The 57671-nt window shown below is 47.0% G+C and carries 58 protein-coding genes and 3 tRNA genes (2 of these 61 running past the window's edge); 52 read left to right on the top strand and 9 right to left on the bottom strand.

Annotation, left to right across the window (positions count from 1 at the left end):
* The 11 genes from uvrA to ACWOEX_RS03105 form a co-directional block, all read left to right on the top strand.
* On the top strand, window positions 1–2601 hold the 3' portion of the coding sequence (gene uvrA / locus ACWOEX_RS03055; RefSeq protein ID WP_455297879.1) for an excinuclease ABC subunit UvrA. It extends 219 nt beyond the left edge of the window; 2601 of the gene's 2820 nt are visible here — the last part of the coding sequence; its start codon lies beyond the left edge, outside the window; its stop codon occupies window positions 2599–2601.
* Window positions 2602–2683: 82 nt separating this feature from the next.
* Complete coding sequence (locus ACWOEX_RS03060) at window positions 2684–3829, top strand: exonuclease SbcCD subunit D (RefSeq protein ID WP_455297881.1); 1146 nt, start codon at window positions 2684–2686, stop codon at window positions 3827–3829.
* Window positions 3829–6879, top strand: coding sequence for an AAA family ATPase (locus tag ACWOEX_RS03065; protein WP_455297883.1), 3051 nt, complete (start codon window positions 3829–3831; stop codon window positions 6877–6879). Before ACWOEX_RS03060 ends, ACWOEX_RS03065 begins: the two co-directional genes overlap by 1 nt.
* Window positions 6880–6995: 116 nt before the next feature.
* Window positions 6996–7283 carry a PspC domain-containing protein gene (locus ACWOEX_RS03070; protein WP_455297885.1) on the top strand — a complete coding sequence of 96 codons (288 nt, stop codon included), beginning with the start codon at window positions 6996–6998 and terminating at the stop codon, window positions 7281–7283.
* Window positions 7284–7286: 3 nt separating this feature from the next.
* Window positions 7287–7634, top strand: a complete 348-nt coding sequence (locus ACWOEX_RS03075; RefSeq protein ID WP_455297886.1) for a phage holin family protein — start codon at window positions 7287–7289, stop codon at window positions 7632–7634.
* A gap of 126 nt (window positions 7635–7760) precedes the next feature.
* Window positions 7761–8723: an HPr(Ser) kinase/phosphatase gene (hprK, locus tag ACWOEX_RS03080; protein WP_455297888.1), complete on the top strand. Its 963-nt coding sequence runs from the start codon at window positions 7761–7763 to the stop codon at window positions 8721–8723.
* A 3-nt stretch (window positions 8724–8726) separates the two neighbouring features.
* Window positions 8727–9560: a prolipoprotein diacylglyceryl transferase gene (gene lgt, locus ACWOEX_RS03085; RefSeq protein ID WP_455297890.1), complete on the top strand. Its 834-nt coding sequence runs from the start codon at window positions 8727–8729 to the stop codon at window positions 9558–9560.
* Window positions 9557–10609: an NAD(P)H-dependent glycerol-3-phosphate dehydrogenase gene (locus tag ACWOEX_RS03090; RefSeq protein ID WP_455297891.1), complete on the top strand. Its 1053-nt coding sequence runs from the start codon at window positions 9557–9559 to the stop codon at window positions 10607–10609. Before lgt ends, ACWOEX_RS03090 begins: the two co-directional genes overlap by 4 nt.
* Window positions 10610–10613: 4 nt before the next feature.
* Window positions 10614–11489, top strand: coding sequence for a UTP--glucose-1-phosphate uridylyltransferase GalU (gene galU, locus ACWOEX_RS03095; RefSeq protein ID WP_455297893.1), 876 nt, complete (start codon window positions 10614–10616; stop codon window positions 11487–11489).
* A gap of 21 nt (window positions 11490–11510) precedes the next feature.
* Window positions 11511–12452, top strand: coding sequence for a thioredoxin-disulfide reductase (trxB, locus tag ACWOEX_RS03100; protein WP_455297895.1), 942 nt, complete (start codon window positions 11511–11513; stop codon window positions 12450–12452).
* Between the two features lie 15 nt (window positions 12453–12467).
* Entirely contained in the window at window positions 12468–14189 is a 1722-nt protein-coding gene (locus ACWOEX_RS03105; protein ID WP_455297897.1) for a phospho-sugar mutase, read from the top strand.
* Between the two features lie 73 nt (window positions 14190–14262).
* On the opposite strand, the gene ACWOEX_RS03110 is transcribed toward ACWOEX_RS03105, so the two are convergent.
* Complete coding sequence (locus tag ACWOEX_RS03110) at window positions 14263–15426, bottom strand: cyclically-permuted mutarotase family protein (RefSeq protein ID WP_455297899.1); 1164 nt, start codon at window positions 15424–15426, stop codon at window positions 14263–14265.
* Between the two features lie 160 nt (window positions 15427–15586).
* Between ACWOEX_RS03110 and ACWOEX_RS03115 the strand changes: the two genes are divergently transcribed.
* The 8 genes from ACWOEX_RS03115 (at window position 15587) to whiA (ending at window position 21297) form a co-directional block, all read left to right on the top strand.
* Window positions 15587–15658, top strand: a tRNA-Gly gene (locus ACWOEX_RS03115).
* Between the two features lie 6 nt (window positions 15659–15664).
* Window positions 15665–15738 (top strand) — tRNA-Arg (locus tag ACWOEX_RS03120).
* Window positions 15739–15751: 13 nt separating this feature from the next.
* Window positions 15752–15825: transfer RNA gene (locus tag ACWOEX_RS03125), tRNA-Pro, on the top strand.
* Between the two features lie 133 nt (window positions 15826–15958).
* Window positions 15959–17068, top strand: a complete 1110-nt coding sequence (locus ACWOEX_RS03130) for an alpha-hydroxy-acid oxidizing protein (protein WP_455297901.1) — start codon at window positions 15959–15961, stop codon at window positions 17066–17068.
* 158 nt (window positions 17069–17226) lie between these two features.
* Window positions 17227–18333 carry an alpha-hydroxy-acid oxidizing protein gene (locus ACWOEX_RS03135; RefSeq protein ID WP_455297903.1) on the top strand — a complete coding sequence of 369 codons (1107 nt, stop codon included), beginning with the start codon at window positions 17227–17229 and terminating at the stop codon, window positions 18331–18333.
* A 144-nt stretch (window positions 18334–18477) separates the two neighbouring features.
* The gene (gene rapZ, locus ACWOEX_RS03140; RefSeq protein WP_455298167.1) at window positions 18478–19353 is read left to right on the top strand and encodes an RNase adapter RapZ; all 876 of its coding nucleotides are present in this window, start codon (window positions 18478–18480) and stop codon (window positions 19351–19353) included.
* Between the two features lie 10 nt (window positions 19354–19363).
* On the top strand, window positions 19364–20365 hold the full coding sequence (locus ACWOEX_RS03145) for a gluconeogenesis factor YvcK family protein (protein WP_455297905.1): 1002 nt from the start codon (window positions 19364–19366) through the stop codon (window positions 20363–20365).
* Complete coding sequence (whiA, locus tag ACWOEX_RS03150) at window positions 20362–21297, top strand: DNA-binding protein WhiA (protein ID WP_455297907.1); 936 nt, start codon at window positions 20362–20364, stop codon at window positions 21295–21297. The genes ACWOEX_RS03145 and whiA overlap by 4 nt, the downstream gene beginning before the upstream one ends.
* A 56-nt stretch (window positions 21298–21353) precedes the next feature.
* On the opposite strand, the gene ACWOEX_RS03155 is transcribed toward whiA, so the two are convergent.
* A complete protein-coding gene (locus ACWOEX_RS03155; protein WP_455297909.1) occupies window positions 21354–21713 on the bottom strand; it encodes a single-stranded DNA-binding protein in 360 nt (119 codons plus the stop codon).
* A gap of 107 nt (window positions 21714–21820) precedes the next feature.
* Here ACWOEX_RS03155 and ACWOEX_RS03160 point away from each other — a divergent pair, with 107 nt between their 5' ends.
* The 13 genes from ACWOEX_RS03160 (at window position 21821) to gatB (ending at window position 37789) form a co-directional block, all read left to right on the top strand.
* Window positions 21821–22477 carry a VanZ family protein gene (locus ACWOEX_RS03160; protein WP_455297911.1) on the top strand — a complete coding sequence of 219 codons (657 nt, stop codon included), beginning with the start codon at window positions 21821–21823 and terminating at the stop codon, window positions 22475–22477.
* Window positions 22474–23661, top strand: coding sequence for a class I SAM-dependent rRNA methyltransferase (locus ACWOEX_RS03165; RefSeq protein WP_455297913.1), 1188 nt, complete (start codon window positions 22474–22476; stop codon window positions 23659–23661). Before ACWOEX_RS03160 ends, ACWOEX_RS03165 begins: the two co-directional genes overlap by 4 nt.
* Window positions 23658–24359, top strand: coding sequence for an ABC transporter ATP-binding protein (locus tag ACWOEX_RS03170; RefSeq protein ID WP_455297915.1), 702 nt, complete (start codon window positions 23658–23660; stop codon window positions 24357–24359). Before ACWOEX_RS03165 ends, ACWOEX_RS03170 begins: the two co-directional genes overlap by 4 nt.
* A gap of 2 nt (window positions 24360–24361) precedes the next feature.
* The gene (locus tag ACWOEX_RS03175) at window positions 24362–27187 is read left to right on the top strand and encodes an FtsX-like permease family protein (protein WP_455297917.1); all 2826 of its coding nucleotides are present in this window, start codon (window positions 24362–24364) and stop codon (window positions 27185–27187) included.
* Window positions 27188–27200: 13 nt separating this feature from the next.
* Window positions 27201–27914 (top strand): AzlC family ABC transporter permease, encoded by a 714-nt coding sequence (locus tag ACWOEX_RS03180; protein WP_455297919.1) that lies wholly within the window; start codon window positions 27201–27203, stop codon window positions 27912–27914.
* Window positions 27911–28228 carry an AzlD domain-containing protein gene (locus ACWOEX_RS03185; protein ID WP_455297921.1) on the top strand — a complete coding sequence of 106 codons (318 nt, stop codon included), beginning with the start codon at window positions 27911–27913 and terminating at the stop codon, window positions 28226–28228. Before ACWOEX_RS03180 ends, ACWOEX_RS03185 begins: the two co-directional genes overlap by 4 nt.
* Before the next feature lie 22 nt (window positions 28229–28250).
* Window positions 28251–28859, top strand: a complete 609-nt coding sequence (locus ACWOEX_RS03190) for a glycoside hydrolase family 73 protein (RefSeq protein WP_455297922.1) — start codon at window positions 28251–28253, stop codon at window positions 28857–28859.
* Window positions 28860–28955: 96 nt separating this feature from the next.
* Window positions 28956–31394 (top strand): UvrD-helicase domain-containing protein, encoded by a 2439-nt coding sequence (locus ACWOEX_RS03195; RefSeq protein ID WP_455297924.1) that lies wholly within the window; start codon window positions 28956–28958, stop codon window positions 31392–31394.
* Between the two features lie 17 nt (window positions 31395–31411).
* Window positions 31412–33409 carry an NAD-dependent DNA ligase LigA gene (gene ligA, locus ACWOEX_RS03200; RefSeq protein ID WP_455297926.1) on the top strand — a complete coding sequence of 666 codons (1998 nt, stop codon included), beginning with the start codon at window positions 31412–31414 and terminating at the stop codon, window positions 33407–33409.
* Window positions 33410–33450: 41 nt separating this feature from the next.
* Window positions 33451–34566, top strand: a complete 1116-nt coding sequence (locus ACWOEX_RS03205; RefSeq protein ID WP_455297928.1) for a CamS family sex pheromone protein — start codon at window positions 33451–33453, stop codon at window positions 34564–34566.
* A 19-nt stretch (window positions 34567–34585) separates the two neighbouring features.
* Window positions 34586–34897 carry an Asp-tRNA(Asn)/Glu-tRNA(Gln) amidotransferase subunit GatC gene (gene gatC, locus ACWOEX_RS03210; RefSeq protein ID WP_455297930.1) on the top strand — a complete coding sequence of 104 codons (312 nt, stop codon included), beginning with the start codon at window positions 34586–34588 and terminating at the stop codon, window positions 34895–34897.
* Window positions 34897–36348, top strand: a complete 1452-nt coding sequence (gene gatA, locus ACWOEX_RS03215; protein WP_455297932.1) for an Asp-tRNA(Asn)/Glu-tRNA(Gln) amidotransferase subunit GatA — start codon at window positions 34897–34899, stop codon at window positions 36346–36348. The genes gatC and gatA overlap by 1 nt, the downstream gene beginning before the upstream one ends.
* A 13-nt stretch (window positions 36349–36361) precedes the next feature.
* Complete coding sequence (gene gatB, locus ACWOEX_RS03220; protein WP_455297934.1) at window positions 36362–37789, top strand: Asp-tRNA(Asn)/Glu-tRNA(Gln) amidotransferase subunit GatB; 1428 nt, start codon at window positions 36362–36364, stop codon at window positions 37787–37789.
* A gap of 62 nt (window positions 37790–37851) precedes the next feature.
* On the opposite strand, the gene ACWOEX_RS03225 is transcribed toward gatB, so the two are convergent.
* Window positions 37852–38451, bottom strand: a complete 600-nt coding sequence (locus tag ACWOEX_RS03225; protein ID WP_455297935.1) for a PepSY domain-containing protein — start codon at window positions 38449–38451, stop codon at window positions 37852–37854.
* 180 nt (window positions 38452–38631) lie between these two features.
* Here ACWOEX_RS03225 and rlmD point away from each other — a divergent pair, with 180 nt between their 5' ends.
* Complete coding sequence (gene rlmD / locus ACWOEX_RS03230; protein WP_455297937.1) at window positions 38632–40002, top strand: 23S rRNA (uracil(1939)-C(5))-methyltransferase RlmD; 1371 nt, start codon at window positions 38632–38634, stop codon at window positions 40000–40002.
* A 24-nt stretch (window positions 40003–40026) separates the two neighbouring features.
* Entirely contained in the window at window positions 40027–40647 is a 621-nt protein-coding gene (locus ACWOEX_RS03235; RefSeq protein WP_455297938.1) for an NUDIX hydrolase N-terminal domain-containing protein, read from the top strand.
* Between the two features lie 253 nt (window positions 40648–40900).
* On the opposite strand, the gene ACWOEX_RS03240 is transcribed toward ACWOEX_RS03235, so the two are convergent.
* Window positions 40901–41203, bottom strand: coding sequence for a rhodanese-like domain-containing protein (locus tag ACWOEX_RS03240; protein WP_455297939.1), 303 nt, complete (start codon window positions 41201–41203; stop codon window positions 40901–40903).
* Window positions 41204–41575: 372 nt separating this feature from the next.
* On the opposite strand from ACWOEX_RS03240, the gene ACWOEX_RS03245 reads away from it, so the two are divergent.
* The 13 genes from ACWOEX_RS03245 to ACWOEX_RS03305 all read left to right on the top strand — a co-directional run bounded on the left by ACWOEX_RS03245 (window position 41576) and on the right by ACWOEX_RS03305 (window position 48552).
* Entirely contained in the window at window positions 41576–41731 is a 156-nt protein-coding gene (locus tag ACWOEX_RS03245; RefSeq protein ID WP_455297941.1) for a DUF3953 domain-containing protein, read from the top strand.
* 167 nt (window positions 41732–41898) lie between these two features.
* Window positions 41899–42336: an RrF2 family transcriptional regulator gene (locus tag ACWOEX_RS03250; protein ID WP_455297942.1), complete on the top strand. Its 438-nt coding sequence runs from the start codon at window positions 41899–41901 to the stop codon at window positions 42334–42336.
* Window positions 42323–43642 carry a hypothiocyanous acid reductase MerA gene (gene merA / locus ACWOEX_RS03255; protein ID WP_455297944.1) on the top strand — a complete coding sequence of 440 codons (1320 nt, stop codon included), beginning with the start codon at window positions 42323–42325 and terminating at the stop codon, window positions 43640–43642. Before ACWOEX_RS03250 ends, merA begins: the two co-directional genes overlap by 14 nt.
* Before the next feature lie 102 nt (window positions 43643–43744).
* The gene (locus tag ACWOEX_RS03260; RefSeq protein WP_455297946.1) at window positions 43745–43984 is read left to right on the top strand and encodes an HTH domain-containing protein; all 240 of its coding nucleotides are present in this window, start codon (window positions 43745–43747) and stop codon (window positions 43982–43984) included.
* A gap of 1 nt (window position 43985) precedes the next feature.
* Window positions 43986–44939: an ROK family glucokinase gene (locus ACWOEX_RS03265; protein ID WP_455297947.1), complete on the top strand. Its 954-nt coding sequence runs from the start codon at window positions 43986–43988 to the stop codon at window positions 44937–44939.
* Between the two features lie 24 nt (window positions 44940–44963).
* Entirely contained in the window at window positions 44964–45137 is a 174-nt protein-coding gene (locus ACWOEX_RS03270) for a hypothetical protein (RefSeq protein ID WP_455297949.1), read from the top strand.
* 81 nt (window positions 45138–45218) lie between these two features.
* Entirely contained in the window at window positions 45219–45770 is a 552-nt protein-coding gene (locus tag ACWOEX_RS03275) for a hypothetical protein (RefSeq protein ID WP_455297951.1), read from the top strand.
* Complete coding sequence (locus ACWOEX_RS03280; protein ID WP_455297952.1) at window positions 45767–46168, top strand: HIRAN domain-containing protein; 402 nt, start codon at window positions 45767–45769, stop codon at window positions 46166–46168. The genes ACWOEX_RS03275 and ACWOEX_RS03280 overlap by 4 nt, the downstream gene beginning before the upstream one ends.
* Window positions 46169–46420: 252 nt before the next feature.
* Window positions 46421–46795, top strand: a complete 375-nt coding sequence (locus ACWOEX_RS03285; RefSeq protein ID WP_455297953.1) for a hypothetical protein — start codon at window positions 46421–46423, stop codon at window positions 46793–46795.
* Window positions 46796–46912: 117 nt separating this feature from the next.
* A complete protein-coding gene (locus tag ACWOEX_RS03290; protein WP_455297954.1) occupies window positions 46913–47035 on the top strand; it encodes a hypothetical protein in 123 nt (40 codons plus the stop codon).
* Window positions 47036–47094: 59 nt separating this feature from the next.
* Window positions 47095–47364 carry a hypothetical protein gene (locus ACWOEX_RS03295; RefSeq protein WP_455297955.1) on the top strand — a complete coding sequence of 90 codons (270 nt, stop codon included), beginning with the start codon at window positions 47095–47097 and terminating at the stop codon, window positions 47362–47364.
* Window positions 47365–47479: 115 nt separating this feature from the next.
* Window positions 47480–47848, top strand: a complete 369-nt coding sequence (gene crcB, locus ACWOEX_RS03300) for a fluoride efflux transporter CrcB (protein ID WP_455297956.1) — start codon at window positions 47480–47482, stop codon at window positions 47846–47848.
* A gap of 215 nt (window positions 47849–48063) precedes the next feature.
* Window positions 48064–48552, top strand: a complete 489-nt coding sequence (locus tag ACWOEX_RS03305) for a hypothetical protein (RefSeq protein ID WP_455297957.1) — start codon at window positions 48064–48066, stop codon at window positions 48550–48552.
* Between the two features lie 148 nt (window positions 48553–48700).
* Here ACWOEX_RS03305 and ACWOEX_RS03310 read toward each other — a convergent pair whose 3' ends face one another.
* From ACWOEX_RS03310 to ACWOEX_RS03325, 4 genes are all read right to left on the bottom strand, one after another.
* Window positions 48701–49714, bottom strand: a complete 1014-nt coding sequence (locus tag ACWOEX_RS03310) for an ornithine cyclodeaminase family protein (protein WP_455297958.1) — start codon at window positions 49712–49714, stop codon at window positions 48701–48703.
* A gap of 169 nt (window positions 49715–49883) precedes the next feature.
* Window positions 49884–50858, bottom strand: coding sequence for a metal ABC transporter substrate-binding protein (locus ACWOEX_RS03315; RefSeq protein WP_455297959.1), 975 nt, complete (start codon window positions 50856–50858; stop codon window positions 49884–49886).
* Window positions 50859–50873: 15 nt separating this feature from the next.
* Window positions 50874–51737, bottom strand: a complete 864-nt coding sequence (locus tag ACWOEX_RS03320) for a metal ABC transporter permease (RefSeq protein ID WP_455297960.1) — start codon at window positions 51735–51737, stop codon at window positions 50874–50876.
* A gap of 11 nt (window positions 51738–51748) precedes the next feature.
* Window positions 51749–52495 carry a metal ABC transporter ATP-binding protein gene (locus ACWOEX_RS03325; protein WP_455297961.1) on the bottom strand — a complete coding sequence of 249 codons (747 nt, stop codon included), beginning with the start codon at window positions 52493–52495 and terminating at the stop codon, window positions 51749–51751.
* A 201-nt stretch (window positions 52496–52696) separates the two neighbouring features.
* On the opposite strand from ACWOEX_RS03325, the gene ACWOEX_RS03330 reads away from it, so the two are divergent.
* The 5 genes from ACWOEX_RS03330 to ACWOEX_RS03350 are packed head-to-tail and all read left to right on the top strand — an operon-like array spanning window position 52697 to window position 55872.
* Complete coding sequence (locus ACWOEX_RS03330; RefSeq protein ID WP_455297962.1) at window positions 52697–53230, top strand: ribonuclease domain-containing protein; 534 nt, start codon at window positions 52697–52699, stop codon at window positions 53228–53230.
* Between the two features lie 19 nt (window positions 53231–53249).
* Complete coding sequence (locus ACWOEX_RS03335) at window positions 53250–53528, top strand: barstar family protein (protein ID WP_455297963.1); 279 nt, start codon at window positions 53250–53252, stop codon at window positions 53526–53528.
* 5 nt (window positions 53529–53533) lie between these two features.
* Window positions 53534–54346 (top strand): hypothetical protein, encoded by an 813-nt coding sequence (locus ACWOEX_RS03340; RefSeq protein ID WP_455297964.1) that lies wholly within the window; start codon window positions 53534–53536, stop codon window positions 54344–54346.
* A 9-nt stretch (window positions 54347–54355) separates the two neighbouring features.
* The gene (locus tag ACWOEX_RS03345) at window positions 54356–55636 is read left to right on the top strand and encodes a hypothetical protein (RefSeq protein WP_455297965.1); all 1281 of its coding nucleotides are present in this window, start codon (window positions 54356–54358) and stop codon (window positions 55634–55636) included.
* Between the two features lie 17 nt (window positions 55637–55653).
* The gene (locus ACWOEX_RS03350; protein WP_455297966.1) at window positions 55654–55872 is read left to right on the top strand and encodes a hypothetical protein; all 219 of its coding nucleotides are present in this window, start codon (window positions 55654–55656) and stop codon (window positions 55870–55872) included.
* A gap of 57 nt (window positions 55873–55929) precedes the next feature.
* Here ACWOEX_RS03350 and uvrC read toward each other — a convergent pair whose 3' ends face one another.
* Window positions 55930–57671, bottom strand: the 3' portion of a protein-coding gene (gene uvrC / locus ACWOEX_RS03355; protein WP_455297967.1) for an excinuclease ABC subunit UvrC. It continues 94 nt past the right edge of the window; 1742 of the gene's 1836 nt are visible here — the last part of the coding sequence; its start codon lies off the right edge, out of view; it ends in the stop codon at window positions 55930–55932.

A 57671-nucleotide genomic window follows, 5' to 3' on the forward strand; every position in this document is an offset into this window, starting at 1 on the left:
GTCGATAGTATCGATGGTTTGAGTCCAGCGATTGCGATTGATCAGAAAACCACCAACCGCAACCCGCGTTCGACGGTTGGAACGATCACAGAGGTGAACGACTATTTGCGTCTATTATTCGCGCGTGTCGGGCATCCGATTTGTCCAAATGATGGTCGTCCGATCGAAAGTCAGTCGCTCGATCAGATGTTGGATCGTTTGTTGGCCTTAGAGGAACGCACCAAATTACAAGTTCAAGCACCGATCGTGCGTGGCAAGAAAGGGCAGCACAAACGTCTGCTTGCGGATATTCAAAAACAAGGCTACGTGCGTGTTCAGATCGATGGGAAAATGTACGACATCGACGATTTGCCGGAACTTGAAAAGAATAAGAAGCACGACATCGATGTGATCGTTGACCGTGTCGTGATCAAGGACGGCATTCGGTCCCGTTTGGCGGATTCTCTGGAGAGTGCACTCCGTTTAACGGACGGCTATGCGGTCGGAAAGATTATCGGTGGCGAGGAGATTTTATTCTCTGAGCACTATTCCTGTCCGCTCTGTGGGTTCACAGTCGGTGAAATCGAACCGCGTCTCTTCTCATTCAATGCGCCATACGGTCGTTGTCCGGAATGCGACGGGTTAGGCTTTAATATGGCGGTAGATATTGAACGTGTCATTCCAGATACGTCATTGTCGATTGAGGATGGCGTGATCGTTCCGTGGCAGTCCAAAACGAGTATGTACTACCCAACGCTTTTGAAGCAGGCAGCTGAAGCGTTCGATATCCCGACCGATGTGCCATTTGAAGAACTCGATAAGGATCAGCAGGATCTCATCCTAAACGGTAGTGGCGACCAGAAGTTCCACTTCCACTATCAGAACGAATTCGGTAATGTGCAGGATAAGGATCAAGTCTTCGAAGGGGTATTGCCGAACGTCCATCGTCGCTACATGAATTCATCCAGTAATTTGATCAGAGAAACGATGGGGCAGTACATGGCGGAGTTACCGTGTCCGGTATGTCATGGGAAACGCCTCAACCGTCAGGCACTCGCGGTCAAGATCGAAGGCAATGACATTGCGGAAGTTACTAATATGTCGATTGCGCACGCGTTGACGTTCCTCACGAATATCGACTTGAGCGGTGAAGATCAGACGATTGCGGTGCCAATTATGGAAGAACTCGAAGCGCGCCTCCATTTCTTGGTTGAAGTCGGTCTCGATTACTTAACATTGGAACGTTCTGCCGGTACGCTATCCGGTGGGGAAGCGCAGCGTATTCGCTTAGCGACGCAGATCGGTTCGAACTTATCCGGTGTCATGTACGTGTTGGATGAACCGTCGATCGGTCTCCATCAGCGCGATAATGATCGTCTGATTCGTTCGCTCCAACGCATGCGCGATCTCGGCAATACCGTCATCGTGGTTGAACACGACGAAGACACGATGCGTGCCGCCGATTACTTGATCGATATGGGCCCAGGCGCTGGTGATCACGGTGGTCAAGTTGTCGCAGTCGGTACACCAGAAGAAGTCGCTGAGAATGAAGAATCGCTGACGGGACAATATTTGAACGGAACACGGACGATTGCGGTGCCCGCCGAACGTCGCCACAGTGATAAAGGCGATATCCATGTCAAAGGTGCTCAGGCAAATAACTTGAAACAACTCGACGTCGACGTGCCCCTCGGTGAATTTGTAGTGGTTACCGGTGTGTCCGGTTCAGGAAAGAGTTCCTTGGTCAATGAAGTATTAAAGAAGAAACTCCTGCGCGATTTGAACCGCACCCAGGTAGTGCCAGGCAAGGCAGACAGTATCACCGGATACGAAGATCTCGATAAAGTGATCGATATTGACCAGAGTCCGATCGGTCGTACGCCACGCAGTAATCCAGCGACTTACACGGGCGTTTTCGATGATATTCGTGAACTCTTTGCGCAGACGAACGATGCGAAGCTCCGCGGTTATCAAAAAGGACGCTTCAGTTTCAATACGAAAGGCGGACGCTGCGAGAACTGTAAAGGTGACGGTATCATCAAGGTGGAGATGAACTTCCTCCCAGATGTTTACGTCCCATGTGAAGTGTGTCACGGGGCGCGTTACAACGCAGAAACTTTGGAAGTGAAATACAAAGGCAAGACGATCGCGGATGTTTTGGATATGCGTGTGGAAGAAGCGCGCGAATTCTTCAGTTCGATTCCAAAAATCACGCGTAAACTGCAGGCGATCCTCGATGTCGGTCTCGGCTACATTACGCTCGGTCAACCCGCACCGACACTATCCGGTGGGGAAGCACAGCGTATGAAACTGGCAAGTGAACTGCAGCGTGTGGCAACAGGCAATACGCTGTACATTTTGGATGAACCGACAACCGGTTTACATTCTGAAGATATTCGCCGCTTGCTGGATGTGTTGCAACGTTTAGTCGATGATGGCAACTCTGTCATCGTGATCGAACATAACCTCGACGTCATCAAGAGTGCGGACTACTTGATCGACCTCGGTCCAGAAGGCGGTGACGGCGGTGGTACCGTTGTTGCGACTGGGACACCGGAGGAAGTCGCTGAAGTCGATGGCAGCTATACCGGTAAATATTTGAAGAAGATTTTAGCTAAATAACCACGAACCCCTCGTGGATAACGTATACTGAGCCTAGATGGTCTGACACTGTCTAGGCCCTTTTTTGACAGGAGGTATCGTGATGAAAATTATACATACAGCCGATTGGCATATCGGTAAACAGCTGAACAATTATTCGCTGCTTGAGGATCAAATTCAAATATTTCACCGCTGGATCGATGAGGTGAAAGAACGACAACCCGATATCGTACTGATCAGTGGCGATCTCTACGATATTTCGCGTCCCGGGCGCGACAGTATTCGTGTCGTGAATGAACTGCTGTCACGGATGGCAACCGAGTGGGATTGGCCAGTGGTAATTATCAACGGTAACCACGATTCCGGTGCGATGGTCGGTTACGGGCAGGACTTTTTCGCGAAACAAGGGATTTATGTGGTTGGGTCACCGAGCGCTGAAGTGTTCAAAATTTCTGTGGGAGATGCGGACATTTATCCACTCGCGTTTGATTATGCGCCGACTTTTAAGAAACTGTACGATGATCCGGAAATTGTGGATATTGTGACGGCGACAGAACGTCAAGTCGCTCAGATCAAAACACAGTGGGATCCTGATAGACAGAATATCTTGCTGTACCACGGTTCTGTCAGTGCAGAGCGCGAGGGTGAGGATCTGGATATTGCGGATGCGCGCCACGCCTTGAGTGTCGGGACGGTCGAATACGTGCCGACCGCAGTGTTTGAAGGTTTCGATTATGTTGCGCTCGGCCACATTCACGGGATGCAGCGTGTCGGAAAGTCGCGCTGTTACTACAGTGGCTCGCCGCTCACTTACTCCAAAAACGAAGCGAAGCAGAACCGACAGAAGGGTTACTTAGAGATCGATATCGATGGCGATGATTTTCAGGTGACTGAACATCCGATTGCGCCGATCCACGCGGTACGCATTGCAGAAGACACCTTAGAAAACCTTCTGCAGGCACCGGTATCTGACGACTATATTTACTTTAATCTCACGGATAAGACATTGCAGTCGCAGGCCATGGCGCGTCTCAAACAACGCTTCCCGAATGCGATGGGCGTTACCTATGTGAAAGAACAGGAGACGGTAGAATACTTTGAAACCACCGATGTCACGCTCAATACGGATGATCCGATGACGTTGATCGCGGAATTTTATCAATACATGATGGATGATCAACCGCTCTCAAACGCACAACAGCGGCTCTTAACGGCTATTTTGACTGAAATTGCAGAGGAGGAAGACTAATGCGTCCACTCAAATTAGAACTCGAAGGTTTCAAATCCTATCTCAATCAAACGACGATCGACTTCACAAAGCTAGATGACGGCGCGCTCTTCCTCATTTCGGGAAAAACGGGTGCCGGAAAAACCACGATTTTTGATGCGATCGTTTATGCACTGTATGGCCAATTGAGCAATGGCAATAAAACGAAAGATGCAATGATGTCCAAGCAGCTTCCTGAGGGCAAGGAATGTTCGGTATCGCTCGACTTTGAAGTGCGCGGTAGATCATATCACGTAATGCGCAGTTTCAAAAATAATAAAAGCCAAACGATGAAAAACGAACTAGTGCTGCCGGATGTGCTCCAACCACTAACAAAAGTGAGCGACATTAACGCAAAGATCACCGAAATTATCGGTCTCGATGCAAATCAGTTTTGTCAGATCGTACTGTTACCACAGGGCGATTTTCAGAAGTTTTTAGTGGCGAATACGAGTGAGCGACTACCGATCCTCCAGAAAATATTTAAAACCGAACGCTATCAACAGATTACGGAAAAGTTAGACGAACGACGTAAAGCGATGGACAGCGATCAAAAAGCAATGACGGAACGATTGGCGGGCTATGCTAGCGATATCTTGAGCTTGGTGCCAACCGGCGATGTGCGCGATCAGTTACTAGATAGCCAGACACGCGAACAGCGTCAGGATTTTATTGATATCACGACTGACTATCAACGAACAGTTCATGAAGAAGTATCAGCACAACGGACAAAATATCAGGAACAGAATACTCAACTCGATCGTTTGAAAGAAATTACCCATCAATTAGCATCACGCGATCAGGCGCAGGCGGTACAGCAAACGTTGGATAAGGGACGTCCAGCTATTGACACGCTGCGCCAAAAAGTGACGCGTTATCAGCAGAGTGAAACGCTCTATCATACGATTCTCGCCAAAGAAGCTAATGCGGAGGCGCAGGACAAACAACAAACGGCACTCGAGGCACTACATGAAGAAAAAGTAACGCTCGACGACAAACGAAAAGCTTTCGAAACGAAGCGAGCAGAATGGCAACCGCAGATTGCACAGTTGCCACAGAAACGCCAACAACAGCAACAATTACAAGAAGAAGCGCGTGATTGGCAGCAGATAAAAACGTTAGAAGACACGCAGACAGCAAATCAAAAGCAGAAGGAAACCTTAGAGACGAAGATCCAATCTGCCCAGCAAGCGTATGATACAGCAGTGACTGAACAGCAAGAAGCCGCTTCGGCGCACGACGTATTTATCTCGAAACAGTTGACCGAAAAAGCGGTACTCGCTGCTGAAAGTAACTATCGCAAGCAGTCAGAACGCTTTCAAGCATCCCAACAGGCGTATGATAAATATCAAAAAATTGTCGACCAACAACACCAACATCAAGCCAAGCTCGCTACTGTCGAAGCATCATTAGCAGAGATCGAACAGACACGCGCCGAGATTGCGATCAGTATTTGTCAGGAGATGTTGGTAGCGTCTGAACCGTGTCCGGTCTGCGGCAACACAACGCATTCACTGTCCAGTCCTTCAAACGATATTGATAATATGGCTTTTGAGACGACGCAGAAGCAATACGAAGCCAAGCTAGCTGAAAAATCCAAACGCGAAACGGAATTGCAGCACGATGCCAAGCAGCTCAAGGATTTATTAGCACAGGTTAACGTCGAGAGTCTCGAAGCCTGGGAGGAAGCGCTCGCGAACGATGAAGCGACGGTCACTGAAGCCAAGCAACAGTGGGACGCGCGCCATCAGCAATTCACTGAAGAACAACAGCAACTCGCTGAAATGACCGAAAAACTTGAGGCGTTGAATCAACAAATCCAACAATTAGACAAAAATCTCACGGGCGACCGCGCGACCTTAGCGGGCCTCATCGACACACAGCAAAAAACGGCTGAGCAGCTAGAGGCACTCTATCAAAAAGTCACGTTCGATGATCAAGCGGCGTGTCAGACGGAACTGCAAAATATCAAAGCAACCATTACCACCTTAGAAGAACAGAAAGAAACCTTAGCGACCGAAGAAAAAGCACAGCATGACGCGGAATTGAACCACAACTATGCGATGGATAAAACGACGAGCGAGATCGAGCGATTGAAAGCTGAACAGACGACGCAAGCGGCAGATATTGAGCGCTCACTCGCTGAACACACAGACTGGACGCTTGCAGCCGTTAAACAGTGGCATGAGGCGTGGACATCCAAAGCGGACGTCGATCGTCGTGAGCAGGAAGTGGCAGATTTCGACGATCGTGACAAGCGCAATCGTGGCGCGTTAGATAATATCGAACAGGCACTCGACAAACTAGAGGTTTCGCGTGAAGCCACGCTCAGCGCTTATCAAAACGATCAGGAAGCATTAACATCTGAACTCAACCAATTGAACAATCAAATCTTAGAAGATTACAGTCGTTATCAACGTATCGACAAACTACTCTCGAAATTGAAGCATGACTATCAAGCGTATGAAACGAATCGAACGGACTACGAAACCGTCAATCAGTTGTGGCAGGTATTGGCCGGTAAAGGCGCAGGCTTAAATATAGCGCTCGAAACGTACGTCTTACGCCGCTACCTCGCCAAAGTGATTGTTCGCTCCAATCAACGTCTCGCGACAATGACGCAGGGACGCTACAGCTTTAAACTGAAGGAATTACAGGCGAAAGGTAATTCATTTGTCGGTCTCGATATGTCGATGATCGACAGCTACAACGGCGAGCGCGACATCTCAACTCTCTCTGGTGGGGAAACGTTCCAAGCTTCAATCGCCTTAGCGCTCGGGCTGAGCGAAGTCATTCAGGAACAAGCGGGAGCTATCGACATGGGCATTCTCTTTATCGACGAAGGGTTCGGTACACTCGATGAGGCAGAAGCACTGCCGATCGCGATTAACACGCTCAGACAGATTCAGCGCGAGAGCGGACGTATTATTGGATTGATTTCCCACGTCCCATCGCTCAAGGAAGCTGCCAGCAAAGAACTCAAAGTCACGCAGCAGATCGACGGTATCAGTTCAGCGACATTTGTGGACTAGATCTTTTAAGAAAAATATAAGTTTAATTGGATAATACCCGTCACGCATGCATTGCGTGCGATTTACTGATACACTAGGGGGTACATTTCCGCCAGTTAATGGCTAAGGAGGAAACTATGAAACGTTCGTCAACCAATCGAAGAATTGCCGGCGTGTTTGGTGGATTGGCTGATTCACTCAATATGAGCGCAACGGTATTGCGCCTCATTGCGTTTATCGTGCTGTTTACACCAATGGCTTTACCGGTCGTTTTCCTGTATTTTGTTTTTGCGTTCTTGTTGCCGGCGGAATCGACAGCTGCCCGTAAGCAAAAGCGTACGACAGTCTACTATACGGGATCACAGGATCATAGCCGCGGCAGACGAACCGCTATTCGCGAAGCAGAACATGTTGAGGATGATTAGACCATGAGGTTTATTTTACAAGTAATTTTGAACGCCTTGATTTTGATGGGGTTGTCAGAGCTCTTCTATCCACACGCCTATATTTCCAATTTCTGGGTGGCGTGTGTACTGGCTGTGATTGTGATGGGATTATTCACTTTCGTCTTGCCGGTATTGAAGATTATTTCGTTCCCAATTCGACTACTGACGTTCGGATTGTTTAGAATCGTATTGAACGGATTCTTATTTATGATCGCGAACTGGATCATGGGACCGGCCGTTTATATGGAGTCGTTCGGTTATATGATGCTTCTGGCGACCTTATACAGTGTGATTCAGTGGGCTTTGCAGCGATTAATTGCGAGCTACTGAATGATGTGCGCGTTACCGTTAACGGTGGCGCGTTTTTTTTGTGTCTGAACAGAGGACACGGTTTCGACTGCGAAAATGTGCTATCATAGTGACAGTAATGTACACAAAATGAAGGAGGCGGATGCGATGATCGGCGGAACAGTGCAAGGCTTAGCTGAAGTACTCGATATGAAAGTGCTCAGTGGTGAAGACTACCTTTACCGAAAAATTGTGACGACAGATATTTCCAGACCGGGATTAGAATTGACGGGTTATTTCAATTACTATCCAGCAGAGCGTGTGCAATTATTCGGGTTGAATGAGCATTCCTACATGGAGACGTTATCGTCTGAAGAACGATTAGAACGAATGCGTGAAATGGCGCAGGAGGAGACACCATGTTTTGTGTTCTCGAGAGAGTTAACACCAGCAGCGGAAGTTTTCCAAGTGGCTGAGGAGATGCACATTCCCATTCTCAGTTCTGCAACAGTGACCACGCAATTGCTGAAAAATATTACGAGTTACCTACAGGAGACGCTCTCACCGCGTCAGACGGAGCACGGCGTATTCGTTGACGTTTACGGGGTAGGTATCTTGATTACAGGTGATAGCGGTATCGGTAAATCAGAAACAGCGCTCGAACTGATCAAACACGGTCACCGTCTCGTGGCGGACGACCGCGTCGATTTCCACAAACGTGATGAACATACCGTGATCGGTAAGGCGCCTGAAATTCTCCGCAACATGATCGAAATTCGCGGACTCGGGATTATCAATGTGTTCACGCTCTTCGGGGCAGGAGCCGTTCGTACCGAACAGCAGTTGAATATGATTGTGAATTTGATTGAATGGGATTCATCCGCCGAATACGATCGCCTCGGTTCAGCTGAGGAAACGATACCGATGTTTGATGTCGCCATTCCACGCGTGACCGTGCCGATTCGCACTGGTCGTAACAGTTCGAATATCGTGGAAGTCGCTGCGATGAACTATCGTGCGAAACGCATGGGGTTCAATTCCGAACAAGAATTTGAAGATCGTCTGACTAATCTCATCGCTCGCAACACCGCAGAAGATGAAGCGGAACGCAGTAGAAAGCAGAGGTCTTAATCGATGTGGCTATTAAACAATCCAGTAGCGTTTAATCTGTTCGGCATTCCCGTGCACTGGTACGGCATTATTATTGCGGTAGCCATGGTGCTTGCGATCGAACTCATTTCACGCGAGTTCAAACGCAAAGACTTTGGCGATGATATCGGTTATGATGCGGCACTCTGGGTTATCCCGATCGGTTTTATCGGCGCTCGTATTTATTACGTCCTGTTTGAATGGGAATACTATTCACAGCATCTCGGTGAAATCATTCAAATTTGGAACGGTGGGATCGCCATTTATGGTGGTGTGATCGCCGGTACGCTAGCGATGTTACTCTATGCCAAACGTAAAAAATTCCCGTTCTTCCTATTGACGGATGTAGCGACGCCTTATTTACTCATGGCGCAGGGGATCGGTCGTTGGGGAAACTTCGTCAATCAAGAAGCACACGGTGGCCCGGTCAGTCAGGATTTCTTGAGTAATACATTGCATTTGCCACAGTTCATTGTGGATAATATGCAAATCGATGGCACCTACTACCATCCGACCTTCCTGTACGAATCATTATGGAATTTCCTAGGTGTGGTGTTACTCTTACTGGTAAGACACAAGAAACAGGACCTGAAACTCGGCGAAACGACATTCCTGTATCTGATCTGGTACGCATTCGGTCGGTTCTTCATCGAAGGATTGCGCACGGATAGCTTGTATTGGGGACCGATTCGTGTCTCCCAGGCACTCTCGATGGTGCTGTTTGTGGCAGGTATCGCCTTAATTATCTGGCGTCGCTATCAGTATCCAGAAATGCCAGATTACGCCGATGTGAAAGGAACGAAGGAGGGTTCACGATGAACAAAAAAGTAGCCGTACTCGGTGCCGGTTCGTGGGGAAGTACCTTAGCGAACGTTCTCGGCGAACACGGGTACGATGTGCGTTTGTGGACGCATCATCCAGAACATGCCGAAGAATTACAGAACCAGCGGACGAACACGCGCTATCTCGATGACTTCACGGTCGATGAACATGTTACCGCTACGTCTGATCTTGCGGTCACCTTAGCGGATGTTACAGGCATTCTGTTTGTGATTCCAACAAAAGGGATGCGCGATGTGTCCAAACAAGTTGTCGAACAGCTCAAAGCGTTCGAAGCAGCTGGACAAACGATTGGTGAACCGCTGATCGTCCATGCCTCAAAAGGACTCGAACCAGGGACGCACAAACGAATCAGTGAAATCTTGACAGAAGTTTTTGCGGACGTACCGCATCAAGGACCTGTCGCCTTATCTGGCCCGAGCCATGCCGAAGAAGTCGCCAAACGCCATGCGACGGCTGTGACAGCGGCTTGTGAAGATACGGACGCCTCCTGTCGCGTTCAAGATCTGTTCGCTACTGACTATTTCCGTGTTTACACGTCATCAGATATTGTCGGAGTCGAACTCGGCGGTGCGTTGAAAAATATTATCGCGCTCGGGGCCGGTGCTGTGGATGGGCTCGAACTCGGTGTTAACACCAAAGCAATCTTAATCACGCGCGGACTCGCTGAAATCACGCGTCTCGGGGTAAAACTCGGCGCGGATCCAGTCACTTTCAGCGGACTCAGCGGGGTCGGTGACCTTTTCGTGACCGCGAACAGTGAATTGTCCAGAAACTGGCAGGCGGGGCATGCGATCGGTCAAGGCAAAAGTGTCGAGGAAACGATCGATAGCATGAATCAGGTTGTTGAAGGGGTATCGACGGCTGTCGTCACTGCCAAATTAGCGAAAGAACTCGGTGTCGAAATGCCGATCACGGAAGCGATGGCCGATGTGATTAATGGCAAATTATCCATTAGCGATGCTTTGAAAATCTTGATGGGACGCACACAGAAACCGGAATTTTACGGTATCCAATCGGAGGATTAAACATATGAAAAACAAAGTCACCAAAGCGATTATTCCAGCCGCTGGGTTCGGAACGCGTTTCCTGCCAGCGACCAAAGCGATGGCGAAAGAAATGCTGCCGATTGTGGATCGCCCGACCATCCAATTTATTGTGGATGAAGCGACCAAGTCTGGCATTGAGGATATTCTGATTATTATTGGAAAAAGCAAACATCCGATCGAGGACTACTTCGACGCGAATACCGAACTCGAAGATTTCCTCGTTCAAAAGGAACGTCCCGATCTATTGCATCTCGTGAACGACAGTATCCGTTTGAACATCTACTTTAAACGTCAGCCCTATCCAAATGGCTTGGGTGACGCGGTCTTACAAGGGCGTGCCTTTGTCGGCGATGAACCGTTCGTCGTCATGCTCGGCGATGACTTGATGGTTGATGAAACGCCGCTCACGAAGCAGTTGATCGACAGCTATCAGGAAACACACGCGTCGACATTGGCCGTCATGCCCGTGCCAGAATCAGAAACTAACAAGTACGGCGTGATTGATCCAGAAGGGGAATATCTCGATGGCTTATATCACGTGAAGCACTTTGTCGAAAAACCGAAACCGGAAGAGGCGCCGAGCAATTTAGCGATTATCGGTCGTTACTTGCTAACGCCGGAGATTTTTGATCTATTGGAAACACAGGAACCGGGCGCTGGGAATGAAATCCAGTTGACCGATGCGATCGATCGTTTGAACCAAACGCAGCGTGTCTTTGCGAAACGTTTTGATGGTTCACGTTACGACGTCGGCAATAAACTCGGTTACATGGAAACGGTGATCGACTACGGGTTAGCGCATCCCGATATCAAAGATGATCTAAAAGCGTATTTATTAGATTTAGAGAACACATTGTAGACAAGAGTGAGGGGTTTATTTTTGGTTGAAGAAGTAAAATCATATGATGTTGTAGTAATCGGTAGTGGTCCGGCAGGTTTGACGGCAGCACTGTACGCGTCTCGCGCTAACTTAACAACAGCTGTCTTAGATCTCGGTGCACCAGGTGGGGAATTGATGAATACCGCTGAGGTAGAAAACTACCCAGGTTTCCAGAAAATTTCCGGTGCTGACCTCGGAATGGCAATGTACGAAAGCGCGATGCAATTCGGTGCCGAACACATTTATGGGAATGTTTCTGGTATCGAAAATCATGCCGAAGAAGGCTACCACATTGTTAAAACCGACAATGCCGACTACAAAGCCAAATCAGTCATTATTGCGACAGGTTCTACGCACCGCAATTTAGGTGTGACTGGCGAAGAAGAATACCAAGGTCGCGGCGTCAGCTACTGTGCGGTGTGTGATGGTGCATTCTTCAAAGACAAAAACATCGTCGTTGTCGGCGGTGGTGACGCTGCGGTTGAAGAAGGAAGCTTCCTTTCCCAAATGGCAGCACACGTGAACGTGATTCATCGTCGTGATCAACTACGTGCGCAGAAAATCTTGCAGGAACGTGCCTTTGCGAACGAAAAAATGTCCTTTACTTGGGATACCGTTGTCGAAGAAGTTAAAGGTGACGGCCAAAAAGTGACCGGCGTGGTAACTAGAAACACGAAGACTGGCGAAAAGACCGAAGTACAAGCAGACGGTGTCTTCGTATACGTTGGTTTATTACCAAACACGAAACCGTTCATGGACTTAGGTATCACAGACGAAAAAGGCTGGATCAAAGCCGATGACGCGATGGCAACGAGTGTGCCAGGAATCTACGTTGCAGGTGACGTGCGTCAGAAACACTTGCGTCAGATTTCAACAGCAGTCGGTGATGGTGGTATCGCCGGACAGAGCGTATACGATTACGTGACTTCTCTAGAAGATTAAGCGGAGGCAAAATGAATGAATTGGAAAGACACTTACGAGACTTGGAAAAACTTTGATGGCCTAAATGCTGATCTAAAAAATGAATTAGCTGAATTAGCGGATGATAAGGACGCATTGGAAGATGCGTTCTATCAACGTATCGCATTCGGTACGGCCGGGATGCGCGGGTTAATGGGCCCAGGGATTAACCGTTTGAACATCTATACCGTGCGTCTAGTCACTGAAGGATTGGCGCAGTTAATCGCTGAACAGGGCGACAGTGCGAAGCAACAAGGCGTCGTAATCGCCTATGATGGTCGTTACCACTCGCGTGAATTCGCGGAAGAATCCGTTCGTGTGCTCGGTCATCACGGCATCAAGACGTACTTATTCGAAGATGTACGTCCGACACCAGAACTATCCTTTGCAGTACGTGAGCTCGAAACAGCAGCGGGTATTATGATTACCGCGAGCCATAACACGAAGGAATATAACGGCTACAAAGTTTACGGTGCTGATGGTGGGCAGATGACGCCGGAAGCTGCCGCAAAACTCACCGGCTTCGTGGAAGATGTGGAACCATTGAACGTTGAAGTGGCCGACTTTGAAGCGTTGCTTGCTGACGGTCTTTCCAAAATTATCGGTGAAGACGTTGACCAGCCATACTTGAAGGAGGTGGATACCGTAACGATCGACCCTGAGCTGATCAAGGAAACAGCAGACGACGTGACGATCGTATACACACCACTCCAAGGAACGGGGCAGTTGCTTGCAGAACAAGCGTTTGAACGTGCCGGTTTCAAGCAGATGGTCTATATTCCAGAACAGCGCGAACCGAACGCGGCATTCAATACGCTGAAGTCACCAAACCCAGAAGAGGAAAGTGCCTTCGATTATGCCATCAAATACGGCAAAGAAACCAATGCAGATGTTTTGATTGCAACCGACCCAGACGCCGATCGTATGGGCGTTTGCGTTAGAACGCCGGACGGTGAATACCGTATTTTGACGGGAAACCAGATCGGTGCGTTGTTGACGAAATATATCTTAGAAGCGCACAAACAGGCGAATGATTTACCAGAAAATGCAACGATCGTGAAGTCAATCGTGTCGAGCGATCTTCCAGCGAAAATTGCAGAGCACTACAGCGTTGACACAGTAAACACGTTGACTGGTTTCAAATTCATCGCTGAACAGATTAAGCAGTACGAAGCCGATCATTCACGCACATTCATGTTTGGCTTTGAAGAAAGCTACGGCTTCTTGATTCAACCGTTCGTTCGTGATAAAGATGCGGTTCAGACGGCTGTATTGTTTGCGGAATTGACTGCTTTCTACAAGAAACAGGGCAAGACACCGTATGACGGGTTAGAAGAAATCTTTGAAATGTACGGTCACTTCTACGAGAAGACGGTTTCTCTGACACGTTCAGGTCAGAGTGGTCAGGCTGAAATTCAAAAGATCATGACAGCCTTGCGCGACAACACACCAAAAGCGTTGGCAGACGTTGAAGTGACGACTGTTGAAGATTACCTCAATACTACCCGTACCTTCGCAGACGGTCGTGATGAAGAAATTGCGATCGATCGTGCTGACGTTCTGAAATTCTACCTCGCAGACGGTGCATGGTTAGCCGTGCGTCCGAGTGGAACCGAACCGAAAATCAAATTCTACGTCAGCGCACAGGCGGATAGCGATGACGCTGCTGTCGAAAAAGCAGATGCCTATCTCGATGCCTTGAATAACACCATTGGCTAATAAAAATTAAACCAAATAAAAAACGGTGTACCTCTAAACGGTGCGCCGTTTTTGTGTGCGTCAGATATACAGATTAGCCCTCAATCTCACCCGAGTAGATGCGGTTCGTACGCGTTCCCGGTTTCACTTCACCATTGATGGAGAAGATGTTGTCGTCATCGAGCAATAACGCCTGGCCACACGGTGCGTCGAATGGAATTTCGCCCATCGCACGCCAGCTGTTGTCTTTAGCGTTGTAGATCAGGATCTTCGTATTCCAGTTGAATGCTTTCGGATCACGGTTGAAGTAATCATCCTTGTACGCTTGGAGCTCATCGCCTTCGAGTTCGCCCATCTGTTTATTCGCTTCGTCGTAGATCGCTTTGTTGAAGCCGCCGATCACCAACATCTCATCGTCATCGAGTTTGACCGATTGACCACCGAGCAGGGAAATATTTTCGCCGTCGATCGCAACGTCTGCGACTGCGGTCCATTCATCTGCCGTTGGGTCGTAAGCATAGCCATCCGTGTAGGCTTCCTGATCACCACCGCTGAAGATGTAGAATTTGCCGTCGAGGTATTCATAAACGGCCTGTTTACGTGGTGTGTCACCTGGTAAATCAGCTTTCTCTTCAATTTTTTTCGTTTCGAGATTAACGGCGTAGAATTTATTGCTGGCTTCGCCATCCTGCGCACCGAGTCCGAAGTAGAGGGTGTTATCGTCTTTGAACGCAACGCCATCTTGAATCGCGAATGGGAGATCCATGACGGTTTCAGCACTCACATTACCGTCAGAGTCAGCAGTAATCAATGAGATGCGTTTCGCATAGGCGTCATCGGGACTGCCACCGATATAGTAGATGCCTTCATCAGATGTGACAGACATGCCGTATGCAAGATCAAAATCTAACGTATTGTGCGCCACAGGTTTCAAATGCCCATCGACATTTTGGTAGCTGTAGACGTCCGGATAAAAAGCTTTCTCACCATTCTCTGCAGGGGAGCCATCTGGGAAGTTGGCACCACCACCGACAATGAGGTAGCCGTTCGATTCACCGTACATTAACCCGGCTGTCCCAATATTTTCGTTCTGTCCTTCTTGCGGCTCCACGCGACCATCGAGTGTCCAGCGAATGGCAGGCGCGTCACCTACAATTTCCGTATTCGCTTCTTGCGAGGAATCAACCGTCTGATTCTGACAACCGACGAGCAATAGTGTCAATGCGGTTAGACTCATTAACCACCAGCGTTTTCTCATATTATTCAACTCCTTAAGTGATTGATTAGTTTTATTGTAATCGTTTTCTATAGATTTCTAAAGTGATTTGAATTTTTTTGTGATTTTTTAACAAAAGTGTTGACAAATACATCTAAAGGGAGTAGATTATATAAGTCGATAACATTTATATATCACTGATGCGGAAATAGTTCAGCGGTAGAACATCACCTTGCCAAGGTGGGGGTCGCGGGTTCGAATCCCGTTTTCCGCTTCATATGCGCCCATGGCTCAACTGGATAGAGTACTTGACTACGAATCAAGCGGTTGCAGGTTCGAATCCTGCTGGGCGCATTTTTTATTTGAACGGGAAATAGCTCAGTTTGGTAGAGCACTACGTTCGGGACGTAGGGGTCGTCGGTTCAAATCCGGTTTTCCCGATTTTGGGAAGCGGGTTTGAACCGCTTTTTTTATACTCTCAATTCTGACTGATAAGTGCCAAGAGAAGATTTGTTTGTGAAAATGTGTTAGTATACTAATTAAGTAATAACAATCAGTAAATGAGGTGGACAACATGGCAAACGTTCCTTACAACGCATCGACGATCGAAGGCGGTGCCCAATTTATTAATATTGATGACCTAGAGCAGCAAGCTAAAGCACTTCTGCCAGTTGGCGGTTACGGCTATATTTCGAGTGGTGCGGGTGATTTATGGACACTCGAACAGAATGTGAAGGCGTTTGATCATAAATTGATTCCGTTACGTGTGTTGCAGAATGTGAAAAATCCCGACACGAAGACGAAAATTTTCGACACGGAAATTGATGTGCCAATCATCACCGCACCGATGGCTTCTCATCGTTTGGCACATGAACGCGGGGAGTTAGTCACATCGCGCGGTACGGCCAATTCAGGCACGATCTATACGCTCGGTTCCTACTCTTCCTACGATATCGATGAGGTCCGTGAATCAATGGGTGCAGATGCACCGTTCTGGTTCCAATTCTATATGCGTGAGGACAAAGACTTGAACAAAGCCATCCTCGACCGTGTGATGAGCTACGGTGCCAAGGCGATTGCGTTGACAGCTGATGCGACGATCGGTGGAAACCGCGAGATGGATCAGCGCACGGGGTTTGTTTTCCCATTCGGTCAGCCGATTATGGAATACCACAGCAAAGGCAATAATGACGGTAGCTATGAAGGCTACCACCAATCCAAACAGGATCTCTCACCAGAAGACGTCCAGTTTATCGCCGAATATACCGGTCTCCCCGTCTTTGTCAAAGGGGTGCAAACCGCAGAAGACGCTGAATTATCCATTCAAGCGGGAGCTGGTGGGATCTGGGTCTCCAACCACGGTGGTCGTCAGCTCGACGCTGGCGTCGCTTCATTCGATGCTCTTCAGGAAGTCGCTGCTACTGTCGATAAGCGCGTACCTGTGATTTTCGACTCCGGTATCCGTCGTGGTACACACGTTTTTAAAGCCTTGGCTTCCGGTGCAGACCTCGTCGCAATCGGCCGTCCGCTCCTCTACGGGGCTGCCGCTGGTGGTGAGCGCGGTGTTGAACAGGTTTACGAATTCTTCAAGATGGAACTCGAAAAAACCATGCAGCTGGCTGGTGCGCAAACGGTTGAAGATATTAAGAACACTGAACTGCGTGATTATCCATGGGGAAAATGATATTAATGAATCGTTACAGACAATGATTCGTTAAAGATGAATATTGTTGGTTTTCACATAGTAAGAAAATGTTTACATCCTTTATTTTATCGTATATTCTTGAGACATAAGTATGTTAAAATACACAAGAATTTAGAAAAGAAAGGGCATACATAACTATGACTGAAAACTACAATGCACCATGCACAGAAGGCGGCGTGAATTTCGTTAACTTATTCGACCTCGAGGAACAGGCAAAGGCAGTCATCCCAACTGGTGGCTACGGCTATATTTCGAGCGGTGCGGGTGATCTGTGGACGCTCGAACACAACATTAAATCGTTCAACCACAAAATGATCCCATCGCGCGTCCTACAAGACGTTGAGAATCCAGACACTTCAACAGAAATGTTCGGTGATAAAATCGATATTCCGATGATTATGGCACCGATCGCTGCACATAAATTAGCGCACGAACGCGGCGAATTAGATAGCGCAAAAGGGGTGGCGAATGCGAATACGATCTATACCATCAGCTCCTACTCATCCTACAACTTGGATGAAGTGCGCGAATCCATGGGGGCAGGAGCACCGCTTTGGTTCCAGTTCTATATGAGTAAGGACAACGCGATTAACCGTGACATGATGGACGCCGTCAAAGCGAGTGGCGCTAAGGCGATTGTATTGACGGCCGATGCGACAGTCGGTGGTAACCGCGAAATGGACCAGCGTACGGGCTTTGTTTTCCCAGTCGGCATGCCGATCGTTGAACAATATATCGATGGTGTCGGCATGAACATGGATGCCGTTTACGGTTCCTCCAAACAAAAATTGTCCCCCGACGATGTGAAGTTCATCGCTGACTACAGCGGGCTTCCTGTCTTTGTCAAAGGGGTACAGACAGCTGAAGATGCGGATCTCTCAATCGAAGCGGGGGCTGGTGGAATCTGGGTATCTAACCACGGTGGTCGTCAAATCGATGCCGGTCGTCCGGCGTTTGATTCGCTTGTCGAAGTCGCTAAAGGCGTTGACAAGCGCGTGCCGGTTGTTTTCGACTCCGGTGTGCGTCGCGGCACACACGTCTTTAAAGCCCTAGCAGCGGGTGCGGATCTCGTGGCAGTTGGTCGTCCCGTGCTTTACGGTTTAGCTACAGGTGGTGCACGCGGTGTTGAACAGGTCTTTGAATTCCTTAAGAAAGAATTAGTTAAAACGATGCAATTGGCAGGAACGCAGACCATCGCAGACGTTAAAAACACCACGCTCTACGATTATCCATGGGGTGACTAATTTTAGTCTTTGAACACCGAGCGATAATCGTGTAAAATAGATCATAGAATTAGACATCGAAAAAGTCTCTCTCATGCTGACATGGGAGGGATTTTTTGAGTAATCAGAAGCATTGGAGTGCGTGAACGGAGGGTTCGAACGATGTTGCCAGATCACAATCAATTAATGATTATTACCGGGATGTCCGGTGCCGGTAAGACAATTGCGATGCAGAGTTTCGAAGATATGGGGTACTTCTGTGTCGATAATATGCCGCCGTCTCTAATGAGTAAGTTTTTTGAATTAATCAATCGCTCGTCAGATATTAGTAAAATCTGTCTCGCCGTCGATTTGCGTTCAGGACAGTTCTTCGATCATGTGACCGATGCCTTAGCAAAGAATGAAATCGACAGTAGCTGGGAGATGCATGTCGTTTTCCTTGAAGCGAGCGATGCCGCATTGGTTCGCCGTTACAAGGAAACACGTCGTAACCATCCGCTCAGTAACGATGGGCTCAGTACGCTCGATGCGATTCAGTTAGAACGCCAACGTTTGATGCCAATTCGTTCTCTATCTGATGAGATTGTGGATACGGGGAATCTCAGACCGCGCGAACTGCGTGAACTGTTGATGCACCAATTCAACGGTGATTCGACCAAGGGCTTCACCATTGAAACGGTATCGTTCGGTTTCAAATACGGGATTCCGATCGATTCCGATATCGTCATGGACGTACGTTTCTTGCCGAACCCACACTATGACAACGAATTGCGTCCGAAGACAGGACTTGATCAGGCCGTTTCCGACTATGTCACTGAAAAAGAGGAAACACAGATCTTTATGGATAAATTCCTCGATATGTTGGATTACACGGTACCAATGTATGGAGCAGAAGGCAAATCATCCCTAACAATTGCGATCGGTTGTACGGGCGGGCGTCATCGTTCGGTTGCGTTGATCGAAAAAACAGCGCAACACTTGAGCAAGAAATTCGACTATCCAGTGCACGTCAAACATCGTGATATCGATCGCACATTATAGGAGAACAATCATGACAAAAGAAGCAAAACCAAAAATTACGGTGATCGGTGGTGGGACAGGTCTCCCAATCCTCCTCTCCGGATTAAAAGCGGATAATTGGGATATCACCGCCATCGTCACGGTTGCGGATGATGGTGGGAGTAGCGGAACGATTCGTACCGCATTGAATACGATCCCACCTGGAGATATCCGCAACTGTATCGTGGCGTTGTCCGATACGAGCCAGACCTATAAAGATGTTTTCCAATATCGTTTTGCGCCGAAGGATAATCAATTCTCTGGGCACGCGGTAGGGAACTTGATCATTGCGGCACTCGCTGAACGCCGCGATATCCACAAGGCGTTACAGTTGGTTTCCGTATCGATGAACGTGCAGGGCAAAGTGCTCCCCGTATCGGAAACACCACTGATCTTACAGGCACACTGTTTGGACGGTACGGTTATCGAAGGTGAAACAGCGATTGTCGCCGCCAACCGTCCGATCGACTACGTGACCACGCACCGTGTCGGCGATGAAGCGGGTGAGATGCCCGTTTACGCCGGACGTCAGGTTGTGAAATCGATCAAGGAAGCGGACGTTTTAGTATTGGGGCCGGGTTCCTTATACACGTCGATTTTGCCGAATTTAACCATTCAGGAAGTGCGCGATGCGATCGATGAGACGGATGCCACGGTGGTTTACGTCTGCAATATCATGACGCAGGTCGGCGAAACCGAGCATTTCAGCGATCTCGATCACTTAGAAGCCATCAACAAACATCTTGGCAAACACAAGGTCGATGTCATGCTGATTAACGACAGTATCGTCCCAGAGAGCTATATCGAAGAAAACGAAATACAAGATTATTTGATTCAGGTCACACACGATGATGCAGGACTCACCGAACAGGAAACCTCCGCGATCTTCGCTGCTGACTTATTGGATCTCAAAGAGAGTGGCGTCTACCATAACCAACGCAAATTGGTTGGTGCCATTCGCCAAATTTATGAGGAAGGTGGATCGATAGCGTGAGTTCTTTTGCGAGTGAAGTCAAAAAAGAATTAACCGCAGTCGCCGTCTCACCCAAAGAAGCACGTGCCGAATTGATTGCGATGGTGCATATGAACGGCATCATTTCATTGAGTAGTGAGCGCGTGACGTTGGATATTCAAACCGAAAATGCTGCCATTGCGCGCCGCATTTATCAGGCGTTCAAAACCGTCTATCTGATTGCGCCGGATATTATTGTGCGCCGTAAGATGAAGCTGAAGAAAAATAATGTCTACGTCGTTCGGGTGAAGAGCGGCGTGGAAGGCATATTGAGTGATATGGGATTAAATATCTTCGGTATGATGGATGATGCCACGATAGAAAAGATTCATCGCTCTGAAGCGACTATGCGCGCGTACTTGCGCGGGGCCTTCATGGCAGGTGGTTCCGTCAATAATCCGGAGACGAGTTCCTATCATTTAGAAATTTACTCACTGCAGGAAAACAATCACTTGATTCTGCAGGCGATGATGCAGCCGTTCGGACTCAATGTGCGCACCGCAGCACGTCGCAATGGCCACTTTATTTATCTGAAGGAGGCCGATAAAATTTCTGATTTTCTCGCATTGATCGGTGCCAACCAGTCAATCTTGAGGTTCGAAAATGTTCGTGTAACGCGCGATATGCGTAATTCCGTCAATCGTCGCGTCAACTGTGAGAGTGCGAATCTAAATAAAACCGTGAATGCGGCTTTGCAACAGATCGAAAACATTCAGTTAATCCAAAACACGGTTGGGCTGGAACAGCTATCACCGAAACTGCAGGATGTCGCTCGTATGCGTATGGACAATCCGGATCTGAGCTTAAAACAGATTGGTGAACGCTTGCCGGATGGACCGGTATCCAAATCTGGAGTTAACCATCGCCTCCGAAAGATTAATGCGATGGCCGAAAAAATCAGACAAGTGAATTAAATAAAAAGCACGCAATCTCTGCTGCTCATTGAGAAAGACAGAGAGCGTGCTTTTTCTTAATTTAAGGTCACATGGACGTTTGGAATCTCGTCCATCACGTTCGTCTTCTTCTTCCGTAAGAAAGTCACGCGATCGACAATGACTTCGATCGAATAGACGGTGTTGCCATCCTTTGCGGTGTATTGACTGCTTGAGAGATGACCGACGATGGCGAGTTCATCGCCTTTTGTGAGATAGCGCTGCATATGTTCTGCCGTTTTATTGAATGCTACAATCGGAATAAAATCCGCCTGTTGCTTCTGCTTGCCCGTGCGGCGATTGATCGCTACCGTATTGCGCAAATAACATTTACCGTGATCCGTCGTTTTCAGTTCGATATCGCGACATAAACGACCGATTAATTCAACTTGATTCATACTCATTCTCCTTTCATTCATTAAATACGGAGAAAGTTTTAGAATGTGGTTTAGATAGTTGATAAAAACACAAGATATTGATTAAATCTTTAAGAAAGACAAAATAAATGAGGAATGACCCAACGATGCTGTTCTTAGGACCGCTCGAAAAATTATTGGAATATCTATTGATGAATCGAATCAATCACTTTCCACTGATTCGATTGATTGTATTTAGTTTGGACAAGGTGATCTTGTACTTCGTACCGTTTCTACTGTTATTGTGGGGCTATGCGAAGTTAAGAGAAAAGATGGGAGATCCGATTCGACAGAAACAACGGCCCATCGCACTCACCGTGTTCGTCTTTTATTTCCTATTACTGATTCATCTGACCGTCCTGCGTTATGACTGGCAGTGGTGGTCACTCACATTAGACACGACGCGAAACTTCAGTCGCATTCATCTACTGCCACTAGTCGATACATTTAAATTGGAAAATGGTGATTCCGTCTTTTCCTTCTGGTACAACTTCTTCGGGAATGTGATTTGGTTCATCCCATTCGGCTTTATCGTCCCGTATCTTCGTCGTGGTAAGCGCCAATTCTTTGAAATCGTGTTGGCCGGTGCGGCGACGAGCATTGCGATTGAAACCGGCCAATATTTCCTAGGCACTGGGGTGACACATATCGACGATGTGATTTTCAACGTATCGGGCGTCGTGATCGGTTATTTACTTTATGACATTTCTAGATGGCTCTACCATAGAACGAGGAGGGTGGCATGAAAACCATACAAGTCAAATCAAAACTTACAAAACAGCTCAAAGATGGCCGTCAGTTGATTATGGCTGATGACTTGAAACAGCCAATTGACGGTAAGACGGGTGAACGTGTCCGTGTGAACGGAAACGATGGCCAGTTCATCGGTATGGCGTACCTCGGTAAACAACATAAAGGCATCGGCTGGCTCTACAGTCGTATTGAGGATCAACCGCTCGACGCGAAGTTGATGACAGAGAAATTAACTGTAGCGAAACAAAAGCGTCAAGCACTGATGAATGACCCGCTGACCACTGGTTATCGAATTTTCAACGGGGATGGTGACGGACTGGGCGGCTTATTGCTCGACTGGTACGACGGCTATATCGTCTCGCAGTGGTATTCAGAAGGTATCGCAACCTATCGTGACGTCATCCTTCAAGCCGTCAAAAACGTCTATCCTGAGTGTCAGGGCGTTGTTGCCAAAAATCGTTTTAAGCAGTCGGATTATCCAGCAAGTGAATGGATCGCAGGGACACCTGCACCGACAGATTGGCCGATTTTGGAGAATGGCATCAACTATATGACGCACCTCGATGAAGGCTGGATGACCGGAATCTTCTTCGATCAGCGTGATGTGCGTGGCTTCGTGATGGACCAGCTCGCAATCGGCAAACGTGTGCTGAATACGTTCAGTTATGCGGGCGCTTTTTCGATTGCGGCGGCGATGGGTGGCGCAACAGAAACCATCAGTGTTGATATTGCACAGCGGACCCGCGAGTTATTCGATGAACAGCTCGCTTTGAACCACCTTCCCGAAGAGGCGCATCGTGTCTATATGATGGATACGTTCAATTACTTGGATTATGCGGCGCGTCACGATGAGGTGTTCGACGTGATTATTATGGATCCGCCGAGTTTCGCACGCTCCAAGAAATCATACTTCAAGGTGACGGAACATTATCCGGCCTTGATCGAAAAAGCATTACCGCTCCTGTCTAACGGTGGACGTTTGATTGCGAGTACGAATGCGGCGAATTTCAGTCGCTTGGATTACCGCAAAGCTTTGGAACAGGGGATCAAAGCCTCGGGATGCCAAGCAACGTTGCAGGAGGAATTCCGCCTGCCATTCGATTTTCCCGTGCCAAAACATTCGCCAGAAAGTGATTATCTCAAAGTGATTGTACTAGAAAAGAAGGGTGAGTCTTGAGTTATATTGAACTAACAGATGTCACAAAACGCTACGGTGAGGGCGAGACCGCCGTCTATGCGAACGATCATATTTCCTTTGCTGTGGAACAAGGACAATTCGTCGTGATTCTCGGACCGTCCGGCGCTGGTAAATCGACACTGCTTGATATTTTGGGCGGCATGGATCGGCCAACGAGTGGTGCAGTTGTCGTTGATGGCAAGGATATTGCGAAACTTTCTGATCGTGAACTGACAACATTCAGACGTGAATCGGTCGGTTTCGTTTTCCAGTTTTATAACCTCATTCCAAACCTCTCTGCAGAGGAAAATATTGAGATGAGCGAGCAAATCGCAGGTGAAAAGGATCGGCGTGATGATATTTTCGATGTGGTTGGGCTTTCTGATAAGCGCAACGCCTTCCCTGCTGAATTATCGGGTGGGGAACAACAGCGCGTATCGATTGCACGTGCGATCGCGAAACAGCCGAAACTCCTCCTCTGCGATGAGCCGACTGGAGCGTTGGATAGTGTATCCGGTAAGCAGATTATTAGCTTACTGCTGGAACAATCCAGGACGTACGGCCGCACAGTGCTCGTGATTACACACGATCAGCGGATCGCGGAACTCGCGGATTTAGTCATCGAAATTCATAACGGTAAGGTTGCGAAAGCGACAGAACAACTGAATGCGAAACAAGTCGAAGAGATTGTGTGGTAGTTATGACGAAGAAAACATTACGAAAAGAAACATATCGCGAAATTTTCTCAAACATTCTGCGCTTTATCGCATTAGTCGGTATTATCACGCTCGGTACGGGCTTTTTTGTCGGTATTCGTGCTGTCGCGCCAGATATGCGTCAGACGTCCAGCGATTACTACAATCAGCAACAGCTTGAAGACCTTTCTCTAACAGCGACGTACGGCTTGGAAGACCAAGACGAGGCGATCCTAGCCACCGTTTCAGGGATTGATTATCAATCGGTTCGCTATGTTGATGTGGAAAATACTGAAGATAACGGTGTGCTGCGTGTCTATCCGATGACAGATGATGACAGTTTCAACCAATTTCAGCTGGTGGATGGGCGATTACCAGAAGCAGCCGATGAAATTGCGATCGATGCGGAAGCACCGGAACTGAGCGCCAACTATGCGATCGGTGAAACCATCAGCTTTGATACTGCGAAGGACCTTTTGCCTGAGCATCAAGCGGAAGGCATGAACGACCTCAAGAACCGTACCTATACGATTGTGGGGACGGTGCGTTCACCGAAATTTATTAATCGTGCCAATAATCGTGGCTACACCGCAATCGGTAAAGGAACGATCGATGCGTTTGCGGTCACACAATCAGATGAAATCTCAGGGAATCAGACGAACGCCTTTGCGATTCGATTAACGGATGATCGCAGCGATATCTATGATGAAGCATATCAGGATAAGGTTAACGCAAAACAGGATGAAATCGATCAAGCGTTCGAAGCGCGCCAGGATGAAGTGACTGCGGAAGTTAAACAAAGTGCGCGTGATGATCTTGAAGAACAGAAGCAAGAATTAGAAACAGCGAAACAGACGATCGCCACGCAAGAGGCCCAACTCGATAATGCGTGGGCACAATTGCGGGCAGCACAAGCTGAATATCAAACACAGCTCAATCAGGCGTGGCAAGCTTTCCCATCTGGACAAGCTCCCGTGCAAGTGGCAGTACCGCTGCAGCAGACTGCACAGCAACTCGAACAGATGGCAGCGCAGTTAAATCAAAACCAAGCGCAATTCGATGCCCAGGTCAGTGAAGTTACGCAACAAACGGCCGACGCAGAACAACAGCTCAACGATGCTGAAGCGCAGATTGACCAGCTACCGAATGCGAATTACCAGGTTGAAGCGACAGCATCATCCGGTGTGATCAGTGAATACGGCGATAATGCGAACCGTATTGCAGCGATTGCGCGTGTCTTCCCGTGGTTATTCTTCCTTGTGGCAGCGATGGTCACCTTCACGACGATGACGCGTATGGTCGATGAACAGCGCACGCAGATGGGAACGATGAAAGCGTTCGGTTACAGCACCAAAGACATCGTTCAGAAATATGTCATTTATGCAGGGACGGCCTGCTTCATCGGTAGTGCAGTCGGCATTTTGATTGGGAATTATCTCTTCCCAACGATTATTTACACAGCCTATCAATTGTTATATGATTTACCGGATATCAGTTATCAATGGGTGTGGTTCGATATCGTCATGACTATTGCGATCGCCATCCTCACCTCAGTGGTACCAGCTGCCGTGACTGCATGGCGCAGTTTAAACGTTCACGCGGCCGAACTGATGCGTCCAAAACCGCCGAAACAAGGGGAACATATTTTTATCGAACGCTGGCACTGGTTCTGGGATCGCCTCTCCTTCATGTCGAAGATTACGCTCCGCAATCTTTTCCGTTACAAATGGCGTAACAGTATGACGGTGATCGGTATCATCGGCTGTACGGCATTGATTTTGACGGGATTTGCGATCTCAGATTCCGTGGTGGATATCCCGGATGAACAGTTCGATATGATTGAGAAGTACGATGCGGGGGTCAGTCTCGCCAATCAGCTCGAGAATTCAGATATCAATGAAGTGATCACTAAAGTTGAAGATCAGGAACCTGAGGCACAGGTTTTACCGCTCTATGTGGACACTTATCGTACCGCACAGGATGGCGAACAGACACATGATGTCAATCTCAATGTGATCGATTCAGACAGCGACTATCGGGATTTCTATTTATTAGAATCAACCGTCGATCAGGACCGCTTAACGTTACCGAACGACGGGGCACTGATTACGGAAAAAATTGCACGCCTATTATCGCTCGATGTCGGTGACACGCTCACACTTGAGGACGATCAGGGTGAAACCGTAGAATTCCCCGTCAAAGGCATCGTGAAGAACTATATCTTCCATAATGTGTTCGTGACGCCAGCTGTCTTTGAAGCGGCAACGGGTCAAAATATGACCGCTAATCGATTAAATATCCAGATGCCGGTCGGCGATAAAGCGGCTCAGGATCAATTTTCAGAAGACTTGATGGCAGATGATGACCGTATTCGTACGATCTTCTTTACGCAGACGATCAAGGAAAGTTTTGCGGGTACATTAGATACGCTCTCTCAAGTGACAGTGGTATTGATTGTCGCTGCAGCTCTCTTAGCCTTTATCGTGCTCTATAACTTACAGAGTGTGAACGTGTCTGAACGTATGCAGGAGCTATCCACTATTAAGGTTCTCGGTATGTATTCAAGAGAAGTGACCGCCTACCTTTACCGTGAAACGTTCCTCTTGACACTTGTCGGTATTGCGATCGGCCTGATCAGTGGATATTTCCTGACAGATTACATCATGACGACGGTTGAGATCGATCAGATGGTCTTCCCAACACGTGTGAACGGTTTGAGTTATCTCTATGCGATCGGCTTGACCTTACTCTTCTCGACGATTGTTATGTTGATTATTCATCGTCGTTTGAAGAAGATTGACATGGTGGAGGCTCTCAAAGGAACAGAATAGGAGGAATATTTAAGTGAAAGAAGAAATGTGGCGCGGATTGAAACAGTCCGCGCCGGTTGCGCTCAGCTATATCCCGCTCAGTTTGATGGCGGGGATTCTGAGTGCACAGGCAGATATGCAGTGGTGGCAAGTGCTGATTATGACGATGGGTGTCTTCAGTGGTTCCGGACAGCTCGCAGCGCTCGGGTTAGTGCTCGCCGGGGCTTCGATCAGTGAAGTAATGATCGCCTTGATGTTGATTACCATGCGTCAGGTGCTTTACTCCGTCACCCTCTATACGTACACAGCGGATCAGCCGCTCTGGAAAGGATTGTTACTTTCCTTTATGACGTCTGATGAGGCATTCGTCATCAACACGACACGCTTTGATGAAAACCAGGAATCACCAGAAAATCCGTGGACGATTAATGATGCGATCTGGTGTGCCTTCTTTCCGTATTTAACGGGATCGGTAGCGACGGTTGCTGGGATGGTGTTAGAAAATGCATTAGATATTCCGGTGGATATTACGAATTTCTTGGTTACCGCGATGTTTATCGGTTTACTATTGCCGAAGTTTGAAACACGCGTCAATGTGGTGATCAGTATCATCGGTGTTGTCGGTGCGTTGATTTTACAGATGTTCTTGCCATCACACGTTGCGATGCTGATCATGACGTTGATCGCTGCAACGGCTGGCTACTTGATTTTTAAACCGGAACTCGTGAAGGAGGCGCGTGGCGAATGAATTTAACATTACTTGTTTTCCTAACGTCGGCCCTCTGTGTCACGTATCGTTTAGTGCCAATGATGATTGCCAGAAAAGTCCCAGTACCGCTCAGTGTGCGTATCGTACTCAAGCATATTCCAGTGGCGATTTTTGCGATTATGATCGCATTGGATGTTTTCTTTTGGAATTCGCAGTTTAGCCTGAATCCTTTCGTCAATCTGAAGTTGATTGCGGCGGTCGTTTCCGTTGTGGCGGCCTTATTAACAAAAGATTTACTGGTGACGATGTTAGTGGGTACTGGAACGTTGGCAGTATTGATGTTACTCATCTAGATGTAGAAAGGAATGAGGACGCATGGCGAGACGGCGACGCTATCGCAAAAAGCGTATGCAACAAATCATCGCAGGGTCAGCCGCGCTACTTGCCGTGCTCGCCTTGATTCTCTCCGTCTGGTGGTTCGGTGTCAAACTTGAAACGCATGATGAGACGCTGACGCACGAGGAATTCCTCGGTGTTATCGGTCAATACGCGATGGATGAATATGCAACGAGTGGCGTGCTACCGAGCGTCGTCACTGCACAGGCAGCGTTGGAATCCGACTACGGCGCGAGCGACCTGAGCAAAGATTATAATAACCTCTTCGGCTACAAAGCTTCGCCTGGCGAACGCTCCGTGCGCATGCCGACCAAAGAATTTCAGGATGGCGAATGGCAGACGATTGAAGATGATTTCAAGGTGTATCGTAGCTGGCGACAATCGGTCAAAGATCACGGCTGGCTCATGCAGCATGGTGTCTCGTGGGATCATGACCTCTATCAGAATGTGATTGCGGCGTCGGATTATGAAACCGCAGCGTACGCGCTGGTCAATGCTGGCTATGCGACGGATCCCGGCTATGCCGAAAAACTCATTCATATTATCGAAACCTATCAGCTCGATCTGCTTGATCAGCAGGTGATATAAACATTAAAATTGGAATCGTTTTTAACGGTTCCTTTTTTATTTCGTGAAAACTGTCTGTGTTATAATACGAAAGATTAGAATGGAGGATACGAGGCGATGACGACGGATTTATTAAGTGGATTGAATGACAAGCAACGTGAAGCCGTGCAACTCACCGAGGGCCCGCTCTTAATTCAAGCAGGTGCTGGTAGTGGGAAGACGCGCGTCTTGACGTATCGCATGGCGTATTTACTACAGGAGAAGGATGTCGATCCGAGACGTATCTTGGCGATTACCTTCACCAATAAAGCCGCCAACGAGATGAAAGAACGTGTCCAACAGCTGATCGGTGAAGCATCCAGTGGCATGTGGGTCTCAACGTTCCACTCAATGTGTGTGCGTATCTTGAGACGTGAAGCGGAAGCAATCGGGCTCTCGCGTTCATTCACGATTGCGGATCCTGCTGGGCAGTTGAGCTTGATCAAGGACATCATGAAACGACTCAACATTGACAAGGATCGTTTCCAACCGAAAATGATTCTCGGGAAAATTTCCGATGCCAAAAATAACCTCGAAACTCCCGCACAGTATCGCATGAATCATAGTGATTTTATCGAAGAAAAGATTGCAGACTGTTACGAAGCGTATCAGGAAGCACTTGAAGCGGCGGATGCGTTAGATTTTGATGATTTGATCATGAAGACCGTGCAGCTCTTCAAATCAGAACCAGAAATCTTGCGTTACTATCAACAGAAATTCCAATATATCCACGTTGATGAATATCAGGATACGAACGAAGCGCAGTATCAGCTCGTCAAAATGCTCGGTGACTACTTCAAAAACATCTGTGTCGTTGGGGATGCCGATCAGAGTATCTACGGCTGGCGCGGTGCCAATATGGAAAACATCCTGAACTTTGAGGAAGATTATCCAAATTGCCATACGGTGTTATTGGCACAGAACTACCGTTCCACCAAAAACATTTTAGCGGCTGCGAATGCGGTCATCGACAACAACACACTGCGCAAACCAAAGGAACTCTGGACATCGAATGCGGAGGGTGACAAAGTTGGTTACTTCGAAGCTAGTACGGACAGCGAAGAACAGCAATTTGTGGTGAAAAAGATCGAAGAAATCCGTGAATCGAAACAGAAACGTTATAGCGACTTTGCGATTCTCTACCGTACGAATGCGCAATCGCGTGCGATGGAAGAACGACTCGTGAAGGCGGATATTCCCTATCACATCGTCGGCGGTGTAAAATTCTACGACCGTAAGGAAATTAAGGACGTGCTCGCCTACTTGCGTCTGTTGGCGAATCCAAACGACAACTTGAGTTTCGATCGTATCGTCAATGAACCGAAACGAAGCATCGGCGCAACGACGAAGGATAAACTCTATCGCTATGCGGACAGTCAGGGGATTTCCTATCTCGAAGCGGCGAATCAAGCGAGCGTGATCGGGATTACGGGACGTGCTGAGAAAGGTTTGCGCGATTTCGTTAAACTGTTTGTTGAACTGAAGCAACAGCGTGAATTTTTGAATTTGACGGAGCTCACCGAACAAGTGATTGACCGTTCCGGTTACCGCAAAGCGCTCGAGCATCAGAATACCTTGGAAGCCGAAACGCGTCTCGAAAATATCAACGAATTCCTATCGGTAACGAAGGCATTCGATGAGCGTTTCCAGAATGGTGAACTCGATATGGAGATGTTGAGGGAATTGGCAGCTGGTGCATCCGCGGACGATTCCGAAGAGACAGCAACAGAACCAACCGGGACCGTCTTTTATGCGGAACAGGATCTCTTTAGCGATGATGGTGAGCTATCAACAGCGGTGGCGGATGATGCTTCCGAAAATACAGAAGACGCATTAACGATTTTCTTGACCTTGTTATCACTCGATAGTGGTGAAGATACCGGTGAACACGATGATGAAGTCACGTTGATGACACTGCATGCGGCGAAAGGTTTGGAATTTCCGGTCGTATTTATGATCGGCATGGAAGAAGGGATTTTCCCGCTCAGTAAAGCAGCTGATGACGAAGAGGCGTTAGAAGAAGAGCGTCGTCTCGCGTATGTTGGAATTACGCGCGCAGAGGAGAAACTCTTCATTACTTCGGCTCAGACACGTCTGTTATACGGACGTCATCAGTACAATGCGCGCTCACGTTTCGTTGAAGAAATTGGAATGAAAATGCTCGATCAAATCCCACAGGCGAATACACTCGGGAACTATCATCAGAGCATGGCGCAGCAACGCCAACGCTTCCAAGCCAAACGTGCCTACAAACGTCGCAAATCGCATCGCCCAGATGATGATAAACGGTCGGTCTTTTCACGCGGTGGTCAGAAGAAAGCCGCTACAACCACTGCTGTAGAGACACCGAGTTGGCAGGCGGGTGATGTCGTTTATCACAAGAAATGGGGCAAAGGACGGGTTGTCAGTGCGAAAGCAATCCGCAATGATCAACAGTTGGATGTAGCATTCAGTGGACAAGGTGTGAAGACGCTGATGGCTGGTTTTGCGCCGATTGCGAAGACACCGTTTGAATAAACAGGAGGAAGATAATCATGGCAGAGTTATCGCCACAAGCAGAAATTCAAGAATTGGTCGAACGACTCAATCGCTATGCCTATGAATATTACGTGTTGGATCAGTCGACGATTTCCGATCAGGAGTATGACCACGCCTATCGCAAACTGGAAGACCTAGAAAAAGCACATCCAGAGTTCGTATTGGAAGAATCCCCAACTCAGCGTGTCGGCGATGTGATCTCGGAGAATTTACCGAAAGTCACGCATGAGGTGCCGATGCTTTCGATGAATGATGTGTTCTCGTTTGAGGAAGTCGATCAGTACGTCGATAGCGTAACGAATCGTCTAGGTAAAACGCCCGCCTTTGTTTGCGAATTGAAGATCGACGGTTTGTCAGTCGCTTTAAAATACGATGAAGGGCGTTTGGTACAGGCGGCCACGCGTGGGAATGGGACGATCGGCGAAGACATTACCAATAATGTCAAAACTATTCCGTCCGTACCATTGAAATTACAGGAGCCATTGACGGTTGAAGTGCGTGGTGAAATTTTTATGCCGAAGCAGGCGTTTATTGATCTGAATGAAAAGCGTGAAGCAGAGGGTCAACCAACGTTTGCGAATCCACGCAATGCGGCTGCGGGAAGCGTGCGCCAACTCGATTCACGAATTGCGCGCGAACGTCGCCTCGACGTCTTTCTCTACACGGGCGTATTCAGTGATGAATTAGCGATCGATACGCAGGAAAAAATGTTTCAGCAATTCAAAGCATGGGGCTTGCGTCACGATACGCACTTTGAAGTTTGTGAGAGTAAGGAAGACATCCACAAATATATTGAGCGGATGACCGAACAGCGCCACGAACTGCCTTATGACATCGATGGGATTGTCATCAAAGTGAATGATTACGCAGCCCGTGAAACGCTCGGCAATACCGTCAAAGCACCGCGCTGGCAGGCAGCTTACAAGTTCCCGGCTGAAATTGCGGAAACGACACTCCGAGCGATTGAGTGGACGGTCGGCCGTACGGGTGTCGTGACACCGACTGCGGTATTCGATGCGGTCGCTTTAGCGGGAACGACCGTAAAACGTGCGACTTTGCATAACGAGGATTATATCCAGATGAAGGATATTCGTCTCGGGGATACGATCACACTCTACAAAGCGGGCGACATTATTCCGGAAGTTGATCGCGTCATTAACGAGAAACGTCCAGATGACAGCCAGCCGTATGAACCGCTGCGTACCTGTCCGGAATGCGAGAGCGAACTCGTCCATCTCGAAGATGAAGTCGCCCTCCGCTGTATCAATCCAGCGTGTCCGGCACAGGCGAAGGAACGTCTCAATCACTTTGTCTCTCGTGCCGCAATGGATATTTCAGGCGTTGGTCCCAAAGTCCTTGCACAGCTCTTTGACAATGACCTCGTGCGTGATCCGAGTGACCTTTATCAGCTCACAAAAGAACAACTCATCGCGCTCGATCGTGTCGGTGAACGTTCCGCTGAAAACATGCTTCAGGCAATCGCGGACAGTAAAGATAATTCGCTCGAACACTTACTCTTTGGGCTCGGTATCCGTCACGTCGGCAGTAAGGTTGCGAAAGATCTCGCCAAACATTTTGAAACGCTCGATGCGTTGATTGCGGCAACATCCGAAGAAGTTGCGTCGATTGATGGTGTTGGCGAAGTGATGGCGGATGCGATCGCTACTCATTTTGCGAATGAAGAAGTGATCGCCTTGATTGAGCGACTCAAAACAGCCGGACTCAATATGTCTTATACCGGTGCGAAAACACCCGTCGTCTCAGACAGTTTCTGGCAGGGAAAGACCGTCGTATTGACTGGGAAATTAGAAAAATACACGCGTCCTGAAGCCAAAGAAGCCATCGAAGCGCTCGGCGGTAAAGTGACCGGTTCTGTATCGAAGAATACAGATATTCTCGTGGCTGGTGAAGATGCCGGCAGTAAACTCACTAAGGCGGAAGCGCTCGGTATTACAATTTTTAATGAAAACGATCTAGACGAACGCTTGGCGTGATTCATGGTATACTAGCTAAGTGACGGAGAGGAGGAAAACGTGTGGAAATCAAGCATCTGAAACGATCGGGTGCGCTCGTAGCGCTCGCCCTGTTTTTAGTAGGGTGTCAAACCGTTCCCAATACGGATGATGTTGCACCGGCTGAGACGGATCAGACCGCGCAGACAGAGGTAGAAGAAGCTGAAGGAAACCAAATCGGTGTTTCCTATTATCAACCGTTTATCAAAGATGATCGCTATGTCGTCAATACGGCGCGCGGCTTGACGGCTGGTGAAACATCAGAAGCGAATCGTATGAATATGGAAATGCAGGTGTATCAAGGGATGCAAGAGACATTTCCAACTGACCAGTACATGATTCAAGAAGGCCAGTCGATCAATGAAGAGACGCTAGCGGAGTGGTTATCGCGGAAGTCGGAGGATCACCCTTCAGGATTGAATCCTGAGGACATAAACGTGCCACGCTATCTCAATACGATTCTGGGCTTTGATTTGTATCACGCAACTGGTGATGAAAATCAAACACTCGGTGGGTTAACGTTAGGTATCGCGATCAATAACGCCGATCAACCGAACGATGATCAAGAGGCTGTAGCGATCGATCAGGATACGGCTCTAGAACAGGGGAAGGCGATCGCACAGGAAGTCTTGAATCGTTTGCGCAGTAGCGATAAGTACGTTGACGTACCGATTCAATTCTTTATTTTTCACAATGCGCCCGCTGATGATATCAGTGGTGGCGAAATGCTCTCCAGTACCGTCGTTAGTGAAGATAGTACCTCGTTCGGCGATTGGACAGACACTAACGTGATGAACGTCGCTTACGGCGTCGAGGAAGCACCGAATAAGGAAGATACCACCTTATTCGAGCGCTATCGCAACGAGATCGAGGACTTCTTCCCTGAATTATCCGGGCTCGCCGGTATTGGCAGATATGAGGATGGTCGCCTGGATGGTTTGGATATTAAGATTACAACCCCGGTGAACGGGTATAGCGAAACGATTGCGCTTTTGAAACATGCGGGGGATGTGGCGAATAATACCTTTAACCAGGGGATTCGCATCACGATTACCGCAAAAGGTCCGAGTGGCATCACCGGACAAGCCATTCGTGAAGCAAAAACGGCGAACTTTGTTATTCAGCCAACCGTACAATAAGACTTTGAAGGAGGATCATATGAGCACAACGATTGATGCAGAAATGTATAAAAAAATTGCCGCACTGGCAAAGTTAGAGTTCAGTGAGGAAGAAGTTGCTGAGAATGCTGGAACACTTGACAACATCTTGGCAATGGTTGAACAATTAAACGAAGTGGATACTGAAGGAGTAGATATCCTACGTTCCGGTATCCAATTGAAAAACGTCATGCGCGAAGATGAACCTGAAGAAGGTATGTCACGCGATGAATTGATGAAGAACGTCCCTACCGAAAAAGACGGCTTCATCCACGTACCAGCAACATTTGATGAGAGTGAGGGAAATGCCTAATGAGTCGATATGATGAAACCATTCTTAGCTTAAACCAAGCACTCGTAAACGGTGAAAAAACGTCCGTTCAGCTCGTTGAAGAAGCATTCGAACGTATCGAACAGCTTGACGGTGAATTGAACGCCTTTATCACCTTGAATAAGGAAGACGCACTCGCACAAGCCAAAGCAAGCGATGAAAAAGGCTACAGTACCGACCGCCCATTGCAGGGCATTCCGCTCGGTATCAAAGACAACATCGTCACTAAAGACTTGAAGACTACAGCGGCTTCTCGTATTTTGGAAAACTTCATTCCAATTTATGACGCGACCGTTATGGAAAAATTGAACGCAGCCGGTGCTATCACAATCGGTAAATTGAACATGGACGAATTTGCCATGGGTGGTTCCAGCGAAACGAGTTACTTCGGGCCAGTGAAAAACGCCTGGGATCACACTCGTGTACCGGGTGGTTCTTCCGGTGGTTCTGCAGCAGCTGTTGCGAGTGGTGAAATTGTCGGTGCCTTAGGTTCTGATACAGGTGGTTCCATCCGTCAGCCTGCATCCTTCAACGGTATTGTCGGTATGAAACCAACTTACGGTCGTGTCTCACGTAACGGCTTGATCGCTTTCGCCAGCTCATTGGATCAGATCGGACCGATGACACGTACGGTCGAAGATAACGCCATCATGATGGAAGCAATCTCTGGTTTAGACCCACGCGATTCTACAACGGGTGATGTTGACGTACCAAACTACCTCGAACATCTCCGTGACGGTATCGAAGGAATGAAGATTGCCGTACCGCGCCAATTCTTCAAAGAAGGAACAGATGAAGAAGTCACCGCACAGATCAAGAAAGACATCGAAATCTTAGAATCTCTCGGTGCCACTGCTGAAGAAGTTGACTTGGAACACATGCACTATGGTATTCCGGTCTACTACATCGTGGCATCATCCGAAGCATCCTCGAACTTACAACGTTTCGACGGTATTCGTTACGGTTACCGTGCGGATGATGTGAAAGACCTCGAAGATCTCTTCGTTCGTTCACGTTCTGAAGGTTTCGGTGACGAAGTGAAACGTCGTATCATGCTCGGAACCTTCTCACTTTCTTCCGGTTACTACGACGCCTACTTCAACAAAGCAGGTAAAGTTCGTCAGTTAATCGCACAGGAATTCGCGGAAATCTTTGAAAACTACGACATTATCGCGGGTCCAGTATCACCAACAACTGCATTCAAGATTGGTGAACGTACAGACGACCCAGTAGCTATGTACATGTCCGACTTGTTGACGGCTCCCGTGAACTTGGCCGGTCTACCAAGTATTTCCGTACCTGGTGGATTCGACAGCAACGGTATGCCAATCGGTTTACAATTGATCGGTAACCACTTCGAAGAGGACACGCTCTATCGTGCCGCTTACGCCTTCGAACAAGCAACCGATTTCCACACCAAACACCCGGAATAAGGAGGAAGCGCACGTGAATTACGAAACAGTCATCGGACTTGAAGTCCACGTTGAATTAAAAACAAAGAGTAAAGTCTTTTCACCGTCACCGACCAGTTTCGGTGCAGATCCAAATACCAACACGAACGTGATCGACTGGGGTTACCCAGGGGTTTTACCAGTCGTTAACAAAGGTGCGATCGAATACGGTTTGAAAGCCGCAACCGTTTTGAACTGTGCAATCAACCCAGTACAACGCTTCGACCGCAAAAACTACTTCTACCCAGATAACCCGAAAGCCTACCAGATTTCCCAGCTCGACCACCCATTAGGTGAGAACGGCTACCTCGAAATCGAAGTTGACGGCGAAAAACGCAAGATCGGTATCGAACGTATCCACTTGGAAGAAGACGCTGGTAAAAACGTTCACGATAGCACGGGAACTTCTGTTGACTTGAACCGTCAGGGTACGCCATTGGTTGAAATCGTGTCTAAACCAGACATGCGTTCACCAGAAGAAGCTTACGCCTACCTCGAACGTTTGCGCGAAGTGATCTTATACAGTGGTATCTCTGACGTGAAGATGGAAGAAGGTTCCATGCGTTGTGACGCCAACATTTCCATCCGTCCATACGGTCAGGAAGAATTCGGTACCAAGACTGAAATCAAGAACTTGAACTCCTTCAACAATGTTCGTCGCGGTCTCGCTTACGAAGAACAACGTCAAGCACGCATTCTAAACAAAGGCGACAAGGTCGTGCAATCAACCTTGCGTTGGGACGACGCACACAAGAAAACCATCTTGATGCGTGTCAAAGAAGGAGAATCTGACTACCGTTACTTCCCAGAACCAGACATTCCTGACTTTGAAGTGAGCGATGAATGGTTGAAAGAAATTCAAGCAGACATCCCAGAAATGCCAGAAAAACGTCGCGAACGCTACGTTGAACAGTATGGCTTACCTGTATACGACGCTGGTATCTTGACGCAGACCGTCGAAATGTCCAACTTCTTCGACGAAACCGTCAAAGCCGGTGCTGACGCCAAATCTGCTGCGAACTGGTTGATGGGGGAAGTGTCCGCCTACTTGAACGATAAGGACACTACCTTCGATGAAATCGGCTTGACGCCAGAAAATTTGACTGAAATGATCAAGTTGATCGCAGACGGCGTGATTTCTTCTAAGATTGCGAAGAAAGTTTTCAAACACTTGGCAGAAGAAGGCGGCAGTGCTAAAGCTTTCGTTGAAGAACAAGGTCTCGCTCAGATCTCTGACGAAGCAACTTTGAAACCATTGATCGAAGAAGCGATGGCTAACAACCCGCAATCCATTGCCGACTACAAGAAAGGTAAGAAGAAAGCGAAAGGTGCCTTGGTTGGTCAGATCATGAAAGCCACAAAAGGTAAAGCCGATCCGAAGATTGTCGACCAATTATTGGTTGAAGCTTTGGAAAATGCTTAAGCATAAATGCATAACAAAAGCGCTGGAACAAGTATTCCAGCGCTTTTTTATGTGGTTGATAATTAGTAATCAATATCTAACACTTTACCGTTCGTCGCGTCGAGTTCGACTTCGACATCACGGTCATTCATTTCTTGGTATTCAATGTCGTAGATGAGTTTGCGATCGTCTTCCTTGAGTTCCACTTCATGGATCAATTCCTCGCCCGTCTCATCGCGCGCGATTTGAATGGCCTGATCGATTTCAATGATATCGGCGAGATCAATCGGATTGCGACGCGTCGCCCAGCGTTGGGCTTTACTGTTTTTGAATTCGTCCTGCCATTCGTTAATGACATTACCATTCGTCGCATCGATAGCAACTTGATACTCGTTGTCTTTATCGACACCATGCAGTGTGTAGTACGGTCCGCGGTTATCGTTCTTCAATGACACGCCGGTTAATGCAACGTCCGCATACGTCTCAGAAAAGGTTTCGAAGGCTTCCTCGAGCGTAACTTCGATTCCCATATTGCTATCCTGGTTTTCTGCATTAGTGTTCTGTGTCTGCGCCGTTTGATTATCGACTGGGCGTTCAGTGCCAGGATTCGGTCTATCATCATCACATGCGGCGAGCAGCGTGCCCACCAACACAGTCAAACCGATTGTTGTGGCTTTGTTCATTTGTTGATCGTCCTTTCTGGTATATCGCTTTCAAGTTAACTTAGGCTATATTAACAGTAAAAATCCGTAAAGAAAAGTAATCACGCAGAAATCAGCAGGATTTAACGCTATCTTAAACAATCGACTTGGTAAAACATCCGGCTGTGCTAGAATAGAGAAACGAACAGAGGAGGAATCAGCGTGGCCAAAGCAACTGCCCCAATACGAAAAAATGATGAACTGACCGTCGAGATTATCGACCTATCCTATGAGGGACTCGGTGTCACTAAAGTCGATAACTATCCGATCTTCGTGACAGATGCCTTACCGGGAGAAAAATGTCTTATCCACATCACCAAAGCGCAGATCCGTTACGCCTATGCGAAGGTAATTGAACGTTTGAACGATGCACCGGAGCGTGTCACTTTCGATGATGAAGCACTGCTCAAAACGGGGACACTGCCGCTCGTCCATTTGAGTTATGACGCACAGCTCGACTTCAAACGCCAACAAGTCGTCCACAACTTACATCGCGAACACCTCGATGAACTGGTCGACGTGAAACCGACACTCGGGATGGCTGAACCGTGGCAGTATCGCAATAAAGCGCAGGTGCCAATCGGCGGGAAGACGGGCGAACTCTATACTGGATTCTACCGTCGCCGTTCGCACGACATCATCCCATTAACCGACTACCGCATTCAATCCAAAACCATTGACGATACGCTTCAGAAAGTCATTGCCGTCCTGAACAAATATGAGATCTCCGCCTACGATGAACGCACGCATCGCGGCCTGATTCGCCACGTAATCGTTAGAGAAGGTTACCATACTGAGGAACAGATGGTGATTTTGGTGGTAAATGCGAAGCAATTACCGCATGAAGCGGAAATTATCAAGGATCTCAAAACCGCACTGCCACAGCTAACGTCACTCGTCTTGAATCAGAATACTAAGCGAACGAACGTCATTCTCGGTCGTAATGAACGCATCCTGTTCGGCAACCCATACTACACCGACAAACTCTGCGGACTGACTTTCCGCATCTCGCCGCAATCCTTCTATCAGGTAAACAGCGCCCAGACGGAAGTGCTGTACGATCAGGTGCTCAAAAACGTCGGCCTCACCGGCAACGAAACCGTCATCGATGCTTACTGTGGGATCGGCACGATCACGCTCGCACTCGCCAAACATGCCAAACACGTATATGGCGTTGAAATCGTCGAACAGGCGATCGACATGGCCAAGGAAAATGCGACGTTGAATCAGATCGAAAACGTCACCTTCACCGCTGACCGCGCCGAAGACTGCATGCCGCGCTGGGTAGATGAAGGGATTGATCCGGATGTTGTCGTGGTTGATCCACCGCGCAAAGGACTCGCTCAGCCGTTTATCGATAGCGTCCTTGACGTAAAACCGGACAAACTTATCTATGTCAGCTGTAACCCGAGCACCTTAGCCCGTGACCTCCGCCAATTCGTCGACGGTGGGTACCAGATCGAGAGTGTGCAGCCAATAGACATGTTCCCGCAGACGAATCATGTAGAGAGTGTGACGGTGTTGACGAGATAATATTGAATCTGACGAGGTGATACTATGGATAATAACGAACGCTGGTTAGAGTGGGCGATCGAATTGCAGAGTTTAGCGCAAGCCGGCCTAACATATGGCAAAGATGTGTATGACAAGGAGCGTTACGAGAGAATTAGAGAAATTTCTGGAGAAATGATTGCGTACAAATCGGATATCTCAACAGAAAAGGTAAAAGATCTGTTTTGCAATGAAACGGGATATCAAACGCCGAAAATTGACACTCGCGCAGCCATTTTTGAAAACGACAAAATCTTGCTTGTTCAAGAAAATAATGGCAAATGGTCATTGCCGGGTGGCTGGGTTGATGTGAATGTCTCTGTTGGCGAGAACGTCATCAAAGAAGTCAAAGAAGAATCCGGTTTAGATGTCAAAGTTGAACAAGTGATCGCTGTTCAAGATAGAACGAAACATAATTTGCCTGTTTATGCTTACGGTGTGTGCAAAGTTTTTGCGCAATGTTCAGTAATCGGCGGACAGTTTGAACCAAATATTGAAACAACTGGTTTTCAATATTTTGCGGAAGATGAATTACCTGAATTGGCAACAGAAAAGAATAATAAAGAACAAATAAGTCTATGCTTCGAAGCCTACCACGCCGATAATTGGCAAACGATATTAGAATAGCTAATAATAACTTATACATTCATAAAATAGATATATTTTTGAAGAGGAGATGTCAAGCGCCATTTCCTCTTTTTTGGTTTTATACCACTTTGAGTACAAAAAAAACTGATGAAAAAATATATTTCTCATCAGTCGAATTTATTTATGAATTGATAAAAAAGCCCTCTCCGTGGTCCGCATGTAGGAAACTACATTAAGCGTGGAGAGATTCTGTTAAATTGATAGTAGCATACAAAGATGAACAGTCAACGAATTACTTTTCTTCCGGATTATAATCCAAAATTCCACCGATATTCTGTGCGTTAGTGTAGCCGAAGTCTTTCAGTTGTTCTACAGCCATGGCTGAGCGTCTCCCACTGCGGCAGTAGACGAAAAGCGGCGTTTCCTTATCGCTCACTTCTTCTGTGATGCGATCGATCTGATCCAGTGGAATATTGATGGCTTCATCGATATGTCCCTCAGCGAACTCATCCGCACCTCTCACGTCGATGAGTTTTGCGTTAGGTGTTTGCTGGTACTGTTTCACGCCTTTGTTGATATCCATTTCTTGATTCATAGCGATAACCTCCATTAGTTATTTTTTATGTTAGTACTATTATACTCTCTATGTGATTTAAGGAAATGGTAGTGCTGTGTCAAAATACTTATAGTTTGTATAAGCGTTTTCATTCTTAATACAAAGTTAAATATTATCGTATTGATTTCTGAAAAATAAGAGGTAAAGTAGGCACAAATAGGAGTTTTCTATAGTACTGATTGCTTCATCAACCACATCAGACTGGGGTGAGTCGTATGAATGCTAAGAGTAAAAAATTATTTTTTCTGTTTTGTTTATGGTCCTTGCAATCTGGTTATCGCTGATCATTTTAGGCTTATGCACATATTATAGCGTTTAACATGGTTATGCATCTTGAAAGGAGACAATCACATGGGATTCTATGCAATGGTTATATCGTTGCTGATCGGTATCTGTCTAATTGCTTTTGGCGTGATGCACAGAAAGACTGACGCTTGGTATAAACTGGCGCTTGTGCTCGGAATAGTATTGGTTCTTTTTGCAGTGTATTTGGGGTTTCCTAAGTGATGAAGAAACTATATCAACACAGAATTTTTGAGGGTGTTTAATGGTAGTACTACCAAAGAAACGACGTAAATCCACACAAGCGCCATTTCGCATGGTGTTTTTTTGTTGACAAGTGATTTTAAAGGGATATAATGTAATTATAAAAGTTACAATAAAATGGTGATTGGATGAATTTATGTTTTAATATTGCGATCCACGCGCTGACATTTTTGGTGAAGCATGCGGATGAGAAATTCACATCCGAAGAATTGGCAGATTTGATCTGCGTGAATCCCGTTCAATTGCGCAATGTGATGCGTGAATTAGTGGCGGAAGGCTACGTGCATTCGAAGAAAGGGAAATCCGGTGGTTACTCGGCGATGCCTGGGGTGGACGCCTTGCCGTTGTCTGAGCTGTTTGAGTTATTTAGACAGACACCGCTCGACAACCGCGTGATTACGGGTGAACCGGATAGTCACTGCATGATTGCCAGAAATATCGGTGATTATCTCGTGGATATGAATGACGTGGAACATCAGATTTTGAAACAATTTTACGCCACGCGCACGATCGCGGACGTACTAGTTGATATTGAAGCAAAGGAGCAGGCACATGAAACAGTATGATATTGTCGTTATTGGATTCGGAAAAGCAGGTAAGACATTCGCTAAATTTTCTGGGCAGCAAGGAAAGAAAGTGGCGATGATCGAAGCCTCAAACAAGATGTACGGCGGAACATGTATCAACATCGCCTGTATCCCAACCAAGGTACTCGTTGAAGCCGGAAATGAGGGATTAAGTTACAGTGACGCGATGCAACGCAAATTTGATGTCGTTGCGGCATTAAACAAGAAAAACTACCTCAACCTCGCTGATGAAGAAAACATCGATGTAATCGATGGTACCGCGACATTTACCTCAAACAAGGAAGTGGCAATCGACTTAGTGGATGGTGGCACTGAAACGGTGACGGGGGACGTTATCCTTATCAATACCGGTGCTTCCGCAAATGAATTGCCGATCGATGGCATTGAGAGTTCCTTCGTTTATGATTCTACATCGCTCATGGAATTGAAGACGCAACCAAAACGTCTAGTGATTGTCGGTGGTGGGTATATCGCCATCGAATTCGCATCGATGATGGCAAGCTTCGGTACGGCGGTAACGGTGCTCGAACGTTCTGAACAAGTGATGAAGCGCGAAGATCCAGATGTGGTTGACGCTGTATTGAAGGATATGGTAGACAAAGACATCACGATTGTGACAGGTGTAGATACTGAAAAGATCACAGATTCTGATGACTTTGCGACTTTACATACCTCAAAAGGTGACTTCGATGCGGAAGCGATTTTAGTCGCAGCGGGTCGTCATCCAAACACTGAAAACCTAGGTCTCGAAAACACCGATATTCAAGTCGGCGAACGCGGCGAAGTCGTTGTGGATGAAAAACTTCAAACGGCTGTCGATGGTGTGTACGCTGCTGGTGACGTTGTCGGCGGTATGCAGTTCACTTACAAATCACTCGATGATTTCCGTATCATCAAAAGTCAGGTCTTTGGCGATGGTAGCCGTACGCAGGAAAACCGTGGTGCAATTCCGTATTCTGTCTTCATCACACCTGTACTTTCTCGTATCGGTTTAACCACGAAAGAAGCCGAAGAAAAAGGCTATAATGTCGCTGAAAACATCTTGCCAGTTAACCAGATTCCGCGTCACAAGATTAACAATGATCCGCGTGGTCTCTTTAAAGTTGTGATCGACAAAGACAGCGAGTTAATCCTTGGCGCTACACTTTACGGTAAAAATGCCGAAGAATTAATCAACTACATCAAGATGGCAATGGATAACAAGATTTCATACACCTACATTCGTGATGCGATCTTCACACATCCAACCATGATCGAATCATTCAACGACTTAATGAAATTCTAATCACGAATTACACTGACAACCCAGATCAAGCGGTCTGGGTTTTTGTATGCCTAAATGCATGTGACGGAAGTAGCGTGTGCATAGTATAATGAATGCGTGTGAATGAGGGATTGTAAAAATGACACTCAAAAATTAAAATCAGATGCTAGAAGACAACAGATAATAAGAATCATCAAGGAAAATCCTAAAATCACATCATTAGATTTGGCGAGAATCTTTTCACTTACGGAAAGAACAATCAAAAGGGATTTGAAGCTATTAACAGATAAAGGCATCATTAACTATGAAGGAAGCTCTAAAGACGGGCGTTGGACAATTATTGAACAGACAGAGGAGAGATAACATGACACAGAAAATTATCGGTATCGATTTAGGCGGCACATCCGTGAAGATGGCGCTCATATCATTGAACGGGGCGATTGAAGATCAGTGGTCAGTCCCAACCAACATTGAAGATGCGGGATCACACATCGTTCCAGATATTATTGATAGTGTGAAGTCATACTTATCCGCTCACGAGATGACTGAATCGGATATTCAAGGAATTGGTATGGGAAGTCCGGGACAGATCGACCCAGAAAAAGGGACCGTCAAAGGCGCATACAATCTAGGTTGGGCCGAAACCCAAGAAGTCAAAAGCAAGTTCCAAGAGACATTTGATGTGCCATTTGTGATTGATAATGATGCGAACGTCGCAGCACTCGGCGAACAGTGGAAAGGTGCCGGGAATAACGAACCCGACGTCATTTTTGTCACGCTCGGTACCGGTGTCGGCGGTGGGATCGTGCTTGGTGGCGAATTGATTCACGGTGCTGCAGGAAGTGCTGGCGAAATTGGCCATATGGTGGTTGATACGAACGGCTTCGCATGTACCTGCGGCAACCGCGGTTGCTTGGAAACGGTAGCCAGCGCAACAGGGATCGTACGTCTCGCTAAAGTCGAAGCGAAGCAAAATGGCTATGACTCGCCACTCAACGCCATGATCGCAGATGACACGATTTCAGCCAAAAAAGTCTTCGATGCCGCTAAAGCAGACGATGCTTTAGGACGTGAAGTTGTTGATCAGTTCGCGAATTACTTAGGATTAGCGTGTGGTCAGCTTGGGAACGCCCTCAACCCTAACAAGATCGTTATCGGCGGTGGTGTGTCCGCAGCAGGTGAATTTTTACTCGAAAAAGTCAACGAAAAATTCCAGCAATACGCTTTCTCCTCTGTCAAAGACAGCACCTCACTCGCGCTCGCAACACTTGGTAATGATGCCGGTATTCTCGGCGCCGCAAGTTTAGTACGTGAATAGTCGTTCGGAATCGGAGGTGAGATAATGGGCGAGGTTATCCAATTAGCAATTATTAGAGAACTATCAGAAGAACTCGAGCGCCTGAATCAGGAGTTGTCGGACTTATTCTACGAACGCGATCATCTCAAACTCGTGGTCTGCGAGAATATCCAGACGCAGTATATGTTGGTGTTCGGCTATTTGGAGTATGAACTGTAGCGCTGTTATCTCCAGTTCTATCGCTTACGCCGGAAAAAGGAACTGCTCCAGATCAAAATTAACCGTCAGGAAGCGATTGATTTGGACAGCATTGATTCGCAGTTAGACTTAGAGTTCGCTGAATACCAACAACAGCTTAACGAAAAATTCGAAGAGATTGAGGAAGCGCTAGAGCGTGCGGAATTGGAATCCCTATCTGAAGCGGATAGTCAGCAGATCAAGAAACTGTATCGCGCGATTGTAAAGCGCCTGCATCCCGATCTTCATCCGAACGTGACAGAGCGAGAAATTCGCTTATTCAAACTGGCGACCGAAGCCTATAAAATGGGCGATCTCGATACGATCTGGACGATTTATCAAATGATGGACGATCTCTCTGATGATTTGGAAGCGTCAACAACCCTCGACTATCTCAAACAAAGAATCGAAACGTTGACCAAAACCATCAAGAATGTCAAATTTGAAATCAAACGCATTAAATCGAATGTGCCCTATGTTTTGAGAAAGTATCTGATCACCCAAACCGCAAAAAATGAGAAAAAAGCGGTACTCGAGCGGGATATCGACGCTTATAAACAAGCGATCCGCACGCAGGAAGAAGCGATAGAACAGTTAATGAGGCGAGTCAAATGAGCGATTTAATCACTACGGACCAAGAGCATTTACTGCCGTACCTGCATAGTAAGGAGATGGGACTGGAAATCCCAACGCCATTTGCGCACGATATTTTTTTGTTCGACACGCATATCGCCGGGACGACGCATATCGAGTCTATCGATCAGATTGTGCAGACACTTCAGAGCGATGACAAACTGATCTTCTATCGTGAACCACAAAATGAACACGATCCGCAGGCAATTCGTATTGAAACCATGAACGAACAGAAAATCGGTTATATCCCGCAACAGGATAATATTGTTTTTGCGCGATTAATGGACGCAGGTAAGGAACTCTTCGGCAAAGTCACAAAGATCGAACAGTACGGCAACTGGTGGCGTATCGCGATCAAAATTTATATGCATGAAAGGTGATGGTCCTCGATGAACTTTTACTATTCTAATGGTGAGATATGGGAAAATACCTATGCTAGATATGATGAACAAATGACATGCTATCCATATTTGGGCGATCAATGTTTTCTTATCACACATCATTTTCAGGATATAGATGTTATTAGAGAACAAGTGAAGAATATTTCTAAGAACGGGTATCACTATATCAATATTTTCGGTCAGCGTGCACTATTGTGGAAAACAGAGCTTCAAGCAGTATTACCATAGTCAGTGAAGATTGAAGCAAGTACTGTCGCACTAGAGGAGCTTTCCTATAATCTTGCGATGTTTTCTGTGCTATATCCAGAAACAAAAAATATTGTGATCGGTGATGATTCAGAATTTTTGGATGGGGTATTAGAAGATGCTTATAGAGTGATTAGTGGTCATACTCTATTCTCGGCTCATGATTGGTATCGTTTTAAAAGTGGCTTTGAATTTAATTATAATAATAAAGATGCCATTATTAGTATCTATGATAGAGTGATGTTGGGATTTATTGGTCAGGAACAGGAATTTGGTAGTATATCTCAAGCATTTTATTCTCACGTATTTGACGATAAAACCTTTAATCAAGTTTGGCGAGAAATGACTAACACGGAGTAGTGATGATATGAACTAGACACCATCCGCAAAACATTATTCTGGATTGTCGGTACGTTTTTCTTCATCGACAGTTTCATTCGCGCATTCATTATTCGCACATTCATTAATGAGGATTTCATGGCACCGCTGCGCGAGGTGATGGTCAACTTATCACTTCCAATTAAAATTGTGATTATGATCGTGGCAGTGCTGTTCGTTATTTGGACAGGTATTCCTGTTTTCAGAGATCTCAAAGATTAAATCAATGTATTCCATGGATTGTCGAAAGTTATGGGGCAGATGACTTAGAGAGCTTTCGTGTGAAAGGTAATTTGATCACAGTGACGTGCCTGGCGCTATCTGAAGAGGTGATATCCAATCCAGAGGTGAATGGTGAGATGATCTATGTCTGTGAGGCATTGGTGGAGCAGTCGCACCCAGTCAATAAGAAGGTTAATTTTTTCTCAGACGATACCGTTAAAAAATTATTTGCGGATGGCAAAGCAACGAAAGAACAGCTCATCCACTATATCGAAAATAAAGCACAGAACGCCGTTACAGCACCTATTAATTTTTCAGCACTCAAGTAGTAAGACCTAGCCACTCAATATTGTGTTGAGTGGTTTTTATGATGGGCAACTATTGACTTTCATGATGACTCTGACTGACAATGACGTTACATCATATACGAAAGAGGGAAACAGAATGATTGATATTATCGCAGTCGGTTTGGGAGGATTTATCGGTTCCGTTTTACGCTACCTCATCGGACAGATTCCGCTAAGTGAACCCATTCTATTCCCCATCAAAACGTTCATGATCAATATTATCGGCTCCGCACTCATCGGATTGATTGCGGTATTAATGATGAAAAATGTCCTGATCAATCAAACACTCGGACTCTTTCTCAAGGTCGGTATCTGTGGTGGTTTTACGACATTCTCGAGTTTCGCGCTCGAAACATCCGATCTCATGCAGAATGGCCATCCAGGCATGGCGCTCTTATATGTGTTGCTTAGTGTCTGCTTTGGTGTTTTAGTGATTTATGGTGTCGATTATGTCACATCAATATAAAATAGCATTCGTATATTAATATATTGTGACGACTTGTATATCCATGTGTTAAAAGTTATAAGCTGAAAACCGCTTTATAACAGTAATTTAATACAACGATAGGGTTGTAATTTTATTTTTCTTAATATAATGGAATTATAGAGATTTGCTTAGGAAAGCACGATGTCACGTTCTTTTCTAAGCAATGAGAATGTTTTAGTAACTGAAGTCACCGTATGTTTATCATTGGTGATTTTTGTGGAAAAGAATTGGTTGTTATGAAGAAATTGTTAGGTATGAGTGCTGTTGTTGCATTGATAAGTTTTATTGCTGCTCAAGCGCCAGTACACGCAGAAGAAGCAGAAGTTAAGACTGAATGGGCAGAAGAAATCGCACCAGAATTCGGCGAAAAAGCTGAAGTTGTTGAACAATGGATCGACCGTGAAGATGACGACGTGAAATACACTGAAGAATGGGTAGACCTCGACGCTCCAGAAGCTGAATTGGATGAAGAAGGTCACGTTGTTTCTCCAGAAAAAGAAGTAGCAGGCGCTGTTGTTGCTGATGACGAAAAAGCTGAAGCTCACGAAGCTGCTAAAGAAGCTGCTACACCAGCTGAAGGTGCAACTGCAACATTGCCACAAACAGGATTCGCAGCTGCAGGTTTGGGGTTAGGTTTGGTGATGACTAGTATCGGTGCTGCTTTCTCATTCAAGAAACACTAATTTCGCTGATAATCAATAAAAATCAAGTCATCTCATAAGTGAAAAGAGCATCCACAATCGGATGCTCTTTTTGTATTTCTCCATAGAAATCTGTGCACACAAAAAAGCTGTTCATTTTCGAACAGCTTTTTCTATATTAATAATTAGCTTAGAATTGGAAGTCGAATTCGCCACCGATACCTTGTTCAACGGCTTTGTCGTAAGCACGTTTCGCAACTGCGATATCGACCGCACCGGTACCGATAATCGGCACGAAGATACGTTTGTTTTCTTGATCTTCAATCGTGTATTTGCCGGCAGCGAGTTGACCGATCGTTGCGCTGAATTCATCTTCAGAGAATTCATCTGCCACTAATTTCATTGAACCGCGGTGCAAGGCTTGATCAGCGTGGTCCGTGATAATTTCGTCCGAACCTAAGATTAGGTCACGATCAGCCTCTTGTCCAGAACCTAAACAGATGATCGCTTGACCTTTATCGAACCATTCGCCTTTAACGATGGCATCTGGTGCACCTGTCGCGGTAACAGTGAATGGTTCGTTACTTGCGTCTTCCGGTTTATCCGCATCAACGACGTGAATTTCACCTTTGACGTAATCTTTCATTTTTTCAGCAAATTTTTCCGCATTTTCCTGGTTGTGGTTCCAGAGGTAGAGATCGGTAATATCGTAGAGGTCACTCGTCGTGATCAACGTCGTTTCCGCTTGGCGACCGCTACCGTAGAGTCCTAGAGAGATCTCCTTCTTGTCGCCTGCGAGTAGGCGAATTGCATTTGCTGCTTGGGAACCGGTACGAAGATCGGTAATTAAAGTGCCGTCCATGACCGCAATGAATTTACCGAGGCGCGGTTCGAGCAGGGCGATCAATGCAGTGATGTATGGTAACCCTGCTTCCTTACGTTCGCCTTTAATACCAGCAACCCATTTCAAACCTGCAATGTCTTCGTTACCTAGGTAGGCAGGCATGGCATTGACGAAGCCGTCGTAATTCGGCCAGTCCTCAGCTTGTCCGAGATCCAATGTGACTTTCGTTGGGTTTTTGACGCTATCTTCACCATAACCAACGAACGTGTCTAACACGGCATCATTGACATCTCTAATGCTCATGATCTTTTCGATGTCTTCGCGTTTCAAGAGCAATGTTTTGTAACTGTTATCAGCCATTTAAAATCCCCCTCATATAGTTGTTGTGTAAAATTAAACATTTCTCACAACTTCAATTATAAAGGTTTACATAAAAAAAAGCTAGTTCGACTTACTAGCTTTGTATACTTTTAATTGAAATTTGTATTTTTGATTAGTGAATATGCATTGCGAATGCTGCCAACATGCGCTATAGCGAAAGCCCTTCGTGAATCTTGGCGAGATCCCAGTGAATCATGCCGTAGTAGGTGTCTACGTCGAAGTCTTCCTTTTGTTTTTGAATATCGGGGTCTTTGTCTTCAAGACTACCGACTGAGTCCGTATAGACTTCCGAATAGATCGGACGATTGGTTTCCTTGCTGAGGCGTTCCATCGCACGCGGATTGACGGATGTTTCGACGAAAAGAGCGGGAACTTTTGAGGCGCGCACTTTGTCGATGATATTGCGCATCTGTTCCGGCGTTCCCTGTTCTTCGGTATTGATCTCCCAAACATACGTCGCTTCGAGTCCATACGCTTCAGAGAAATATTTAAAGGCACCTTCGCTTGTAACGAGGAGGCGTTTGTCCTGTGGAATGTCATTGAATGAATCTTTGTATTCCTGGTCGAGCGTATTGAGCTTTTCGATATAGTTCGAGGCATTTTCCTCATAGGCGGTCGCGTTGGCGCTGTCTTTCTCTTTCAGGACATCGCGAATGGTTTCGACATATTTGATACCGTTCTGGAGTGCGAGCCAAGCGTGTGGATCTTCCTTACCGTTTTGTTCGTCGGATTTTAGGTAGATCGGATCGACCGTCTTTGACACGGCGAAAACTTCTTCATCGATGTTTTTATTGGTGGTTTCGATTAATTTATCGAACCAGCCGTTGCCCGTTTCCAAGTTGAGTCCGTTATAGAAAACGACATCAGCTTCTTCGACAGCACGCGTATCGTCCGGTACGATCTCGTGTTCGTGGGGGTCGGTACCGACTGGGACGAGCGAGTGAATATTCACGTTATCGCCTGCGACGTTTTTGACCATGTCGGCGATGATGGTATTAGTAGCGACGACGTTGAGTTTACCGTTATCCGGCATTTTCGGTTCAACCTCACGCTTACCACAACCGGCTAAAATGAGTAGGGTCAAAACCAACAGCAAGCTGAGTTTTTTTAGCTTTTCTTTCATTGAACGCTCCTTTCTCTAATAGGCGTGCGTTTTGCGTTCCTGTAATTTGGTGAAGAGCAGTCCTTTCTTCGGCGAGAAGAGGAAACTCAACAAGAAGAAAATCGCGAGTGTCAAAACGATCGCAGCACCGGAAGCGAGATTGAAGGAATAGCTGAAGAACAGTCCAACAATCGAGGCGAGGGTGCTCGCAGCGATCGAGAGGTAGATCATGTGACTGAGTCGATTTGTCCAGAGGTAGGCAGTGGCGGCTGGTGTAATGAGCATCGCTACCACGAGAATGGTGCCGACAGAGGAGAGTGAAGCGACTGCAACGAGTGTCAACATGAGAATTAATGCGTAATCGAAGAAACGGACGTTGAGCCCGAAGGAACGCGCCACTGTTGGATCGAAACAGGTAATCTTGAGTTCTTTGTAGAAAAGCAACACGAAGATTAACACGCCGAGTCCGATAATGGCGGTAATCCATACGTCGGAATCACGAACGGCGAGGACGTTACCGAAGAGAATGTGGTAGAGGTTCGTCGCACTGTTTGCGAAACCGATGAGAATGACCCCGAGCGCAAAAAAGGCACTGAAGACAATTCCAATGGCGGCATCGTTTTTGATTTTACTGTGTTCTGAAATGAAATTAATCAGAGTGGCAGTCAGTAGTCCAAAGAACGTCGCGCCGATGATGTAATGGACATTGAAAATATATGCGAGCGCAACACCGGGAAGTACAGCGTGCGAGATGGCGTCACCGAGGAGAGAGAGTCCGTGTAGAATCACGAACGGTCCGATAATCCCGACGATGATACCGATAATGAGCGACGTAATGAGCGCGAGACGCAGAAATTGGTACTGCGCGAGCCCGTCGATAAAGGCATAGATGTAATCCACGCAAATTCCTCCTAATCTGATGTGGTATTGAATGACTGTGCGAGTCCGACGAATTCCTCGCCATATGCCTCAGCCATATGCTGTTTTGTAAATGTGGCGTCAACCGTTCCGAAAGTGATGAGCTTGTGATTGAGAATGATCAGATCATCGAAGTAGGCGGTGACTTTACTGAGATCGTGGTGGACGATAACGATCGTCTTACCTTGTGCTTTCAGTTCTTTTAGCAAGTCAACAATAATTTTTTCGCTGACAGCATCGATCCCGACGAACGGTTCATCGAGAAAAATCCAGTCGGCATCCTGTACGAGCACGCGCGCAATCAATACGCGTTGTAATTGCCCGCCGGAGAGTTGGTTGACCTGACGTTTGCTGTAATCGGCCATGTTAACGGCCTCTAAAGCGGCCATCGCACGCTTCTTTTCGGCTTTACCTGGACGTTTAATTAATCCGAGCTCGGGATAAGTGCCGAGTAAGACGGAACCGATCACATCGATCGGGAAGTCGAGAGCCATAGAGGCGCGCTGTTCGACGTAGCCGATTTTAGGGCGTACCGCTTTGATCGGTTGCGTATTAAATATGACCTCACCGCTGTGTGTGATGAGATCTAAGATACTTTTCATAAAGGTTGATTTTCCTGCCCCATTTGGTCCGATGATGCCTGTGATGCGGCCACTGTGAATATCGACCGAAACATCGTTCAGCGCCACTTTGCCTTTATAGGCGGTCGTCAAATGGGAGACGTGAATGCTCGTATTCATGGTGTTAAGTCCTTCCTAAGAAATTTATTTTAGGTCGACCTAAAATATTTTATTCTTAGTTTATCAACGCATTTTGGAATAATCAAGCGTTTTGAATCAAAAATTTAACCGTTTACGTGAAATTTTATTGTTTCGTCCGTCGCATACGGGCGGGGTTTGCTATAATGGAACAGAAACACATAAAGGAGGTAGATGGGAGTAATGAATCCAGAGCATAAACAACCGAATCGCTTGAAACAGCTCGGACGCGGTGCGATCGTTCTGATCATTGCGGTGCTCGTATTCTTCTTCGGGCAGGATGATTTATTTAATCCGAGTACACCGGGGGCTGAAGATAGTACAGAAATGGTCTCCGATGTCACAGAAGAGGAGCAACGACAGCTCGATCGCGCGTATGACAGCGTACAGGAAGACCAGCCGTACAGTGATGAATTTGAGGTAGCGGCTTACTTGCACAAATATGATGAATTACCGCCGAACTACATCACAAAGAACGAAGCAAAATCAGAAGGATGGGTGCCAGAAGAAGGCAATCTTTGGGATGTGACCGATCAGAAATCAATTGGTGGCGATCCTTTCGGTAACTTTGAAGGCAATTTACCGCCAGACGATTATCGTGAAGCGGACGTTAATTACAACGGTGGCGAACGTAATGCTGAACGTCTTGTGTATTCAAAGGACGGCGACATTTTCTACACGGAAAATCACTACCGCACGTTTACGCATTTTTATTAGAGGATAGGAGGCAAACGCGATGACAGCAACACAACAGGTCATCATTGACGGTAGACAAATTACGGATATCGAAGCCTTTCATCAGGTATTTCGTGAGACACTCGCACTCGGTGATACATATGGGGATAATCTCGATGCGTTATTTGACGTGCTAACGAGTCTCAGTCGACCGACTGTGATTGCTGTGCGTCATGAACGTCGACTACGCCGTCATCTCGGCGATCAGCAAGTGATGGTCATTCAGCGTTTGTTTCAGCAAGCAGCTGAACAGAACGATGCCTTAGAGATTGCGTGGTGAATAGCGTGGCAGAGCAGACATATTTAATTGTTCAATACCATAAAGCAGCACGTGGCGGCGGTGAGCAGCAATCCGTGATACGTGCGATGTCACAGTTGATTAATATTTTGTTCGCTAAAGGATTAGTCGAACCAGGAAAAGTGACCGCAGACAGCGCACAGATTCACTATGTGTTTGAACATAGTGCGCCAGCTTTTCTCGCGTATCGTCTCTTCCAACAATTAATGACGCCCTTCCATCTCGCAGCTGGGATCGGTATCTCTGAAGAAACGGCGCTCGAAGCGTTAGATAATGCGTTAGAAGCAGAGCAGCTGTTGGTACTGTTCAATAGTGAGGTTGTCGAAGATGCTTTGTTAAATACGGTATTGCGTACGTGGGGGCGTTTGAAGTTGTCGCAGACACTCACGCAGCAGGCGATGAGCTTTGCGTATGAAGTGCACACCCCCATTTATTTACCGTATGCCATGCAGCCAATCGCGTGGCCAAAACGCGATCTCAACAAAATTCAAGAGATGAAGCAACAATGTCTTGATGCCTGGCAGGAACAGACTGAATTACCGTTTTTTGATTTTGAACAGATGGCGAGTCCCAACTGGCAGGCAGTAGATGATACATGGGATCATAGTGAACTATACGTGCCGGATCTCATGGTAAAAGGTTACGCCTCAACATTATCGCGTATGATGGGGACGACACGTCAGAATATCGATTACCATCTGCGCCACGGCGATATCGGTTGGGAACGCACATTGACAGCAACGATTGTGTGGCAGCTGACGCGTGAAGAACAGGCGAGACGTGGAGAGATAGAAGAGTAGGAGGTAGGTATGCGCTATCGCAGTTCACAGGATGCGCGGACGATTTATCAGAAACATCGTCAACGCTTAAAGAAAAATAAGATTAACTTTTTGTTCGCTTTAATTTGCCAGATATTACTGATGGTGTTATTCATCAGTGTGCCACTCATTCTCTTGTGGTACTGGCAATTATTGCCGCCGCGTATTGCTTTGGTGCCATTACTACTCGACGCGACCACGCAGATCCCCGCCTATCTCAGCAACTGGTTCGGCCAATTTGCGTTATGGCAACTGTTGACATTGGGTGGGCTCCTGTTCATCATGATCGTGTTATTCGTTCATTTGCGGACGCTCGCGGGTTACGGCTACTGGCTCAAACTCATGACTTCCAAAAAGCGCACGCCCGTCGAAGCAATGGCGACGTTGAAGAAACGACCATTTCGTCATTTTCTCGTCGGTTTGAGCAAGAATGCTGTAGCAACGGTTCTATTTAGTGTTTGGCTCGCTATCACTGCCATCGTCGGTATCTACGCGTACGCTTGGGTCTTATCAATTTTGAATACTGGGATGAATGCGATCATGCGCATCGCCTTCTTATCCGGTGCGGGTATTCTTTTCTTCGGGAGCACGCTCCTTATCGCTTGGCCGTTCCTCTGGCTATATTTCGGCCTCAAATGGGTTACGCTGCCGTTGAGCGATGCGCCAGAGATGCCGGTGCATCATGCGTATGGTATCAGTTGGCGCTTAATGAAGGATAATCGCTGGTTATTGATCAAATTGAAATTACGCAGTTATTTACCGGTATTAATGACCACACTCGTGCTTGGTCTCATACTTCGTGTGATCGATACGACGAAGGTGCCGTACGTAATGGTCGTATTTGGGAGCGTTGGTTTACTCATGGGGCTTTGGCTATGGCTATCCTGGGGGCACAGTCAGTTAGTGGAAGTACTCCTGTATCGTGAACAGACGGAGCAGTACGCGCGTCGCTTGAATGATACGTATCCCGCCTTTAATGCACAACCGAAGCCGGGCATGGCACAACGCTATCACACGGAAAAACACCCGACGTTTACACCGAAAGCTGTACGCGTAAGCTCACCGGAAGAGGCTGAGACAACAGCAGGTGGACACGTGCCGAGCTATCAGCCGAGACATCGGTATCAGTTGACAGATGCTGAAAAGCTCACAAAAGCCGAGCAGGAACGCATTCCAGATCCGGGATACCGCATTAGCTCAGCAGAAATGAAGAAACCGATCTCAGCAGGTGACATTTTCGATGGAAAAGGGTACAATAGTGAAGAGCACTAGAGAAAGGAGTGTTGATCATGGCAGACGAAAAGAAACCGTATCATCCATATGGGTATAACACCCCAGAGAAGACAGACTTCAGTGAAACGGATGAAATCGAAGAAGTGATCGTCAGTGCGGATGACGCACAGAAAGGCGACTACAAAGATGCGCGTGTGAAACCTGAAGACTTTGACAAGGCGAAGGAACAGATCGAACGCGGCAAGGAAATCGAAAAAGAAGACGCTGAAGACTAAGCCGTTTTCAGCATAACGAAAAGGGATCCCTCATCATTGAGGAATCCCTTTTTTTGTTTAGTTCGTTTCAATGGTTTCATCTGTCGTTTCTTTAGCGTACGGATTATCTTTTTGTCCTTCCCAAGCGGTTTGGTGAATGGCAAGTGCGGTTTTCTCAGGAATACCGAGCGCTCGGATGTCATCGACGCTCGCTTCGCGCATATTTTTGATGGTTTTGAAGTGACGCATCACTTTGGTTCGTGTCTTCTCACCAACGCCTTTAATGTGGTCGAGCCGTGACACAAAGGAATTTTTACTGCGTACTTGGCGATGGAACGTGTTCGCCCAGCGATCGACTTCAATCTGGATACGCTGAACGAGATGGAACGCCTGACTCTCTGGTGAGAGGGGTACGCGTTTCAGTGGCTCACCGGCGACGAGATAGCTCGTGCGGTGCTTGTCGTCCTTAACCATGCCGATGACAGGAAGCCAATCGATACCGAGCTGGTTTTCCAGGACGTCTCGTGCCGCATTGACTTCGATCGCACCACCATCCATGAAGATCGCATCTGGGAACGGCGCATCTTCTCGAAGCAGCCGCGAGTAACGACGATAAATGACTTCGCGCGTCGTTTCTGCTTCGTTCGCTCCTTTAACCGTTTTGATTTTGTATTTGCGGTACTGTTTTTTATTCGGTTTCCCATCCTCGTAAACCACCATTCCGGATACCGGATTGGTTCCCTGAATATTCGAGTGGTCGAAACTTTCGATCACATGTAGACTTGGTAGTTCGAGCGCTTCTGCAAGTTCCTGTGCAGCGCCGCGTGTTTTCTTTTCGTTCATACGCAACAATTTGAATTTCTGATCGTGGGCAATCTGTGCGTTGTCCGTCGCCATATCGAGCATTTTCTTCTTATCACCGCGCTGCGGCGTTTTGACGCTGATGCCTAAGGTTTCACTCAGTACTTCCGTATCGACACCCTCCGGCACGAGGATTTCTTTAGGTAGCGTATGGTTCTGCTCCTGATAGTACTGCATGATGAACGAAGTGAGTTCATCGATAGGGTCACCGTAGCAGGCGAACAAACTGGAATCGCGCTTGATGACAGTGAACTGACGCAGCATGAATACCTGAATACTGATCCATTCGCGATCCATATAGAAGGCGAAAACATCGCGGTTATTGTACTGCTTACTCATGATACTCTGCGGTTCAACCGTCTGTTCGATATATTTGATCTGGTCGCGGTACTGAGCGGCGCGTTCATACGCCATCTCTTCTGAGGCGCGCTGCATTTTATCGTGGAGATCCGCTTTGATCGTTTTCACATCACCGTTTAAGAAGCGGGTGATATTTTGGATCTGTGCCTCGTATTCTGCTTCAGAGATGGGATGGTCACAGCAGCCGATACATTGACCGAGATGATAGTAGAAGCAGGCACGCTTTTCATTTTTACTGCATTTGCGCAGTGGATAGGTTTTTTGTAGGAGATCGCGTGTCATCGATGCCGCATATACATCGGGATAGGGACCGAAATATTTTCCGCCATCGTTTTTGATTTCAGACGTGATGACGAGCTGCGGGTCACGTTCTTTGGTGATTTTGAGGTACGGATACATCGTGCCGTACTTCAATTGAATATTGTAGTGCGGCTTGTACTTACGGATGAGATTGATCTCTAAGAGTAAACACTCTTTATTCGAATTCGTCACTATAAATTCGAAATCAGCAATTTCAGCGACTAACTGAGCCGTTTTCCCCGTATGCGAACTCTTGAAGTAGGAACGCACGCGGTTCTTGAGGTTTTTGGCCTTTCCGA

The organism is Aerococcus vaginalis (genome assembly GCF_053762225.1).

Coding starts and splice junctions, on each gene's coding strand:
- ACWOEX_RS03060 (WP_455297881.1), top strand. CDS start 2,684: ATGAAAATTATACATACAGCCGATTGGCATATCGGTAAACAGCTGAAC.
- ACWOEX_RS03065 (WP_455297883.1), top strand. CDS start 3,829: ATGCGTCCACTCAAATTAGAACTCGAAGGTTTCAAATCCTATCTCAAT.
- ACWOEX_RS03070 (WP_455297885.1), top strand. CDS start 6,996: ATGAAACGTTCGTCAACCAATCGAAGAATTGCCGGCGTGTTTGGTGGA.
- ACWOEX_RS03075 (WP_455297886.1), top strand. CDS start 7,287: ATGAGGTTTATTTTACAAGTAATTTTGAACGCCTTGATTTTGATGGGG.
- hprK (WP_455297888.1), top strand. CDS start 7,761: ATGATCGGCGGAACAGTGCAAGGCTTAGCTGAAGTACTCGATATGAAA.
- lgt (WP_455297890.1), top strand. CDS start 8,727: ATGTGGCTATTAAACAATCCAGTAGCGTTTAATCTGTTCGGCATTCCC.
- ACWOEX_RS03090 (WP_455297891.1), top strand. CDS start 9,557: ATGAACAAAAAAGTAGCCGTACTCGGTGCCGGTTCGTGGGGAAGTACC.
- galU (WP_455297893.1), top strand. CDS start 10,614: ATGAAAAACAAAGTCACCAAAGCGATTATTCCAGCCGCTGGGTTCGGA.
- ACWOEX_RS03105 (WP_455297897.1), top strand. CDS start 12,468: ATGAATTGGAAAGACACTTACGAGACTTGGAAAAACTTTGATGGCCTA.
- ACWOEX_RS03110 (WP_455297899.1), bottom strand. CDS start 15,426: ATGAGAAAACGCTGGTGGTTAATGAGTCTAACCGCATTGACACTATTG.
- ACWOEX_RS03130 (WP_455297901.1), top strand. CDS start 15,959: ATGGCAAACGTTCCTTACAACGCATCGACGATCGAAGGCGGTGCCCAA.
- ACWOEX_RS03135 (WP_455297903.1), top strand. CDS start 17,227: ATGACTGAAAACTACAATGCACCATGCACAGAAGGCGGCGTGAATTTC.
- ACWOEX_RS03145 (WP_455297905.1), top strand. CDS start 19,364: ATGACAAAAGAAGCAAAACCAAAAATTACGGTGATCGGTGGTGGGACA.
- ACWOEX_RS03155 (WP_455297909.1), bottom strand. CDS start 21,713: ATGAATCAAGTTGAATTAATCGGTCGTTTATGTCGCGATATCGAACTG.
- ACWOEX_RS03160 (WP_455297911.1), top strand. CDS start 21,821: ATGAGGAATGACCCAACGATGCTGTTCTTAGGACCGCTCGAAAAATTA.
- ACWOEX_RS03165 (WP_455297913.1), top strand. CDS start 22,474: ATGAAAACCATACAAGTCAAATCAAAACTTACAAAACAGCTCAAAGAT.
- ACWOEX_RS03175 (WP_455297917.1), top strand. CDS start 24,362: ATGACGAAGAAAACATTACGAAAAGAAACATATCGCGAAATTTTCTCA.
- ACWOEX_RS03185 (WP_455297921.1), top strand. CDS start 27,911: ATGAATTTAACATTACTTGTTTTCCTAACGTCGGCCCTCTGTGTCACG.
- ACWOEX_RS03190 (WP_455297922.1), top strand. CDS start 28,251: ATGGCGAGACGGCGACGCTATCGCAAAAAGCGTATGCAACAAATCATC.
- ACWOEX_RS03195 (WP_455297924.1), top strand. CDS start 28,956: ATGACGACGGATTTATTAAGTGGATTGAATGACAAGCAACGTGAAGCC.
- ligA (WP_455297926.1), top strand. CDS start 31,412: ATGGCAGAGTTATCGCCACAAGCAGAAATTCAAGAATTGGTCGAACGA.
- gatC (WP_455297930.1), top strand. CDS start 34,586: ATGAGCACAACGATTGATGCAGAAATGTATAAAAAAATTGCCGCACTG.
- gatA (WP_455297932.1), top strand. CDS start 34,897: ATGAGTCGATATGATGAAACCATTCTTAGCTTAAACCAAGCACTCGTA.
- ACWOEX_RS03225 (WP_455297935.1), bottom strand. CDS start 38,451: ATGAACAAAGCCACAACAATCGGTTTGACTGTGTTGGTGGGCACGCTG.
- ACWOEX_RS03235 (WP_455297938.1), top strand. CDS start 40,027: ATGGATAATAACGAACGCTGGTTAGAGTGGGCGATCGAATTGCAGAGT.
- ACWOEX_RS03240 (WP_455297939.1), bottom strand. CDS start 41,203: ATGAATCAAGAAATGGATATCAACAAAGGCGTGAAACAGTACCAGCAA.
- ACWOEX_RS03245 (WP_455297941.1), top strand. CDS start 41,576: ATGGGATTCTATGCAATGGTTATATCGTTGCTGATCGGTATCTGTCTA.
- ACWOEX_RS03250 (WP_455297942.1), top strand. CDS start 41,899: ATGAATTTATGTTTTAATATTGCGATCCACGCGCTGACATTTTTGGTG.
- merA (WP_455297944.1), top strand. CDS start 42,323: ATGAAACAGTATGATATTGTCGTTATTGGATTCGGAAAAGCAGGTAAG.
- ACWOEX_RS03260 (WP_455297946.1), top strand. CDS start 43,745: ATGAGGGATTGTAAAAATGACACTCAAAAATTAAAATCAGATGCTAGA.
- ACWOEX_RS03265 (WP_455297947.1), top strand. CDS start 43,986: ATGACACAGAAAATTATCGGTATCGATTTAGGCGGCACATCCGTGAAG.
- ACWOEX_RS03270 (WP_455297949.1), top strand. CDS start 44,964: ATGGGCGAGGTTATCCAATTAGCAATTATTAGAGAACTATCAGAAGAA.
- ACWOEX_RS03280 (WP_455297952.1), top strand. CDS start 45,767: ATGAGCGATTTAATCACTACGGACCAAGAGCATTTACTGCCGTACCTG.
- ACWOEX_RS03290 (WP_455297954.1), top strand. CDS start 46,913: ATGGCACCGCTGCGCGAGGTGATGGTCAACTTATCACTTCCAATTAAA.
- crcB (WP_455297956.1), top strand. CDS start 47,480: ATGATTGATATTATCGCAGTCGGTTTGGGAGGATTTATCGGTTCCGTT.
- ACWOEX_RS03305 (WP_455297957.1), top strand. CDS start 48,064: ATGTTTATCATTGGTGATTTTTGTGGAAAAGAATTGGTTGTTATGAAG.
- ACWOEX_RS03310 (WP_455297958.1), bottom strand. CDS start 49,714: ATGGCTGATAACAGTTACAAAACATTGCTCTTGAAACGCGAAGACATC.
- ACWOEX_RS03315 (WP_455297959.1), bottom strand. CDS start 50,858: ATGAAAGAAAAGCTAAAAAAACTCAGCTTGCTGTTGGTTTTGACCCTA.
- ACWOEX_RS03325 (WP_455297961.1), bottom strand. CDS start 52,495: ATGAATACGAGCATTCACGTCTCCCATTTGACGACCGCCTATAAAGGC.
- ACWOEX_RS03330 (WP_455297962.1), top strand. CDS start 52,697: ATGAATCCAGAGCATAAACAACCGAATCGCTTGAAACAGCTCGGACGC.
- ACWOEX_RS03335 (WP_455297963.1), top strand. CDS start 53,250: ATGACAGCAACACAACAGGTCATCATTGACGGTAGACAAATTACGGAT.
- ACWOEX_RS03345 (WP_455297965.1), top strand. CDS start 54,356: ATGCGCTATCGCAGTTCACAGGATGCGCGGACGATTTATCAGAAACAT.
- ACWOEX_RS03350 (WP_455297966.1), top strand. CDS start 55,654: ATGGCAGACGAAAAGAAACCGTATCATCCATATGGGTATAACACCCCA.